Raw genomic sequence first — 55,174 nt, 5'->3', positions numbered from 1 at the left:
GCGGGGCGGGTGATGCCCCGTCTGGCTGTGGGCAGCCCCGTTTGGGCGCAGCCGGCCGTTCCCTCTCCGGGGGCGCCGGGCGCCTCGGCGGCCCGTGGCGATGCACCGGCTGTAACCGCCGGGTGCCCGGTCGGGCCCGGCGGCGCCGCACGAGGACGGACCCGCCCGGCCAGCTCGTGCCGGAACGTTCCCGCACGACAACGTTCCCGTACGGCCGCGACGCCGCCCCCTTGCGTCCCCGTCTCGACGCGGTCACGGCGCCGTTCGGCTCAGGAGGCAGCGGTCACCCTCCGTTGACGTGTCGTCCGCGGTCGCCACCCGCGTGATCTGCGAAGGTGGTCGGGGCCGTTCATCATGTGATGGGCCCACGATCGACCGGCCGCCGGGGAGTGGAGGTACGGATGCAGCGGACCGCATCGGATCCGCAGCGGGAGCCGGACCCGGCCCCGCCGGCGGGCCTGCCGGTCCTCCCGGAACTCGCCGCGCACCTCGCCGCCGCCGCCGGTCGCACCGCCCCCGAACCTCCCGGTGGCTCCGCGCCGCTGCGCACCGCCGCCTGCGGCTACTGGGAGCGCCGCGGCCTGTTCACCCCGCCCGACCGGGTGCTCGCCGCGCCCGGGGCGGCCGCCCTGCTCCTCGCCCTGTACGCCGCGGTGGACGGCGCGGTGCTGCTGACGCGGCCGTGCGCCGAGTGGTACGCGCCGCCCGCCCGGCTGCTCGGCCGGCCGGTCCACGTGACGCCGGTGCCGGCCGAATCGGGCGGGCTGCCGGACCCGTTCGCGCTGCTGGAGACCGTACGGCGGGCCCGGATGCACGGTGACACGCCGCGCGTCCTGGTGCTCTCGGTCGCTGACGACCCGACCGGCACCTGCCCGCCGCCGGAGCAACTGCACGAGGTGTGCGAGGCGGCGGCGGAGGAGGGGCTGTGGCTCATCAGTGACGAGTCGCGCCGGGACCTGCTGCACGATCCGCACGACACCGTGGTGCTCAGCCCGGCCGAGATGCTGCCCGGTGAAGTCGTGGTGCTGACCGATCTGCGGGCCGCGCTGCTGCCCGTCTCCTGGCCCGTCGCGCTGGCCCGTTTCCCCGGCACCCGCCGCGGCGCTGTTCTCCGGGACGCCGTGTGCCAGACCCTCGCCCGGCTGCACACGCCCCTTCCCGGGCCGCTGGCCGACGCGGTCACCCACGCGCTCGGTGAACCCGACGCCGTGCGGGAACGGACCGCGGTCGCCGCCCGGGTGTACGGGGCGCTGACCGGGGCGCTGCACCGCGCACTCGCGGGGGCCGGCGCGCTGTGCCGTCCGCCGCACGCGGGCAGTCACCTCTACGCCGACCTCGAACCGCTGCGGCGGCCGCTCGGTGACCGCGGGATCGTCGGATCGGCGGACCTGGAAAGGGAGTTGGCGCCGTGGGCGGCTCGTGGCGGCCACCGTTTCGAGGACGACCCGGAGGCCCTGCGGGTACGGCTGGGGGTGGACGGGCTGCTCGGCGCCGACATGGCGCTGCGCCAGCGGACGTTGGACGCGGCGGACCCCCTGACGCTGCCGCACGTGCGGGCGGGGGTGCGGGACCTGGAGCGGACGCTGGCCGCACTGGGCGGGGCGCAGGGGCGGCCGCACCGCTCCACGGGAGTGGCGCGTGCCGGGGAGGCACCGGCGGCGGGGGGCTCCGGCGCGGTGCGGGGGCCGGACGCGGAGGGGGGCGAGGACCGCTGAGCCGGTGGCCGCGGCAGTGCCCGGGGCGGTGGCGCGAGGCCGGTGCCGCCCCGGGGGCGCGGCGTTGCGTCACCCGCCCGCGGCCCGGTTCCGGTTTCGGTTCCTGTTCCGATCCCGTGACCGGCAAGCCTGAGCCCTCGTCATCGTCGCGGCCTTCGCCTGCCTCGCGGAGCGCTTCGTTCCCCGCTTCTTTCCCTGTCTCTTCCCCCGTCCTTCCCGTTCCCCCTCCGCCGTCGCGTGCGCACCGTGGCCCACCCGGCCGCCTCGTGACTCCGGTTCCGCCCGGCCATCGAATGGAGCCCCTAGATGACCGAACAGACCGAGCGTTCTCCCGCCGGGCGCTCCCTGGACGAGCCCGCCCGCGCCGAGCCGCGTGCGGGTGCCGACGACCGGCACGGCGACGACGCGCACGGCGGCGTCCGCGGCACCGGCGGCACCGGACACGGGGGCGTGGCCGTGGACGCGGCCGGGCACACCGCCACCGTGGCGCTCCCGGCCACCGCGCCGCCACCGCTCGCCGAGCCGCGCCCCCTGGGCGAGCCGCGCACCTGGCCCCGGGACTTCACCGACCGGTTGACGGCGCCGCTGCCCGGCGTCCGCGCGCTGGCCCGGATCGCGCGGGAGGGCAAGCTCCGCCCGTCTCCCGAGATGCTCCGGCAGATCCAGCAACTCCCCTTCGAGCCCGGCCCGATGCCGCGGGTCGGACCGTCGACCCTCGCGCTGACCTGGGCCGGGCACGCCAGTTGGGTCATCCGGATCGGCGGGCTGACCGTCCTCACCGACCCGGTGTGGTCGCGGAAGATCCTCGGCACGCCCGCCCGGGTCACCCCCGTCGGGGTCCGCTGGGAGGACCTGCCGCCGGTCGACGCCGTCGTCATCAGCCACAACCACTACGACCACCTGGACGCCCCGACGCTGAAGCGGCTGCCGCGTGACGTCCCGTTGCTGCTTCCCGCGGGGTTGGCGGTCTGGGCCCGGCGGCGCGGTTTCACCCGGGTCACCGACCTGGACTGGTGGGAGGCGGTCGAACTGCCGGGCCCGGACGGCCCGGTGCGGATCGACTTCGTGCCCGCGCACCACTGGAGCAAGCGGACGCTGACCGACACCTGCCGGTCCCTGTGGGGCGGCTGGGTGCTCACCGCCCCCGACGGGCGGCGGGTCCACTTCGCGGGGGACACCGGCTACGGCCACTGGTTCGAGGAGATCGGCCGCCGCTACCGGGACATCGACCTGGCGCTGTTGCCCATCGGGGCGTACGACCCGCGCTGGATGCTGCGGCCGGTGCACACCGACCCGGAGGAGGCGGTGCGAGCCTGCCAGGACGTGGGCGCACGGGTCCTGGCACCGATGCACTGGTCGACGTTCCTGCTGTCCGCCGAACCCCCGCTGGAGCCGCTGCACCGCATCCGGGCCGCGTGGGCGGCGACCGGCCGTCCGCGGTCGGACCTGTGGGACCTCCCGGTGGGCGCCTCGCGGGTGCTGGAGGAACGGTGAGGGAGGCGCACGGCTGAGGCGGAGGGGGCGGCCGTGGTCCGGGGGACCGCGAGGACCATTCCTCCCCCCCCCGGCCGCTGCCGTGCCGCGCCGTCGGCCGCAACCGTCGCGACCGTTCCCTCAGCCGTTCCCGTCGGCCGTTCGCTCCTCGCCGACCGCCGGTGCCGGTGCCGGTGCCGGGCGGAGGCGGCGCCAGACGGCCGGTGCGGCGCCGAACAGTACGGTCAGGCCGATCGCGGCGGCCACGCCCTGCCAGGGCTCGGGGAAGAGGGAGCCGCCCAGCACGCCGATCAACTGGTACGTCGCCGCCCAGGCCAGGCATGCCGGCAGGTCGCCGCGGGCGAAGCGCCGCGGCGGCATGGCGGCGAGCAGACAGGCCAGCATGACCGGGATCCGGCCGGCCGGGACCAGCCGGGACAGGACCAGGACCAGCACGCCGTGTTCCCGGAGCCGCTGCTGCGCCTGCGCCAGGCGTTCCGGTGCGGCGCGGGCCCGGAGCCGAGCCAGCCAGCGCGAGCCGTTGCGGGAGCGGACGCCGCGTCGCCCGAGCCAGTACAGGCCCAGGTCCCCGAGGAACGCGGCGCCCGACGCGACCACGAAGACGAACAGCAGCGCCAGCGGCGAACTGTGGTGGAAGGCGACCGCCGCGGCCGAACTGACCACCGCACCGGTGGGGACGACGGGCACCAGCGAGCCCAGCACCACCAGGAGGAACAGCGACGGGTAGCCCACCGCCTGCTGGGTCGACTCCGGCGGGACGTGGGCGACGACCTGGTGGAGGCCGTCCGCCCACGCCGCCCCGGCCAGGGTGCCGGCGGCCGTCATCGGCGGGTCCTCGGGCGGACGGACTCGCCGTGCGCCAGCCGGTGCACCGTGACCCCCGGGGCGAGCAGCCCGGCCTGCCGCTCGAACTCCTGGCCCGGCGCGTGGAACTCGTGGGGTCGCACCGCGTCCAGACCGAGGGGCCAGTAGGTGCCGTAGTGCACCGGTACGGCGCTGCACGGCGCCAGTCGGGCGGCGGCCACCGCGGCCCGGCGGGCGTCCAGGTGGCCGTGGCCGAGGAACGGGCCCCAGCCGCCCACCGGCAGCAGCGCCAGGTCGCACGGCCCGACCTCGTCCGGCAGTTCCTCGAACAGGCCGGTGTCGCCGGCGAAGTAGGTGCGGGCCGCGCCGTGCAGGACGTAGCCGAGGGCCGGTACGCGATGCGGGCCGTAGGGCAGCCGCCGGCCGTCGTGCGCGGCGCGCACCGCGCGGACGGTCAGGGCGCGCGGTGCGGACGCGCCGTCCGGGGAGGTGGCCCCGGGGTCCGCGGGAGGCGGTTCGGTCGTCGGGGCGATGCGGCACTCCTCGCCCGGCCGCAGTTCGATGAGGGGCAGGCGCCTGGCCGCCGCCACCCGGCGCAGCCCCGGGACGGCGGCCGGCGCGCCGTGCGGCACGACCAGTCGGGTACCGGGGGCGAGCCGGGCCAGCGACGCCGGGTGCAGGTGGTCGGCGTGCAGGTGGGAGATCAGGACCACGTCGGCGCGGGCCGCCTCGGGCGGCGGCAGGGCGCCGCGTCGGCGCCGCAGGTGGGCGAGCCGGGCCACGAACAGTGGGTCGGTCAGTACCCGCACACCGGAATCCTCGACCGTCACCGTGGCATGTCCCCACCAGGTGACCTCCAGCGACACGCTCCGTCCACCTCCCGGTCCGGCCGGGGCGTTCGCCGCCCGGCGTCGGATGTGCGGGCGGTCGCTCCGCTCCGGAGCCGGCCGTCCCCGCTTCGATCCCTACCGATCCTCCCCCATCGCCGGGGAAGCGGAGCCCCGGTCCCCCGGGAAGCCGGTGTCGCCCGTAGGCGCGGTGGCCGTCCCGCCCCCCACCCGCTCGTCGCCGCCCGCTTTATGACACCCGACCGGTTTGATGACACCCTTGGCCGGAATGCCCGCCCGGCCGGTGCGGTGGGCCGGAGTGCGGAGGACGGGACGGCGTGCGGACCGCGCGGTGGAAGGCCCTGGGCGGCGCTCTCCTGAGGGTGCTGGCCGTCTGGGGGGTCTCCAGCCTGACCCTGCTCGCCCTGGCGGCGGTGCTGCCCGACTTCCGGCTCCAGGCCGCCGGCGGCGACAGCCTCACCCGCACCGCGCTCACCGCGGCGCTCGGCGCCGGCGCGTTCGGCCTGCTCAGCGCCCTGGTGTGGCCGCTGCTGGTGCGTGCGCTGCTGTTGGTGCCGGCGCTGGTGCTCGGGTTGTTGGTGTTCTTCCTCAACGGCTCGCTGCTGCTGGTCGCGCTGGACGTGATGACGGCCGGTCGGGGGCGGAGCACACCGGAGACCGCGGTGATCGTCGCGGCGGTGATGTCCGCGGCGTCGTCGGCGACCTCCACCTTCCTGGCGGTGCGCAACGACGAGGCGTACCGGCGGCGCCTGGTGCGGCTGGCCGGACGGCGGGGCAGGCGGGCCCGCGCGGACCGCGGACCCACCACACCGGGCACGGTCTTCCTCCAGATCGACGGCGTCGGTCACGACGTCCTCCAGGCGGCGACCCGTGGTGAGCAGCCGCTGATGCCGACCGTCGCCCGCTGGATCGACACCAGTCACCGGCTCACCCCGTGGCACACCGACTGGTCCAGTCAGACCGGTGCCAGTCAGCTCGCCCTCCTGCACGGCAGCAACGAGGACCTGCCCGCCTTCCGCTGGTACGAGAAGGAGAGCGGCGGCCTCATCGTCAGCAACCGGCCCAGCAGCGCCGCCGAGCTCCAACGCCGGGCCGTCGCCCGCACCGGCGACGAGGGACTGCTCGCGCACGACGGTGCCAGCCGCGGCAACCTCTTCAGCGGCGGCGCCGACCAGGTCGCCCTGGTGATGTCGGTGGCCGCCCGGCGCGGTCGCCGCAACCGCTCCCGGGCCGGCTACTTCGCCTACTTCTCCGACCCGGCGAACGCCACCCGCACCGCGGTCTCGTTCGTCGCCGACGTCCTGCGGGAGATCGGGCAGGCGCTGCGCAGCCGCTGCCGCCGCGAGCGCCCGCGCGTGGGGCGCGGCGGCCTGTACCCGGTCATCCGGGCCTTCGCGACGGTCGTCGAGCGGGACGTGGTGGTCGCGGCGGTCGTCGGCGATCTGCTGGCGGGCCGCACCGCCGTCTACGCCGACCTGGTCGCCTACGACGAGGTGGCCCACCATTCCGGGCCCGCGCACCGTGACACCCACCAGGTGCTGCGCCGCCTGGACCGGTGCATCGCGCTGATCGCCGAGGCCGCCCGGCACGCGCCCCGGCCGTACCGCATCGTGCTGCTCTCCGACCACGGCCAGAGCCCCGGCGCGACCTTCCGGGACCGCTACGGGCTGACCCTGGGGGACCTGGTCCGCGCCGGGTGCGGGCTGCCGGTCCGCGGGCGGGCCGGGCGCACCCCCAGCGGCGCCGAGGCCCGGGAGGCGGCGCGGGCGGCGCTGGGCCGGCCCGAGGGCCCGTCGGACGGGGACCGGCGCGGTGCGCAGCCGGTCGTCCTGGCCTCCGGCAACCTCGGTCTGGTGTCCTTCCCGGACGTCCCCGGCCGGATCACCCGCGAGGAGTTGGACCGCCGGCACCCGGCGCTGCTCGACACGCTCGCCGGCCACCCGGGCATCGGCTTCGTCCTGGTGCGCTCGGCCGCGCACGGCCCGGTGGTGCTGGGGCCGGACGGCGGCGAGCACCACCTCGACGGCGGGCGGGTGATCGGCGCCGATCCGCTGGCGCCCTTCGGGCCCGGTGCGGCCGCCGCGGTCCGCCGCACCGACCGGTTCCCGCACGTCGCCGACCTCATGATCAACTCTGTCTGCGAGCCGGCGACCGGCGCGGTGCACGCCTTCGAGGAGCAGATCGGCTCGCACGGCGGGCTGGGCGGTCCGCAGAGCCGGCCCTTCCTGCTGTGGCCCGCGGAACTGACCCCACCGGTTGCCGACGGCACGCCCCTGACCGGCGCCGAGCAGGTCCACCAGGTGCTGCGCCGCTGGCTGCGGGAGGCGCACGGCCCGCACCTGCCCGTCGGCGCCGGGACGGAACGCCCGCGTCACGAGCCCGGGTCGGAGCCGGGACCGGAGCCGGTCGACCGGTTCACCGGCTGACCCTCGGCTCCCGGCACCGGCGGGACCTCCCCTCTCCTGACCAGCGACGACACGTTGTGCCACTCCGGCGGACCGTTCGGTAGCCGGGCGGCGCCGCCGAAGAAATTCGCCCGGCGAGCGGCTTCGACAGGACGATTCGCGGCGATTTTGAGTGGTTGCGTGCGGCCGGTGACCATGGGCTCAGCCGGCACCCCGGCGAGCCCGCACGATGAGAGACGCGTCACACCACCATGCATCGCGATCCCACTGCAGAGGCCACCCCTGCCGCCTCTGACCTGCAACCATCAGCACAGCGTCCGTTCCGGATGAACCTCCTGACGGCCACCGCCCTGGTCATGGGCAACATCATCGGCGGCGGCATCTTCCTGCTGCCGGCCTCGGTCGCCCCCTTCGGCACCATCAGCCTGGTCGCCTTCGGCGTCCTCACCCTCGGCGCGATCTCCCTCGCCCTGGTCTTCGGGCGGCTCGCCCAGCGCCATCCCGACACCGGCGGGCCCTACGTCTACGCCCGCGAGGCGTTCGGCGACTTCGCCGGGTTCCTCTCCGCCTGGTCGTACTGGACCATGACCTGGGTCAGCAACGCCGCGCTGGCGGTGGCCGCCGTCGGCTACGTCCACGTGCTCTTCCCCGGCCACGCCTCCCGCGGCGTCGACCTGATGGTCGCGCTGGGCGCACTGTGGCTGCCGGCCCTCGCCAACTTCGCGGGCACCCGCTACGTCGGCGCGGTCCAACTGGTCGCCACGGTCCTGAAGTTCGTGCCGCTGCTGTTCATCGCGGTCGTCGGCCTGTTCTTCTTCGACCCGCACAAGCTCGGGGCGTTCCACGAGGGCGGCGGCAGCACCCTGGGCGGGCTGTCCGCGGCGGCCGCGATCCTGCTCTACAGCTACGTGGGCGTGGAGTCGGCCGCGATGAGCGCCGGCGAGGTCCGCGACCCCGAGCGCAACGTCGGCCGGGCCACCGTCCTGGGCACCATCGGCGCCGCCGTGGTCTACCTCCTGGGCACCGCGTCGGTCTTCGGCACCGTCCCGCACGACAAGCTGGTCCACTCCAAGGCGCCGTTCTCCGACGCCGTGGACGCGATGTTCGGCGGCCACTGGGGCGGAACGCTCATCGCGGCCGCCGCGGTGATCTCCATCATCGGCGCGCTCAACGGCTGGACGCTGATGAGCGCGCAGTCCCCGTACGCCGCCGCCAAGGACGGCCTCTTCCCGGCCGCGTTCCTCACCAAGCGGCGCGGGGTGCCGACCTTCGGGGTGCTGGCCGCCGCGGTGCTGGCCAGCGCCCTGACCGTGATCAACTACTTCACCGGCAGCGGCGGGGTCTTCGAGATCCTGGTGCTGATCACGACCTTCTCGGCCACCGTCCCCTACCTCCTCGCCGCCGGCGCGCAGATCTACTTCCTGCTCACCGGCCGCCGCGACCGGGTCCGCCCCGGCCGCTTCGCCCGCGACATGACGCTCGCGCTGGTCGCCTTCGGCTTCACCTTCTGGCTGGTGGCCGGCGCCGGCTACGCCGCGATCTACCAGGGCGTGCTGTTCCTCTTCGCCGGGATCCTGGTGTACGCGCTGATGGCCGCCCGCCGGTCGACGGGCCGCGGACGCCGCTCGGACGCCGCCGGGGAAGCCCCCGCGGAGCCCGCGGAGCCCGCCGAGCCTGCCCCGGCGGACCCGGTCGCGCGCACCGGCCCCGCGGCGGACTGACCGCCCCGCCGCGGCGTCCCGCCCGGACTCCTGCCCCTGGCCGCACCGCTGCGACCAGGGGCATTACCTTTCGAGTAATCGACCGGCCCTCGTCGCTCCGGCAGAGTCGGGGCATCGGTTCACGGGCCGGCGCACTCCGGCCCGTGGATCGCTGCTGACACTCCGTCAGCCACCTGTCCGCCGGATCCGTTCCGGAACGCGCGTCGGACGGGCGCCGGGTCCGTACCGGACGCCTCCGCCGCCAACCACCAGGAGTTCGTGATGTCGCAGAACGTGCAGCAGGTCGCTCCCGTGCCGGCCGTCGACCACGCGGCCGCCGCCGAGCGCTACCTCGCGGCCTGGAACGCCACCGAGGCCGGGGCGCTCGCCCGGGCCGTGACGGCGGCCTTCACCGCACAGGCCACCTACACCGACCCGCTGGCCGACGTCGCCGGCCACGACGGGCTCACGGCGCTGATCGCCGGGGCGCACCAGCAGTTCCCGGGCTTCGTGTTCCGCCCGCTCGGAGCGGTGGACGGCCACCACGACATCGCCCGGTTCGGGTGGGAACTGGTCGCGCCGGACGGGTCGGCGCCGGTCGCCGGCTTCGACGTGGTGCGCCTCGCCGAGGACGGCCGGATCGTGTCGGTGCTGGGCTTCCTGGACCGCGTCCCGGCGGCCTGAGCCTCCCTCACCCGGCGACGTCGCGCAGGTGCGCGGCCGTTTCGGGGTCGGCCGGCAGGAACGCCTCCAGCGCCAGCTCCGAAACGGTCACGTCCATCGGCGTGTTGAAGGTGGTGATGGTCGAGAGGAAGGACAGCACCGCACCGCGGTGCTCGATCACCAGTGGCAGGGCGAACGGCGGGTGTTCGCCGGCGGCCGCCGCCCGGTGTTCGCCGTCCGGCATCGGATAGGAGCGCAGCTCGTCGTGGAGCGCGCGCAGCGGTGCCGACCGCATGAGCGCCAACTGCCGGTCCAGTTGGGCGAAGAGGTGCTCCCGCCACTCCGGGAAGTTGCGGATGCGGGGCGCCATGCCGCGCGGGTGGAGGGTGATCCGCATGGCGTTCATCGGCGGGCGGAGCAGTTCCGGATCGACGCCTTCCAGCAGTACGCCGATGCCCCGGTTGGCCGCCTGCACCTGGTACGTCCCGTCGACCACCAGGGCGGGATAGGGCTCGTAGCCGGCCAGGAGGCGGTCCATGCCGGCCCGGAGGGCGGACATCGACGGGTCGTCCAACGGGGTCTCCGGGAAGGCGGGGGCGTAACCGGCCGAGATCAGCAGGGCGTTGCGTTCGCGGACGGGCACGTCGAGGTGTTCGGCCAGCCGCAGCACCATCTCCTGGCTCGGACGGGCGCGGCCGGTCTCGATGAAGCTGATGTGGCGGGCGGAGGAGTCGGCGCGCAGTGCCAGTTCCAACTGGCTGATCCGGCGCCGGTCGCGCCACTCGCGCAACAGGGTGCCCACACCCGTGGTTTCCGGCGCGAACGCCGTGGCAGTCGTCATGGCGCCGACGGTAGCCGACCTGCCAGGCATTACCCGGGGTAACTCGGGAGGTCGGGGTGGCCGCGACGCGCGGCGGGCCACGGGCCGCACCCCGTTGCCGGACGCGGAACCGCCCCCGGCGTGCCAGGCTGTAACTGCCGCGCTCCAGCGGCGGTGACCGGCACACGGCGGGAGGCGACATGGGCGCGCAGGTGGTACCACTCGACGACGCGGAGATCGAGGACCGCCTCCTCGACCTGCCCGGCTGGACGCTCGACGAGGACCGGCTGAACCGCAGCTACCGCTTCGACCGCCACTTCCAGGCCGCCGCGATGGTCATCCACATCGCGCAGATCCAGGAGGAGTTGGGCCACCACGCCGAGCTGACCCTGGGGTACAACCAGCTCACCGTCGCGGTCAACACCCACAGCGCCGGCGGTCGGATCACCCACCTCGACTTCGGCCTGGCCCGCCGCATCGAGGAGATCGCCGCCGGACACGGCGGGCTCTGAACGCTCCGGCGTCAGCTCGGGCGGCGCGGCCCGATCACCCGTCCGGCCCGCGCCAGCTCCACGTTGAACTGCGCGCCCGACAGCAGCGACAGGTTCGAGAACCACAGCCAGATCAGGAACACCACCGGCCCCGCCAGCGACCCGTACAGCCGGTTGAACGTGCCGACGTACGACGCGTACAACGCGAAACCCGCCGATGACACCAGCCACAGCAGCACCGCCAGCACCCCGCCCGGCCCGGCCCGTCGCACCCCGCGGGAGTGCGGTGGCCCGGATCGGAACAGCACCATCGCCAGCACCGTCGCCAGCACCAGCAACAGCGGCCACTGGAGCACGTTCCACAGCGTCTCGCCCGCTTCGCCGAACCCCAGCGCGCGCCCCAACGCCGTCGCCACCGGCCCGCTCACCAGCAGCGCCACCGCACTGCAGATCAACAGCGCCATCAGCAGCAGCGCGGTGACGATGATCCGCGGCGCCTTCCGCCACGGCGGCCGGTCGTCCTTCGTCCGGTGCATGGCGTGCAGGGCCCGCCGGAACACCGCCAGATAGCTGCACGACGACCACAGCGCGCTGACCGTCGCACCGCCCACCACCACCCACGCGGCGGTGCGCTGGTGTGCCATCACCACCAGCGCGTGCCGGACGGTCGCCCCCGACTCGGCCGGCGCGAGCGAACTGAGCCGGTTGATCAACTGCTCGGTACCGGCCGGATCGGCCAATCCGATCAGCGAGATGGTGAGGATCGCCGACGGCAGCAGCGCCAGCACCGAGTAGTACGTCAGGCTCGCCGCGTAGTCCGTCACGTCGTCGTGCCACACGGACAGCGGCGTGCGGCGCAACGCCGTGCGGTACCGCTTCCAGCGCGGTCGGCGGGGCGGGCGCCGCGCTCCGGTCCGTACCGGGGACGCGGACGGTGCGGTCTCAGCCCCCATGCCGGACCCCCGTCGCGCCGGCCGCCCGCCGCCCTGCGACGCCCCCCATACCGCTCCCGTCCATCGCCCATCCGTCCTCTGTGCCGTACCGGTCCGGCATCGTCCGGTCCCGGTCCTGCATCATGCCCCGGTACGCCGCCCGTCGGCGAGCCGCCGGCCGACGTCCCACCCGGGGGCGTGACCCCGGCCCCGTCAGGCGAACGGCAGCGTCCGCCACGGCGACGCCGGATCCTGCGTCAGCACCCGGTGCAGGTGCACCGTCTCGCCGTACGCCGGTCCGAACCAGCCGTTGTCGAACGCCAGCACCCGGCCGAGCGCGTAGCCCGTGGCGAATTCCTCCCACGAGCCGTAGACCTCCGCGGCCCGCGCCGCCACCCGCGCCACCGCCTGCTCGGCCTGCGGCGGCGCGCACCACCGCGCGCCCAGGCCCCAGCGGACCAGGCCCACGGCGTGCGCCAGGTCCAGCGCGACCAGCGACACCACCCGACCGCCGGCCGGCAGCAGCCCGTCCGCCCGGAACCGCTCCTCGTACCGGCCGACCAGCTCCGGGACCGCGGGCGCGGCGCCGCCGTCGGCCGCCGCGTCCCCGGTGGGCTCCGCCCCGGCCCCGGCACGTGACCGGGCGCGGGCGCGCAGCGCCGTCTCGGTCTCCGCCGGCACGAACTGCCCGCCGAGCAATTGCTCGAACCGCTGCTGCCAGCTCACCGGGTCGCCCACCGACCACTGGGCGCGCAGCGTCTCGGCGTCCGTCGAGTAGTCCAGGAACGCCGTCCCCAACTCGTTCCAGGGCACGCTGTGGTGCACGGCGAGCGGGGCCCCACAGGCCAGCCCCCGCGCCACCGGACCGTGCAGCGGCCCCCCGGCGGGGGCACCGCCCATGCCGTGCAGGCCAGGGGGGAGGGTCACCAGGAGCCCGCCCGGCCGCGCCCCGACCTGCGCCCGCATCCGCAACCAGCCGGCGCGGTGGGCCGGCGTCGCGGACAGGTACGAGGCGTACGGGGTGCCCGGGTTGACGGCCAGTCGCCACTTGTCGTGGGGCCAGTCCTGGGCCAGCTCCTCGACGGTGACGCGGTCGAAAAGTCGCTGTGGTTCCCACGGCGGCAGCATGCCGCGCGTCAGCACGGGAATGCACTTACCGCCCGCCACCGGATCGTGGTAGACGGGCAGCGGTTCCTGACCCTGCTGCGGCACTGCCAGGTACAGATCCTCACCGGCGATCGCCGCGACCTGTCCGTCCCCGTCCCCACGCGCCGTCGCCTCATACAGCCGCCGCTCGGTCTCCGTCGGCGGCATCCATCCCGGAGTACCCACAGGCCAAGACCCTACGGTGATCCCGTCCCCGGCCGGAACCAGGGGCCGCGCACGGGCCGCCGGCCCGGCCGCTTGCCGGCACCCACCCCGTACCGGAGGCTCGATGCCATGAGCAGTCACGACCACCCCGTGCCCGGGCACCTCTCCCCGAACCCGCCGCGCCCTTCGAGCCCGGGCCACCACGCTTCCCACGCCGGCCAGGACGGCACCACCATCGACTGGGGGGTGCTCGGTCCGCACCTCGAACGGGGCGCCGAGGTCCAGACCCCGCTCTACGAGCAGGCCGCCGCCTGGCTCCGCGAACTGCTCGGTCCCGACGCCTCCGACGTCCCCGGCGCTCCCGATGGCGGGTCGGCGCCCGTGCGCCGCATCCTGGACGTCGGCAGCGGCCCCGGCGTGGTCAGTTGCCTGCTGGCACTGGCCTTCCCGGACGCCGAGGTGTGCGCGGTGGACGCCACCGAGGCCCTGTTGGACCGGGCCCGGGCCCGCGCCGAGCGGCTCGGGCTGGCCGACCGGATCCACACCCACTGCGCCGAGGTACCGCACGGCCTGGATCCGCTCGGCGGCGCCGACCTGATCTGGTCCAGCAAGGCGCTGCACCACGTCGGCGACCAGCGCGGTGCGGTGGCGGCCCTCGCCGGCCACCTGCGGCCCGGCGGACTGCTCGCGGTCTGCGAGGGCGGCCTCGCGCCGCGCTTCCTGCCGCGCGACATCGGCATCGGCCGCCCGGGACTCCAGGCCCGCCTGGACGCGGCCGCCGAGGACTGGTTCGCCGACATGCGGGCCGCCCTGCCCGACGCCACCGACGTCCTGGAGGACTGGCCGGCCTTCCTGGCCAACGCCGGTCTGCGCACGCCGTGCACCCGCAGCTTCCTGCTGGACCTGCCGGCGCCGCTCGGCGAGGACGCCCGCCACTACATCCAGGCCAATCTCAGCCGCGCCACCGAGGAGTACGGCGACCAACTGGACCCCGAGGACGTCACCACCCTCACCCGGCTCACCGACCCCCACGACCCCGCCGGCATCACCCGTCGCCCGGACGTCTTCCTGCTCTCGGCGCAGACCGTCCACACCGCCCGCGCCCTGGAGCCGTAGCCGACGACGGGGCGCGGACGGCTGCGACGTCCGGCCCGTTCCGGCGTCGACGGGCCGCGCTCCGCCACTGGTGTCGTGCGGATGTCAGGCGGCCAGTGGCGGAGCGGCGAGCGCCGGGCGGACCTTGGTGAGCATCAGGTCGAGGAACTGGTCCGGGTGCCGGAAGCCGGCGAAGTGGCTGGCGCCGCGGATCAGTTCGAACTCCTTGTGGGGCGCGCTGACGTCGTCGAAGAACCGGCGGGCGGGCCCCGGCGGGGTCAGCACGTCGCCGTCGCCCTGGAAGAGGAAGAACGGGATCGCGAACGTGGTGCCTTCGGCGCGTTCGTCGACGGTCGCGGCCTGGAGTTGGAGCCGCTCGGAGAAGTTCATGGCCCTCAGGTAGGCCCGCAGGCCGCGCAGGGTGTGCAGGGGCGAGAACCACAGCGAGCGGAACACGACGGTCTTCATGGTGTCGTAGGACAGCGGGTCGCTGGTGAGGACCAGCTTGTTGAACTCGGCGAACTGCCGGACCGTCCAGGCCCGCCGGTCGGCGCCCATCGCCAGCACGGCGGCCAGCTCCTTCCGCTTTCTCGCCGTCCGCAGCCGGTCCACCACGGCGGTGTACGCGGCGCGCTCGCGACCGCCGTCGACGATGTTCTGGTCGGTGCCGACGTAGCCGGAGTACAGCTCGGGGTGGTTGCGCGCCAGGCGCAGGCCGAGCACGGTGCCGAAGGAGTTGGCGACCAGCAGCACCTTCGGCACGCCGAGCCGGGTCCGGACGTACTCGGTGACCTCCAACGCATCGCGGTGGAGCCGTTCGAGGCTGAGTTCGCCCTGCCCGTCGGGGCCGCCGGCGGCGAAGGTGAAACCGGCGCCGCGCATGTCCCAGCGCACGAGCGTGAAGTGCTGCTCCCACACGTGGGTGCGCGGCAGGAACACCAGGTTGGACGCGCCCGGGCCGCCCAGGACCTCCAGGACCACCGGATTGGCGAGGTCCTCGCCACGGATCGAGACCCACTGGTCGATGCCGCCGATCCGCACGAACCCCGCCTCGTCGATGCCGTTCGGGCCGGTGATGCGGATCTTCCCGGCGTTGGCGGTGCGCTTGAGCCGCCGGTGGCCCAGCAGGCCGGCGACGGGGGCGGCCAGGGCGGCGACGGTGGCGGCGACGGCGACAAGCATGGTTGATCCCCTAAACTGTTTAGTGCGTCAGCAGATGCGTTTAAGGTATATACAGTTCTTGCGGCGCGTCAACGGGCCCGCCGACCGGGACGAGGAGAAGAGTCGAGATGGCCAAGGACAAGGCCCGCGACCTGCGCGCGGGCGTCGCGCTGCTGTGGGGCGAGCAGGATCAGCCGACCCGCGGACCGAAGCCGAGCCTGACGCCGGCACGGATCGCCGAGGCCGCGGTGGCCCTCGCGGACGCCGAGGGCCTGGCCGCGGTCTCCATGAGCAAGGTCGCCGCCGCCTTCGACCTCTCCGCGATGGCGCTCTACCGCTACGTGCCCGGCAAGACCGAACTCGTCGAGCTCATGATCGAGTCCGTCCTCGCCCCGGCGCCGGACCTCTCCGCGGTCGCGGGCGGCTGGCGGTCCCGCATCACCCGGTGGGCCCACCTGTCCCGGCAGGTGTACCGCGCGCACCCCTGGCTGCTGGCCGCCACCGCACTGCGTCGCCAGGCCATGGGGCCGCACCAACTCGGCTGGCTGGACGCCGCGTTCGCCGCCCTCGAACCCACCGGCCTGCCCGCCGCCCAGCAGCACCGGATCTTCGTCCTGGTCGCCGGCCTGGTCCGCACCGTGGCCCAGGAACAGGTCGACTTCGACCAGCAGCACGACCAGGAGTGGAACCGTCTCACCGGCGAGCTGATCACCCGCCATGCCGACCGCTTCCCGCACCTCACCCGCGCCATCGACGCCGGCGCCTTCACCCCCGACCCCGCCGACCCCCTGGACTTCGCCCTGGCACGCGTCCTCGACGGCGTGCAGGCACTCGTCGGGCCCGCGTGACGGAGCGCCGGAGCGGGCCCGTGCACGGCCTCGGGCCCCTTCCCCGTAGGGCGGTGCGGAGCGCCTTCGGAGCGCAACCCACACCGGGCGATGTCACCGCGATGGCCCGCACCGACCGGCGGAACCCCCCGACCGCGATGAGGATGAGCGGGACAAGAGGGGGGCAGCGAAAGGGTTTGATCATGTTCCGCTCGATTGCCACGGTACTGGCCGCCACCGCCGTCACCGGATTCCTGAGCACCGGCATAGCCACTGCCGCGCCCGACCGGCCCCAGGCCCCTGCGGCCGTCACCCAGCACGCGCAAGGCGGCGACGGAGGCGGCGGAGGCGTCGGGGTCGGCGGTGTCGGCGACGGCAGCCGTGACCACGGCGTCGGCGTCGGCGGCGTGGGCGCCAGGGGCACGGTCGGGGTCGGCGGCGTCGGCTCCAACGGCAACGAAGGCGTCGGCGTCGGCGGCCTGTGAGGCTCGCGCCGCCGTTCCGTCCCGGCACCCGCCTCGTGCGGGGGCCGGGACGTCGCGACGGCACCGGCGGTGGCCCCGCCTCCACCGGCGAGGTGCCGGCACCGGCGGGGCCACCGCTTCCGCTCACCCCATCGGCTTGGGGCGGATCAGGGCGAAGACCGCGCCCTGCGGGTCGGTGAGCACGGCCATCCGGCCGGCGACCATGTCGAACGGCTCCACGATCGCGTTGCCGCCGCCGGCGGTGACCTTGGCGACCGCCGCGTCCGGGTCCGCCACCGCGAAGTACGTCAGCCAGTGCGAGGGAGTGTCGGCCGGCAGGTGCTCCGGCATCGGCTGCATGCCGCCCACGGCGCCCCCGTTCACCTGGAGCGCGTAGTAGTGCTCCACGCCCTCCAACGTGGCGGATTCGATGCCGAAGGCCGCGCGGTAGAAGGCGGAGGCGGCCGACCGGTCGGAGGTGTTGAGCTCGTTCCAGATCAGCGCGCCGGCCTCGTTGACGACACCGGCACCGGGGAAGTCGACCGCTTGCCAGACGCCGAAGACCGCACCGGTGGGGTCGGCGGCGATGAACATCCGACCCAGCGACATCACGTCCATGACCGGCATCAGCACGGTGCCGCCGGCGGACTCCACCGACCGTTGACTGGCCTGTGCGTCGGCGCTGGCCAGGTAGGTGGTCCAGACGGTCGGCGGGGCGGGCTGGTCGCCCATCGCGACCGCGGCCATGATGCCGGCCACCGGCCTGCCGTTCAGGTGGCAGACCGCGTAGCCGCCGGTCTCCGGAGGGCCGACCTCCCCGCGCCAGCCGAGGAGCTCGGAGTAGAAGTCGATGGCGGCCTTCTGGTCGGGGGCCGCCAGGTCGACCCAGCAGGGTGTCCCGGGTGCGTAGGGAGTGGTGACGTCGGGCATCGGTGCCTCCTCGGCGCGGAGTGTCAGCTGCCCAGCGGCAGCGCCCGGCGGCCGGTCGGGCTGCGGCCGCCCCCTCTCCACATTTGCCGCCACCCGCCGCCCCCGCCACTCGGGGCGGCGTCCGGCCAGCTCACGCCGCCGCTTCGCCGCGCCGACCGGCACCCGGGACCGCGGACGCGCGGCGGCGCCGCCCGCCCCGGACGGGACGGACGGCGCCGCTGCGGGGCCGTGAGGCCACTGAGCCACTGGGCCACGTCGAACGCGGCCGGGTCGGAGCCTTCAGACCACGTCGAACGCGGCCGGGTCGGGGCCGAGGCGGTTGCCGGAGTCCAGGCCGGCCAGGGCCGACAGGTCGGCGTCGTCCAGCGCGAAGCCGAAGACGTCGAAGTTCTCCCGGATCCGCGAGGGGGTGGCGGACTTGGGGATCACGACGTTGCCCAGCTGGAGGTGCCAGCGCAGGACCACCTGGGCCGGCGTCTTGCCGTGCTTCTCGGCGATCTTGGCGATCGTCGCGTCCTCCAGGAGGCCCCGGCCCTGGCCCAGCGGCGACCACGCCTCGGTCGCGATGCCGTGCCGGGCGTGGAAGGCGCGGGACTCGCCCTGCTGGAGCTGCGGGTGGAGCTCGATCTGGTTGACCGCCGGGACGACGGAGGTCTCGCCGAGCAGCCGCTCCAGGTGCGCGGGCAGGAAGTTCGACACCCCGATGGCCTTCGCGCGGCCCTCGGCGTAGATCTTCTCGAACGCCTTGTACGTGTCGACGTAGGTGTCGCGGGAGGGCAGCGGCCAGTGGATGAGGTACAGGTCGACGTAGTCCAGCCCGAGCTTGGCGAGCGAGGCGTCGAACGCGCGGAGGGTGGCGTCGTAGCCCTGCTCGGAGTTCCACAGCTTGGTGGTGACGAAGAGCTCCTCGCGCGGGATGCCGGAGGCGCTGAGCGCCTTGCCGGTGCCCTCTTCGTTCCCGTAGATGGCCGCGGTGTCGATGCTGCGGTACCCGGCCTCCAAGGCGTGGCCGACGGCGGCGAACGCCTCGTCGTCGGGGATCTGCCAGACACCGAAACCGAGCTGGGGCATCGTGACGTCGTTGTTGAGCGTGATGGACGGAACCGTGCTCACGGGGGATTCGATCCTTACGTCGGTTTTCGTGTTCTGTGCCGACAACGATCATCCGTCCTCGGACATTCCCGCGCACGCGGAAGGATTTCGCCCGCGGGTCCGCCCGCCCCGGCTCACCCCCGGTACAGCGCGTCCACCTCCGCCTCGTACGCCGTCTCGATGGCCTTGCGCTTGAGCTTGAGCGAGGGCGTCAGCAGCCCGTGCTCCTCGGTGAACTGATGGGCCAGTATCCGGAACGTGCGGATCGACTCGGCCTGGGAGACCAGGGTGTTGGCGGCGACCACGGCGCGCCGGACCTCGGTCTCCAGGTCGGGGTCGCGCACCAGGTCGCGCGGCGGCATCTCCGGCTTGCCGCGCATCGTCAGCCAGTGGGCGACCGCCTCCGGGTCCAGCGTCACCAACGCCGCGACGAACGGCCGGTCGTTGCCGACGACGATGCACTGGGCGACCAGCGGATGCGCCCGCACCCGCTCCTCCAGCGGCACCGGCGAGACCGACTTGCCGCCCGAGGTGACCAGGATCTCCTTCTTCCGGCCGGTGATCGTCAGGTAGCCGTCCTCGTCCACCGCGCCGAGGTCCCCGGTGGCGAACCAGCCGTCGTGCAGCACCGCGTCGGTGGCCTTGGCGTCGTTGTGGTAGCCCTGGAAGACCTGGCCCCCGTAGAGCCAGATCTCGCCGTCCTCGGCGAGATGGACGGTGGTGCCGGGGATCGGGGTGCCGACGGTGCCGAACCGGGTCCGCTCCGGCGGGTTCGCGGCGGCCGCCGCGGTGCTCTCGGTCAGGCCGTAGCCCTCGAAGATCCGGACGCCGGCGCCGGCGAAGAACAGGCCGAGCCGGCGTTCCATGGCCGAGCCGCCGGACATCGCGTGCCGCACCCGCCCGCCCATCGCGTCGCGGACCTTGCTGTACACCAGCTTGTCGAAGAGCTGGTGCTGCATCCGCAGGGCGGCGCCGGGGCCGGAGGCGGTGCCGAACGCCTTGTGCTCCAGCGCCTCCGCGTAGCGGACCGCGACCTCGACCGCCTTGTCGAACGGGCCGACCTTGCCGTCGGTCTCCGCGCGCCGCCGGGCCGCGGCGAACACCTTCTCGAAGATGTACGGCACCGCGAGGATGAAGGTGGGGCGGAAACTCTGGAGGTCGGGCAGGAGCGCACGGGCCGCGAGCTCCGGCTGGTGCCCCAGCTTGACCCGGCCACGGACCGCCGCGACCTGCACCATCCGGCCGAAGACGTGCGCCAGCGGCAGGAAGAGCAGGGTCGCCGCCTCGTCGCCGGGCTTGGAGCGGAAGACCTTGTCGTACCGCAGCACGATGTTGTCCGCCTCGGCCATGAAGTTGGCGTGGGTGATCACGCAGCCCTTGGGGCGGCCGGTGGTGCCCGAGGTGTAGATGATCGTCGCGACGGCTTCCGGGGTGACCGCCATCCGGTGCCGGTGCACCACCTCGTCGTCGATGTGCGCGCCGGCCGCCGTCAGCTCGGCCACCGGGGCGGCGTCCAACTGCCACAGTTTCCGCAGCTGGGGGAGTCTGCCGATGACCGAACCGATGGTCATCGCGTGGTCCTCGTGCTCCACCAGGCAGGCCGAGACCTCGGCGTTGTGCAGCATCCAGAAGACCTGCTCCGCCGACGACGTCGGGTAGAGCGGGACGGACTGGGCGCCGATCGACCACAGGGCGTAGTCGAAGAGGGTCCACTCGTAGCGGGTGCGGGACATGATGCCGACCCGGTCGCCGAACCGCACGCCCTCGGCGAGCAGGCCCTTGGCGAGCGCGATGACCTCGTCGCGGAACTGCTCGGCGGTGACGTTCTGCCACTGCCCCGCGGCGTCCTTACGTGCCAGCGCGGTCCGTCCAGGGTCGGTTTCCGCGTTGTCGTACACCGAGTCGGCCAGCCCGCCGACCCGGGGCGCGGTCGCCAAAGGGGGGACGGTGAACTCGCGCAATTGCCCAGCTCCTCGTGGTGCTCCTCACAAGGCCGCGACCGTACCCCACAGGGGCGGTGGGCGGGAGTGCGCTACCACGCCGTGCCGGGTGAGTAGCCGGAACCGGCCAGGCAGGGAAATCGGGTTACTTGGGGTAACCGCGGACAATATCCGGTCCATCCGTGCCCGGACGAACACCGGGTCGGGACCGGATCTGCACCGAATCTCTGCATCTGTCGCAACGTCAGAGCGGCCCGGAAACCCCCTCCCAGCTGCTGCGACGATCCGCGGGAGGTTCCCGGGAGATCTCGGGGAGCTACGGCATCTGCAGCCGGTCGCCGCCCGCCAGGATCGCCTCGGCCAGCGCCTCCGCCGGGCCGCGCGCCGCCCCCGCGCGCTCCCCGTGCAGCAGTGCGAAGTCCACCCCGCCCAGCTCCGGCAGCCCGGCCCGGGCCGGTATCCGCACCAGGCCCGGCGGGATCATCCCGAGCGTGTGGGCCATCACGCCCAGCCCCGCCCGGGTCGCCGCGATCAGCCCGTTCAGGCTTCCGCTGGTGCAGGCGATCCGCCACTGCCGGCCCTGGCCCTCCAGCGCCTCCAGGGCCCGCGCCCGGGTCACCGCAGGTGGCGGGAAAACGACCAAGGGGACCGGTCGCCGGGGGTCCAGGCGCAGCCGTTCGCCGCCCACCCACACCAGCCGGTCCCGCCACACCAGCCGGCCCTGCCGGTCCTCCGGCCGCCGTTTCGCCAGGACCAGATCGAGCCGACCGGCCGCCAGCAACTCGTGCAGGGTGCCGGACAGCTCCACGGTCAGCTCCAGGTCGACCTCGGGGTGGTCGCGCCGGAACCCCTCCAGCACCTCCGGCATCCGGGTCAAAACGAAGTCCTCGGACGCGCCGAAGCGCAGCCGCCCGCGCAGCCGGGTCCCGGCGAAGAAGCCCGCCGCCCGTTCGTTGGCCTCCAAGATGGTGCGCGCGAACCCCAGCATCGCCTCGCCGTCCTCGGTCAGCTCCACGGCGTGGGTGTCCCGGGCGAACAACCGCCGCCCGGCGGCGTCCTCCAGCTTGCGCACGTGCTGGCTCACCGTGGACTGGCGCAGCCCCAGCCGGTGCGCGGCCTGGGTGAAGCTCAGCGTCTGGGCCACGGCCAGGAACGTGCGCAGCTGCGCGGGCTCGAACACCGGTGACGCCTCCCTCTCGACGCGTCCCCACCGTCCCGCCGCGCGCGACCGTCGTGGCGGCGCTACCCGTTACCGCGGTCATTATCGCAGTTCATGATGACAGTGACCACGGTGAGAGGGGTTCCCGATCGCCGTTCCGCCCGGCAGTCTGGAGAGGGCACCGTCCATACCACCGTCCGTGAGTCGTCGACCCCGAAGAGAGACCATGCGCCGCCCTGTTTTCCGCCTGCCCTCCTGGCTCCCCGTGGACGGTTACATCCTCGCGTTGCTCGGCACGGTCGGGCTGGCCGCCCTGCTGCCGGCCCGCGGCGCCGCCGCCACCGCGGCGGACGGTGCCTCCACCGGGGCCGTCGCCCTGCTGTTCTTCCTCTACGGAGCCCGGCTCTCCACCCGGGAGGCGATGGACGGGCTGCGCCACTGGCGCCTCCACCTCACCACCCTGGCCTGCACGTTCCTGCTCTTCCCGGTGCTCGGCCTGGCCGCGCGCGGCCTGGTGCCCCTGGTGCTGCCGCCCGCCCTGTACACCGGCCTGCTGTTCCTGTGCCTGGTGCCGTCGACGGTCCAGTCCTCCATCGCCTTCACCTCCATCGCCCGCGGCAACGTCGCGGCGGCGATCTGCGCCGGCTCGTTCTCCAGCATCGTGGGCATCGTCCTCACCCCGCTGCTGGCCGGGCTGGTGCTGCACGGCGACGGCGGCGGCTTCTCCGCGCACTCCCTGGTGTCGATCGTCTGCCAACTCCTGCTCCCGTTCGTCGCCGGACAGGTCCTGCGGCGTTGGGTGGGCGGCTTCCTCACCCGGCACAAGAAGGTCCTCGGCTACGTCGACCGCGGCTCGATCCTGCTGGTCGTCTACGCCGCGTTCAGCGCCGGCATGGTGCAGGGCATCTGGCACCAGATCTCCCCGCTGCGGCTGCTGTGCCTGGTGGGCGTGGAGGCGGTACTGCTGGCGGTCATGCTGACGCTGACCTCGTACGGCGCGCGGAAGCTGGGCTTCCCGCGGGCCGACCGGATCGCGATCACCTTCGCCGGCTCCAAGAAGAGCCTGGCCGCCGGGCTCCCGATGGCCAGCGTCCTGTTCGGCGCCCAGGCGGGGCTGGCGGTGCTGCCGTTGATGGTGTTCCACCAGATGCAGCTGATGGTGTGTGCGGTGCTCGCCAAGCGGTACGCGGCACAGGTGGACGCCGAGGGGCGGCCGGTGGTCGGGTCCGGCGGGGCCGGACCCGACCGGGCCGCTCAGCGGCCGCCCGCCACCCGGTCCAGCGGCAGCCCGAGCACCAACGGGCCGGCCACCGACGCGTCGTCGACGCGCACCCGGGAGAGCTCGGCGTCGGTCAGGGCCCGTCGGTAGACGCGGACCTCCGCCAGCGCCCCGGTGAACTGGGCCCGGCCGTCCGGCCGCTGGCCCAGGTGCACGCCGAACGTCGTGGTCCGGCTGACCGACCCGGGGACGTCGGCGCTGCTGGTGGTCGCGGTGCCGTCCACGGTCAGCAGCAGCCGGCCGCCCGCCCGGCGCACCGCGACGTGGTGCCACTTCCCGTCGTTGGCGGCACCGACGCCGGAGACCTGGGCGGTGGCCGGCGGCCGGGCGCCGTCGACCGCCGTCAGCCGCGCGGTGATCCGGCCGTGCGCCGGATCGCCCTCGACGGCGACCTGCGGGGCCCGGCTGCCCACGCCGCCCATCCACAGCAGCGGTTGTTCGCCGGTGGTGGCGCGGTAGCGGAACCACAGGGTGCAGGTGAAGTCCGCGCGGCCCAGCGGGAGCGCATCGCGGTAGGGCAGGCGCACCGCGTCGTCGGTGCCGTCGAAGGACAGGGCGCGGCCGAACGGGCCGTCGGTGAGCCGGGCCCCGCCGAGCACCAGCGCCGGCCGGGCGCCGCGGGCCCGGTCGGGCGTGGTCGGGTCCGGGCCGCGGCGCGGTCCGAGCCACTGCTCGGTGAAGCGGGCGAAGCGGATCTCGTCCCGGGCGTCGGAGGCACCGCCCTCGTAGAGCAGGCCGGTGACGGTGGGGGAGATCGCGACCAGGTCGGAGTACCCGGACCAGTCGGTGGTGACCCGGGCGCCCCGGTCCACGCCCTCCCAGGTGCGGCCCTCGTCGTAGGAGGACCGGATGGTCATCGTCCGGCGGCGGTCGGGGTCGGCGGGGGCGGCGAGCAGGGTGCGGCCGGGCCCGCCGGCGCCGGTCGAGCGGGGCAGGCGCAGCGCCGACGCCTGCACCATCGGGGCGTAGAGGTCGGGGATGGCGCGGAAGGGGGTGGTGAAGGTGTCGCCGCCGTCCCGGCTGACCGCGGCGGTGCGGTTGCCGAGGTCGGTGCCGTCCTGGTCGCGGCCGTTGACGTAGAGCGAGCCGTCGGAGCGCTCCAGGAGGGTCATCTCCGACGGCTTCTGCCGGAAGGTGCCGTCCGGTGCGATCGGCCAGCTGTCCAGCGCGCCGACCTTCCAGGTGGCGCCCCCGTCGTCGCTGTGGACGAGGGCGGCGTGGTTGGCGGTGATCCGGTTGCCCGCGTAGCTCTCGGCGTTGACACCGAAGACCAGCCGCCCCGCGTGCCGTCCGTGGGCGAGCTGGATGCCGTGCACCGGCCCGGTGGCGTACCAGGAGTTCCACTGGCGCGGGCGGATGCTGCGGGTCAGGTCGCGGGGGGCGGACCAGGTGGCGCCGTCGTCGTCGCTGTACTGGAGGTGCGGGGTGCGGTCGCAGGGGACGTCGCAACTGAGGCCGTCGGTGCGGCCCTTGTTGTAGGTCTCGGCGAGGACGATCCGACCGGTACGGCGGTCCACCAGCGGTGCCGGGTTGCCGTGGGTGTCGCCGTCGCCGTGGTTGACGACCTCCAGCGGGCCCCAGGTCCGGCCGCCGTCGGTGGAGCGCTTGAGGACCAGGTCGATGTCGCCGGCGTCCCCGCAGTCGTGCACCCGGCCCTCGGCGAAGGCGAGCAGGGTGCCGCGGACGGTTCGCACGATGGCGGGTATACGGAAGCACGCGTAGCCGTTCTCGTGGGCCGCCTTGAAGAGGACCTGCTGCGCGAAGCCGCCCGACGGGGCGTCGGCGGCGGCCCGGGCGGGCGCGGTCGCCAGGGCGGTGAGCGCGGCGACGGTGAGCGCGGCGACGGCGGACGGGGCGCGGCGGCGCCGGGGTCTGCGGCGGGGGCGGGGGTGCGCGCGGAGATCTGACGTCATGGTCCGGCCTGCCCTTCGAGGCATCGGGTCGGGTCATCAGGACATCCAACGTCCTATGTGCAGATGCGACGGAAGCTACTGCCGTGCGGGGAGCGCGACAAGGAGCCTGCGTCGGTTCTCCGCGCCCGGCCCGGAATTCACTCTCCCGGGCCGGAAGCGCTGCGCCGTGTGCGCCGTGCGGGACCGGTGGGGCGGAGCCGGTGCGCCCGCTTCGGCCGGGGCCGCGGCCCCGGCCGGTCACGGCCTGAGCACCACCTTCCCGAGGTTGGCCCGCGCCTCGATGATCGCGTGGGCCTTCGCGGCGTCCGCCAACGGCAGTTCGGCGTGGACCACGGCGCGCAGCCGGCCGGCCGTGGCCAGCTCCCACAACTGCGACCGGTGCTGCGCGTACCGCGTGCGGTGCACGCTGGCGAAGCGCCGCATGGTCAGCCCGGTGATGGTCTTCGCGCCGGCGAGCAGCTCGTACGCCGGGACCGTGCCGCCGCCGGAGCCGAAGAACACCAGCCGCCCGCCCGGAGCCAGCGCGGCCAGCGCCCGCGGCAGCAGGTCCCCGCCCACCCCGTCCAGCACGACGTCGACCGGCTCGCCCCAGGACTCCCGGTCGTAGGTGACCACGTCGTCGGCGCCCAGCCCGTACAGGAACTCCGCCTTGGCCGGCGAGCTGACCGCGGCCACCACCCGCGACACGCCCTGGAGCTTGGCCAGTTGGACGGCGAGGTGGCCGGTGCCGCTGGCCGCCCCGGTGATCAGTACGGACTCGGTGGGGGACGGTGCGGCGGTGCTGAGCGCGGCCAGCGCCACGTGCCCGCTGCGCACCAACGCGACGGCCTGCACCGCGCTCGCGCCGTCGGGGATGCGACTGGCCAGGGCGGCCGGGGCGAGGGCCAGGTCGCCGTAGGAGCCGGTGAAGGTGAGGGAGGTGATCCGGTCGCCGACCGCGACGTCGGTGACGTCCGGGCCCAGGGCGATCACCTCGCCCGCGATCTCGCCGCCGAGCACGCCGGGCAGGGGGTCGCCGCCGCCCTTGCCGTCGCCGCGCACCCGGCGCACCGACGGCAGGGTGACGCCGATCGCCTCGGTGCGGACGAGGAGTTCGCCGGGGCCGGGTGTCGGGTCCGCGGCCTCTTCCAGGCGCAGGACCTCGGGGCCGCCGTAGGCGTGGTAGCGGACACGGCGCACGGGCCGTCACCTCCGGGGAAGGGCGGTCGCACCGCGACCGGTTTCATTGGATGACCCAACGATACGCATGAACCGTTGGGGCTGCCAATGGTTTTTCGTGGGGGAACCCTACGTTGGTGGATCCCACGGATTCCCGGGTACGGTGCCCCCATGGCCGACACCCCCGCCCCCTACGCCCCCAGCCGGATCCGCACCCTGCCCAGTTGGCTGCTGGGCCGCGCCGCCGCCCGCGGCCACCGGCTCGTCGCCGAGGCGCTCGCCACCGAGGGCCTGCGGATGATGCACCACGCCGTGCTGTGCGCGGTCGCCGAACTCGGCCCCGTCTCCCAGGCGGAACTGGGGCGGACCGTCGGCATCGACCCCAAGGACATCGTCGCGCTCGTCAACGACCTCCAAAAGGACGGGCTGGTCACCCGCACCCCCGACCCCGAGGACCGCCGGAAGAACGCCGTCGGGATCTCGGCGGAGGGGGAACGGCGACTGCACCGCACCCAGCGGCTCGGCGACGAGGCCAACGCCGCACTCACCGCCGCACTGACCGACGAGGAGCGCGCGCAACTGATCGCCCTGTTGACCCGGATCGTGGCGCCGGGGGAATGAGCCCCGGGGCCGCGCCGCCGAGGTGCGCCGGGCGGCCTCAGTCCGCGCTTGCCGTGGTGCCCAGCGCCAGCCGGTGCGCGCCCGCGTAGACGTTCATCGACTTCCCGCGGAGGAAGCCGACCAGGGTCAGCCCGCTCTCGACGGCGAGGTCGACGGCGAGCGAGGACGGTGCGGAGACCGCGGCCAGCACCGGTATGCCGGCCATCACGGCCTTCTGCGCCAACTCGAACGAGGCCCGCCCGGAGACCATCAACACGCAGGACGACAGCGGCAGCCGACCGTCCTGCAGCGCCCGCCCGACGACCTTGTCCACCGCGTTGTGCCGCCCCACGTCCTCGCGGACGTCGAGCAGTTCGCCGTCCGCGGTGAAGAGCGCCGCCGCGTGCAGCCCGCCGGTCCGGTCGAACACGCGCTGGGCGGCCCGCAACCGGTCGGGCAGGCCCGCCAACGTCTCCGGGGCTATCCGCGGCGCGGGCTCCGCGGCCGCCTCCAGGCTCCAGCGGGCCGTCGTACGCACCGCGTCCAGACTGGCCTTGCCGCACAGCCCGCACGACGACGTCGTGTAGAAGTTCCGCTCCAGCGTGAGGTCGGGGACGGCGACCCCGGCCGCCAGCCGGACGTCCACGACGTTGTAGCTGTTGCCGCCGGTGGTCTGCTCGCCGTCCGGTCCGAGGGCGCCGCCGCTCGTCGCGCCCGCGCAGTACACGATGTTCGCCAACTCGTCGGCGCGCGCCAGGACGCCCTCGCTGACCAGGAAGCCCGCGGCCAGCGCGAAGTCGTCGCCCGGGGTGCGCATGGTGATCGCCAGAGACTTGCCGTTCAGCCGGATCTCCAGCGGCTCCTCGACGACCAGGGTGTCCGGGCGGCTGCTCACCGCACCGTCGCGGATCCGGATGACGCGGCGTCGCTCGGTGACCCGTCCCATGTCTGATCAGCCCCGGTTCTGTCTGCGGTGGTGGCCGTGGTCGCCGATGTCCCTTGTCCGGCGCGGGCGTTCGTCCGCCTCCGCCGTGCGGACCGTCCGGCGGGTCACCGCGGTGGCCTGTGGCGGAACGGAAGCGCTCAGTAGACTGTAGACGATAGCCAATCACGGAGGGGACCCCGATGCTGCCCAGAGGTCTGCCGCAGGGCGCCGTACCGAAGCTCGAACGTCCCGGACCGCTGCGCGAGCGCGTCTACGAGGCACTGCTCGACCTGATCACCACCCGTGCGCTGCGCCCCGGCCAGCACCTGGTCGAGAGCGAACTGGCCGGTCACCTCGGGGTCTCCCGCCAGCCGGTCCGCGAGGCGCTCCAGCGGCTGAACACCGACGGCTGGGTCGATCTGCGCCCCGCCCAGGGCGCCTTCGTCCACGAGCCGACCGAGGCGGAGGCGGACCAGCTCCTGACGGTCCGCACGCTGCTGGAGGCCGAGGCCGCCCGGCTCGCCGCGACCCATGCCGACCCGGCCGGGATCGCCGCACTGGAGCGGCTCTGCGAGCAGGGCGAGCGCGCCGTCCAGGACGACGACGTCGACGCCGCGGTGGCGCTCAACGCGGCGTTTCACGCCAAGGTGACCGAGCTGGCCGGCAACGCCGTGCTCGCCGAACTCGCCGCGCAGGTCGGACGCCGGGTGCGCTGGTACCACACCCCGGTCGCCCGGCAGCGCGGCCAGCGGTCCTGGGTCGAGCACCGCGAGCTGATCGCCGCGATCGCCGACGGCGACGGGGACCGCGCCACCTCCGTGATGCGCGCGCACACCGAGCACACCCGGCGGATGTACCACGAACGCGACCGCGAGGACGCCTGAGCCGGCCGCTACCGCGGATGGCCGATCCTCGCCCCTGCCGTCGGTGCCCCGTCCGATCCGCGAGACCAGCGGCGAGGACCGGCCCGCCGACGGGTAGGGTGCAGGCGATCACGCACCAGCTGATCACGGACGCACCACCACGAACCGACCAGGAACGGCGAGACGCACATGAGCGAAGGGACAGCACCGGCGGCCGGCGACGCGGCCTCCGTCGCGGACGAGGCGGCCCGCGAGCGGCTGCTCTACCTGCGCGGCAGCATCGACAACCTCGACGCCGCGCTGGTGCACCTGCTCGCCGAGCGCTTCAAGTGCACCCAGCAGGTCGGCGAACTCAAGGCCCGGCACAGCCTGCCGCCCGCCGACCCGGCCCGCGAGGCCGCCCAGATCGACCGCCTGCGCCGCCTGGCCGAAGACGCCCGCCTGGACCCGGCGTTCGCCGAGAAGTTCCTCAACTTCATCATCGGTGAAGTGGTCCAGCACCACCGCGCCATCGCCGACCGGGCCGTGAGCGGCGGCGACGCGAAGCCGTTCTAGCCCGCGCCCCGCACGTCCGGTCCACGCCCGGGTCCCGCCCCGGGGTGCGCCGCCGGGACAGCGAGACGCCCCGCCCCTGCCGCAGCAGGGACGGGGCGTTCGTCGTGCGGGCGCCGCGCGGGCGCGACCGTCAGTGGTGCGTGCGGGCGGTCCGGCGGACCGGGGCCTTGGGCGCGCCGCCCTGGGTCGGCTTCAGCTTGTCCGCGGTCTTGGCGACGGCGTTGACCACGGCGGCGACGTTGACGTTGGGCTTCTTGACGACGCCCTTGGAGACCGTGTCGTTGTTGAGGAGGTTGTCGGCGGCTGCCGCGACCCCCCGGTGGCCGTCGGCGAACGCGGGGGCGGCGACGCCCAGTGCCATCACCGCGCCGGCAACAACCGCAGCGGCCTTGGAGTACGTCATGGTGGACAGTCCCTTTCTGGGTCAGTGATCGAGCGGTGTCTTCCGCCGGCGCGACGGACGTACCGGCCGGGCACTCTCGCGCCCGGCACGCTCCCCGTCGGCACTGACCCAAACGGACGTGCCGCCCCCAGGACACGGCACGGTTCCCAACTGCCCTGGAAAGCACCCGAACGTGTCGCCGCCCGCTCATGTCATTTCGCGGCTGATCGGCCGGGGGTTGGGCGCCACGTCCCGCAGGCGGGGGCGGCCCGGCTGGTGCAGCAACAACGTGAACGCCGCCGCCACCAGGGACAGGCCGCCCGCCAGCAGGTACGCGCCGTCGTACCCCCAGGCACCGACCACCATCGAGCCCAGTCCGCCGCCGAACAGACCGCTGATCAACTTCCCGCTGTAGACCAGTCCGTAGGTGGAGGCGTTGTAGTTCTCGCCGAAGTAGTCCGGGGTCAGGGCCGCGAAGAGCGGATAGAAGGCCCCGCCGCCGAAGCCGGAGAGGAAGGCGAAGACCAGGAACAGCCACTGGCTGTGGAGCTCCCCGGCCCACAACACCCCGAACTGCGCCAGGCCCAGGACCACGATGACCACGACCAGGGTCGTCTTGCGGCCCCACAGGTCCGACAGCCAGCCGACCGCGGCCCGCCCGACGCCGTTGACGACCGACATCACGCCCATCGACGAGGCGGCGACCAGCGGGCCGAACCCCACCTCCTTCGCGAAGTCCACCTGGAACGAGATCCCGAAGATCGAGACGCCGGCGGTCAGCACCACACTCACCCACATCAGCGGGAGCATGCCGCTGCGGATCGCCTCCTTGGGCGTGAACTGGCGGACCGCCGGCGGGTTCTTCACCAGGTAGGAGGGGCGCCGCCCGGGGTCGTCGGTGTGCGGCGGGGCGACGTCGACGGGCCACCAGTTCTTCGGCGGGTCCTTGAAGAACCAGGCACAGCCCGCGACCACCAGGAGCACGTAGACCCCGATGCCGTCCAGCACCTCGGTGACGTCCGAGGTGTCGAAGGCGTAGTTGAAGACGAAGATGAACGGCAGTGCGCCGTAGGCGAATCCACCGTTGACGAATCCGGTCTTCGCGCCGCGCCGTTCCGGGAACCACTTGCCGACCATGTTGATGCAGGTGGCGTAGACGAGTCCGGAGCCGATGCCGCCGACGACCCCGAAGCCGCAGATCGCGGCCAGCACGTCGTGAAGGTGCCCCAGGGCCACGAAGCCCACCAGGCTGAGCGTCGCCCCGACGAACATGGCGCGGCGCGCGGTCAGCAGCCCCCGCTCCCGTAACCAGCCCGCGGGGAAGGCGATCCCGGCCTGGAAGAACACCCAGACGCTCAGGATCCAGAAGGTGTCGCTCTGGGACCAGCCGTGGGCGTGCGACAGGGTGCCCTCGGCCGATCCGTAGGCGTATTCGGAGACGCTGATGGCCATCATCGCCAACCACGGCAGATACACCATCAGTTTCCGTGAGTGACCGCCGAGCAGCTCCCGGTCGGTCTCCCCGATCCGGTACACCCGGCCCTTTGCGTCGGTGACCTCCCGATACGCGGTTCCCGCCGTCGCCGTGCCGTCCCGTGCGCCGTCGTCCATACCGTTCACCTCGGAATCGAAAAACCCGGTCAGCGCGCCCTCGGTCCGCTCTCCTGGTGCTCCAGGACGACGCCCTCAGGTGTCGAGCAGCCCCGCGGCCCGCGCCCAGCGGTACTTCGCGCCGAGCACCGCCACCGGCTTCTCGGTGGTGTACGGATAGGCGACGACGCCGTGCGCGAAGAGCCGGGCGGCCGCCTCCTCCACCTCGGTGTCCCCGGCCAGCGAGGCCACCACCGGCTTGTCGATCCCGCGCGCCCGGAACTCCTCGACGACCCGCCCGGTCAGCTCGGCGAAGACCGCCGGCGGAGTGACGAGGGTGTGCCAGTAGCCCAGCACCAGCGCATGGATCCGCGGATCGGAGAGCCCCAGCCGCAGTGCCGCCTCGTAGGTCGCCGGTGGCTCGCCGCCGGTGATGTCGATCGGGTTGCCGGCCGAACCGAACGGCGGGATCAGGCGCCGGAACGCCGCGTCGAGGTCCGCGGGGACCTCCATCAGCCGCAGCCCGTTGTCCACCAGCGCGTCCGACAGCAGCACCCCGGAGCCACCGGCGCCGGTGATGACCAGCACGTTGTCGCCCCGGGGGACGGGCAGGACCGGGAGCGCCCGGGCGTACTCCAGCAGCTCGTTCAGGCCCGGCGCGCGGATCACCCCGGCCTGCCGCAGGACGTCGTCGTAGACCGCGTCGTCGCCCGCCAGCGCGCCGGTGTGCGAGCCGGCGGCCCGTGCCCCGGCGCCGGTCCGCCCCGCCTTCAACACCACGACCGGCTTCTTCGGCACGGTCTCCCGGGCCGCCGCGACGAACGCCCGGCCGTCCTTGAGGTCCTCCAGGTGCATCGCGATGCAGTCGGTGTGCGGGTCCTCGCCGAAGTACGTGAGCAGGTCGTCCTCGTCGACGTCCGCCTTGTTGCCGAGCCCGACGATCGCCGAGACCCCGGTGCGGGTCGTCCGGGCGAAGCCGAGGATGGCCATCCCGATCCCGCCGGACTGCGAGGTCAGCGCCACCCCGCCCTTGACGTCGTACGGGGTGCAGAACGTGGCGCACAGGTCCTGCCAGGGCGAGTAGTAGCCGTAGATGTTCGGCCCGAGCAGCCGGACGCCCCACTCCGCGCCGATCGCCACGATCCGTTCCTGCAGCGCGTGTTCACCGGTCTCGGCGAAGCCGGACGGGATCAGCACGGCGTTCGGCACGCCCTTGCGGCCGACCTCCTCCAGCGCCGCCGGCACGAGGGGCGCGGGGATGGCGAACACCGCCACGTCCACCTCGCCCGGCACGTCCAGCACCGAGGGGTACGCCTTGCGGCCCAGGACGTCGTCGGCGGTGGGGTGCACCGGATGGATCTCGCCGGGGAAGCCGCCGTCGAGCAGGTTGCGCAGCACCGAGTGGCCGATCTTGCCCGGTGTGCCGGAGGCCCCGATGACCGCCACCGAGCGCGGGCGCATCAGCCGCCGCATCGCGGCGAGGATCTCGTCCCGACCGTGGCGCGGGCGCTGCGGCGGCGCCCCCGTGCGCAACAGGATCCGCACGTCCGCGGCCGTCGCGCCGTCCGCCGAGGCGAACACCGGATTGAGGTCGACCTCCGCCATCTCCGGGAAGTCAGCGGCCAGTTGGGAGGTGCGGACGATCAGGTCGACGAGCGCCGAACGGTCCACCGCCGGGCCGCCGCGCACGCCCCGCAGCACCTCGGCCGCCCGGATGCCGTCCAGCATCGACGCCGCGTCCGCGGCCGTCGCCGGCGCGAGCCGGAACGTGACGTCCTTGAGCACCTCCACCAGGACCCCGCCCAACCCGAACGCCACGACCTTCCCGAACGTCGGATCGGTGACCGCCCCGACGATCACCTCCTGCCCTTCCGTCACCATCTGTTGCACCTGCACGCCGACGATCCGGGCCTGCGGTGCGAACGCCCGCGCGTTCGCCACGATCGCGGTGAACGCGCCGCGCACCTCGGCCGCCGAGCCCAGACCGGTCCGCACCCCGCCGGCCTCGGTCTTGTGCGGGATGTCCGGCGAGACGATCTTCAACGCCACCGGGAAACCGATCCGGTCGGCGAGCGCCACCGCGTCCTCGACGGTCTCCGCCAGCCCCTCGGCCGGCACCGCGATCCCGTACGCCTCGGCGATCACCCTGCCCTCGGGCGCGGTGAGCACGGTCCGCCCCGCACCGCGCGCCGCCGCCAACACCCGTTCCACCGCGTCGCGTGGGGACCCCATCAGATCACTCCCGTCGTCTTCAACCGCTCCAACTCCGCCTCGCCCAACCCCAGTTCCGCGCCGTACACCTCGGCGTTGTGCTCGCCCAGCAGCGGCGAACGGTGCACCTCGACGGGGGAGTCGGAGAGCTTCAGCGGCGAACCGACCGTGGTGAAGGAGCCCCGCTGGGGATGCTCCACCTCGACCACCATCCCGTCGGCCGCCAGCGAGGGGTCCTCGATGATCTCCTTGGTCGACAGGATCGGCCCGCAGGGGACGTCGCGGGCGGTGAGCCTGGCCAGCACCTCCCACTTGGGCAGCGTGCCGCTCCACTCCTCGATCAGTTGGAACACCTTCGTCAGCTTGGGCAGCCGGGCCTCCGGCGTCGCCCAGTCCGGGTCCTCGGCCAGTTCCGGCCGGCCGATCAGCTCGGTCAGCGGCCGCCACCCGACCGGCTGCACGATCACGTAGACGTAGTCGTTCGGACCCCCGGGCGCGCACCTCACCGCCCACCCCGGCTGGCCGCCGCCGCTGGCGTTGCCGCTGCGCGGCACCTCGGTGCCGAAGTCCTCGTTCGGGTACTCCGTCAACGGGCCGTGCGCGAGGCGCTGTTGGTCGCGGAGTTTGACCCGGCACAGGTTGAGCACCGCGTGCTGCATGGCGACGTTGACCCGCTGGCCGCGGCCGGTCCGGGTGCGCTGGAAGAGCGCGGCGAGGATGCCCGCGACGCAGTGCACCCCCGTGCCGGAGTCGCCGATCTGCGCGCCGGTCGCCAGCGGCGGACCGTCCTCGAAGCCGGTGGTCGCCATCGCCCCGCCCATCGCCTGCGCCACCACCTCGTACGCCTTGAAACCGGTGTACGGGCCCTCGCCGAAGCCCTTGATGCTGGCGTAGACGATCCGCGGGTTGATCTCCTGGATGCGCTCCCAGGGGAAGCCCATGCGGTCGACCGCGCCGGGCCCGAAGTTCTCCACCAGGACGTCGCTGCGGGCGATCAGCTCGGTGAGCAGCTCCCTGCCCCGCGGGGTCTTGGTGTTCAGGGTGATGCTGCGCTTGTTGCAGTTGAGCATCGTGAAGTAGAGCGAGTCGGCGTCCGGGACGTCCCGCAGCTGACGCCGCGTGATGTCACCGCTCACCGCCTCCAGCTTGATCACGTCCGCACCGAGCCAGGCGAGCAACTGGGTTGCGGAGGGCCCGGACTGAACATGCGTCATGTCGAGGACGCGAATGCCGTCGAGTGCCTTGGACACGGCCGACCCCTCCTACTTGTACATGGTCTGGTTCATCGTTCCGGGGGCGTAGGCGTCCGGATCGATCCACACGTTGATCAGCGACGGCTTCCCCGACTCGCGGGCGCGCCGCAGCGCGGGGCCGATGTCGGCGGGGTCGCGGACCTCCTCGCCGTAGCCGCCCAGCATCCGCGCGAACGCGTCGTAGTGGACGTCGCCGAGGGTGTTGCCGACCCGCTCCCGCGCCGCGCCGTACTTGGCCCGCTGGCCGTAACGGATCTGGTTCATCGAGGAGTTGTTGCCGACGACACCGACGAACGGCAGGTCGTAGCGGACCAGCGTCTCGAAGTCCCAGCCGGTCAGGCTGAACGCGCCGTCCCCGAAGAGCGCCACCACCTCCTTCTCCGGCCGCGCCTGCTTGGCCGCGAGGACGAAGGGGACGCCGACGCCGAGCGTGCCCAGCGGCCCCGGATCCATCCAGTGCCCGGGCGACCTCGGCTGGACGACCTGACCCGAGAAGGTCACCACGTCCCCGCCGTCGCCGACGAAGAGCGAGTCCTCGGTGAGGAAGTCGTTGATCTCGCTGACCAAGCGGTACGGGTGGATGGGGGCGGCGTCCGACCGCAGCTGCGGCAACCGCTTGTCCAGCGCTACCTGTTCGGCGGTGCGCAGCTCGTCCAGCCACGCCTTGCGCTTGGCGGCGCCCGCGTCGATCCGCCCGGACGCGGCCTCCGTGACCGCCTTCAGGACCAGGCCCGCGTCGCCCACGATCCCCAGGTCGACGTCGCGGTTCCGGCCCACCGTGCGGTAGTCCAGGTCGATCTGGACCACCGTCGCGTCCGCCGACAAGCGCTTGCCGTACCCCATCCGGAAGTCGAACGGCGTCCCCACGATCACGATCACGTCGGCGTGCGCGAACGCGTACCGCCGCGACAGCTGGAAGTGGTGCGGATCCCCGGGCGGCAGCGTGCCGCGCCCGGCCCCGTTCATGTACGCCGGGACGTTCAGCGTCCGGACGAGCTCCACCGCGGCGTCGGTCCCGCGCGTCGTCCACACCTGGCTGCCCAGCAGGATCGCCGGCTTCTCGGCGCGGACCAGCAGGTCGGCGAGGCGCTGGACGTCGTCGGGGTCGCCCGGGGAGCGGGTCGAGGCCCGGTAGCGCCCGGCCCGAGGGACCCGGGCGGCGGCGGCCGGCACCTCGGCGTCCAGCACGTCGCGCGGGATCTCCAGGAACGACGGCCCCGGCGCCCCGTGGAAGCACTCCCGGAACGCCATCGACACCATGTCGGCGACGCGTGCGGTGTCCGGCACCGTCGCCGCGAACTTGGTGATCGGCGTCATCATCTCGACGTGCGGCAGGTCCTGGAGCGAGCCCATCTTGTGCTGGGTGCGCGCCCCTTGACCGCCGATCAGCAGCATCGGCGACTCGGCCCGGAAGGCGTTGGCGACCCCGGTCACCGCGTCGGTGGTGCCGGGGCCGGCGGTGACCACCGCGCAGCCCGGCCGCCCGGTGAGCCGCGCGTACCCGTCCGCGGCATGGGCGGCGACCTGCTCGTGACGGACGTCCACCACCTGGATGCCCTCGTCGACGCAGCCGTCGTAGATGTCGATGATGTGGCCCCCGCAGAGCGTGTAGACGACCTCGACGCCCTCCGCCTTGAGCGCCTTGGCGACCAGGTGCCCGCCGGAGACGAGGTCCTGGGCACCCGCCGCCCGGGTCACGTCCTGCGCGTGCGTTGCGTCGTCGGGCATGTGCATCGCTTCCTTTCGGACCGCCCGCGGTTGCCGCTGCCGCTGTGCCGTCGCGCACCCCGACGTCGAGTCCCACGTGCACACCTCGACGGCACGAGAAGAACGACCACGTCCCCACGGGAAGGGAGATTGAAGACTGTATACAGTCGTCAGTCGACGAATACTGTATGAACCCGTTATCCCGCATCACCCGGCCCTTGTCCAGAGGAAGCGTCGGCCGGCGAGGTGATCGCGCCACCCGACCGCCGGTCGTCCCACGGGTCGCCGCCCTCCGCCCGCGCCCCACCCGGACCTCACCGGCGCCTCCCCGCGAGCGCCGCCGCCCGCCCCGCGCGACACTCGCCCTATCCGGCGCCGCGCGCCTCGCCCCGTCCGTCCCCGGCCCGGCCCCCGGTCGTGCCCCGACAACGGAGACACCGATGGCCCCCACCCCCGTCCCCGCTCCGCCCCCCACCCCCGACGAGGCCCCGCCCCTGATCCGCAAGCCCGGCACCTCCTGGTCGGACGCCTGGCAGCGCAGCCTGGCGGTGGCGCCCGAGGCGTTCCACGGCGACCAGGCCGGCAACCTCTGGGCCGGCACCTGGCACCGGGACGGCCACCCGCAACCCGCCGCCAGCCCCGTCGACGGAACCCCGATCGCCGGCCCGCCCCGCCTCGACGCGGACGCCGCCCTGCGGGCCGTGCGCGCCTCCCTCGACCAGCACCGCGCCTGGCGCGACATCCCGCTGCCCGAGCGGAAGGCCCGGATCACCGCCACCCTCGACGCCCTCGCCGCACACCGCGAACTCCTCGCACTGCTCCTGGTCTGGGAGATCGGCAAGCCCTGGAAGCTCGCCCAGGCCGACGTCGACCGCGCCATCGACGGCGTCGGCTGGTACGTCGCCGAGAGCGACCGGATGCTGGTCGGCCGATCCCCGCTGCCCGGCCCGGTCAGCAACATCGCCAGCTGGAACTACCCGATGTCGGTCCTCGTCCACGCCATGCTCGTTCAGGCACTGGCCGGAAACGCCGTCATCGCCAAGACGCCCACCGACGGCGGCCTGGTCTGCCTCACCCTCGCCAGCGCCCTGGCCGCCCGCGAAGGCGTCCCGATCACCCTGGTCAGCGGCAGCGGGAGCACCCTGTCCCCCTCCCTCGTCCGCTCACCGGAGATCGGCTGCGTCTCCTTCGTCGGCGGCCGCGACACCGGCGCCCGGGTCGCCACCGCCGTCGCCGACCTCGGCAAGCGCCACGTCCTCGAACAGGAGGGCCTCAACACCTGGGCCGTCTGGAACTTCAGCGACTGGCCCGCCCTCACCCCCCAGCTCCGCAAGACCTTCGACTACGCCAAGCAGCGCTGCACCGCCTACCCCCGCTTCGTCGTCCAGCGCGACGCCTTCGCCGACTTCCTCGCCGCCTACCTCCCCGCCGTCCGCAGCGTCCGCTTCGGCCACCCCCTGGCCGTCCCCGACCCCGCCGCCCCGCTCCCCGACCTCGACTTCGGCCCCCTGATCAACGCCACCAAGGCCAAGGAACTCGCCGACCTCACCACCGAGGCGATCTCCCGCGGCGCCGTCCCGCTCCACCGCGGCACCCTCGCCGACGGCCACTTCCTGCCCGCCCAGGACACCTCCGCCTACCTCCCCCCGACCACCCTCCTGGCCCCGCCCCCGTCCTCCCCGCTGCACCACGCCGAACCCTTCGGCCCCGTCGACACCATCGTCCTCGTCGACACCGAGGCGGAACTCCTCGCCGCCATGAACGCCAGCAACGGCGCCCTGGTGGCCACCCTCTCCTGCGACAACGAGGAGACCTTCGACCGCCTCGCCCCACAGATCCGCGCCTTCAAGGTCGGCCACAACGCCCCCCGCTCCCGCGGCGACCGCGCGGAACTCTTCGGCGGCTTCGGCAACTCCTGGCGCGGCGCCTTCGTCGGCGGCGACCTCCTCGTCCACGCCGTAACCCAGTCCCCCACCCCCGAACGCCTCCCGGGCAACTTCCCGGAGTACCAGCTGATGCCTTGAGGGGGTGTGTTGGGGGGCGCGCAGTGGGGGTGGTGGGTGGTGGGTGGTGGATGGCGGGTGGTGGGGGTGATCTGTGGTGCGTGGTGCGTGGTCCGGGGCGGCGGGGCCAGCGGGTGCGCCGCCGTCCCTCCCGGCCTCCTTCCCTCGCATCTACAGCCCATAAGTTCGACTTATGCCCGGCATGGATACGCAGGTGAAAGCCACTCCGAAACCTTGGTATTGTTATCCATGTCGCCGCGGGGAACGCCCCGCGAAGATCACCTGAGTCCGGGTGGCGGAATGGCAGACGCGCTAGCTTGAGGTGCTAGTGCCCTTTATCGGGCGTGGGGGTTCAAGTCCCCCCTCGGACACCAGCTGAGACCCCACTTCATGTGGGGTTTTCTGCATTTCTAGGCAGTGGCGTGACCAACCACGTGACCAACGGCCCAGAGAGTTGCCTGGTCAGACCAGGGATGACAGGCCGAGCCTGTTGGCTCCGGAGGCGGCGAGCTTCCGGGCTCCGTTCTTACGTGAGTGCCCGTAGCGGGCCATCGTGTAGCCCGGCGAGTGGTGCCGGACGTTCGCGGAGACCTCGACGGGGTTCTCCCCGGCCTCCAGATCGTTCGTGACCTTGCTGTGCCTCCAGTCGTGGATGCGGAACTTCTCGGGCAGCTTCAGGCGGGTGCGAAGGGTGCGCCAGCGTGCCGAGACCTTCTCGGGGTCCTGGGGGCCGCCTGCTTCGCCCCGGTAGAGCTTGAAGCCGTCGCGGGCGAACACGAGATCGTGATCCGTCCACGCCGAACCGAGCCGTTCCCGCTCCGCCTGTTGGCGCTCCTTCTGCCACTTGAGGACGTTCATCACGGACTGGTCCACGTAGATCTTGGCGTTGGCGTCGCCGTCCTTGGTGAGCTTCCGCAGCCGGTAGGTATTGCCTTCCTCGACCACCACCCAGCCTAGTTCGATGGAGCCTTCCTCCCAGTTGATGAGATGCCTGCTGGAGTTCTCCATACACATCGGATGGCAGGTGACGGGCTTGGAGCATCCTTGGGGCGACGTCCTCTCGCACTCCCCGACGCGCTGTTACGTGTGCAGGGAAGTGTCCTGACTGGTTGTCAGTGGTGGCCGCTAAAGTGCCCCCCTATCGGAGTCAGGAGGGGTGGCATGGCAAGGGGGCGGTTCTACATATGGGTTCACATGGCGGTTCTTTTCGCCCATGGCGGGCGTTGTGTCTACTGCGGTGCGGAGTCTCGCGTAATGGATCACGTGATCCCACTCGCTGCCGGGGGAGAGGATACTTCGAAGAACCTCGTCCCGGCCTGCGACGATTGCAATCTGAGCAAGAGCGACAATTCGCTTCCTCAGTGGATCATGCGTAGAGAGTTCCAACGCCCTGCGGCAAGAATTAGAAAGCCGCTGGGAGAGGCGACTCTCCTAGACCAATATCAAGACGCGCACCAGGAGTGCGTTCGGACGATCCGTCGTGTTCAGTCTGTGTGTGCAGAGATAGCGGACCCCGCACGACGCAGATGGTTTCAACGTCGATTCCCCGCGCAGCGCGCCCCGAGGGATAGGGATGAGGTCTACTCCTTGCGGCACAGGGCCGTCGATCAAGTGAATGAAGCTCACCTCTCTGATTTCTCTACGCCGCCACGGCCAATAGAGCCAGATCCGTCTGAATGGAGCGACGTGCTAGACGCGTTCTTTGGCGCAAAGTAGCGCCACCAGTCAGGCGAAGAGGGTTCGACTTCACCAGCGTCGAGCCCTCTTTCACGCTCCCATATTTTGATTGGCTAACCCGGTTCGAGGAAGGCACCCCCGGTGGGTCCTATTCGCTTCCTAATTCCCATTACCCCCACCATTGAATTCACATGAGTAATGCTCTAGTTATCCATACGTTACCGTTCCGTGATTGATGATGGGCAGAGTTGATCTCGCACCGCACCACTGAATGCGGAGGTCGTTAGAGCAGCGCTCCGGCCACTCGCTGAGACTTCACCTGTCAGACTGAATCAAAGGAATGCAGCGCCGTGCGTAAAACCGTCGTCATCGAAGTTCAGCGCCTCTACTGCGATGCCCACATAGCCCGCGACGGAAGCGAGGTGGAGGCAACCAAGACACTGGCTCTCGGGGACTCCACGTGGCATTTGTGCCTTGAGCACAACGTGACCTTCGGTCGGTACCTTGTGGACGCTCTTGGGGTGCCGGAGGACACTTCGGCCGAGCCTGCCCCGGCAACTCCCGAGCCTGAGCCCGTGGCAGTTGTTGAGCCTGTGCAGACGGATGAGCCGTCGTCCGTGGTTGAGCCCGACCTCCACACCGAGGACGTGAGCGAGGAAGCGGCGGAGCCTGAGCCTGTGCAGTCCGTGATGCTGGCCGGTGAAGTTCCTGGCTATGACTGGCAGTCGGCGCGCGACGCGCTGAGGAACGCAGGCTATGAGGTGGTCGGACGTGCGGATGGCACGACCGTGCTCCTGGTCCTGGGCGAGCATGGCGAGCGCAATGGGCACAAGCTGCGCGACGCTAAGGAACGCGAGCTTCCCGTGATGGACGTGCGTGAACCGGGCCGCTTCAAGTCGGCTGTTCTGTCAGGTGAGTTCGTCGGCGGTGACCCGCTTCCTGAGCCTGCCAAGGTTGATCGGTCGGGCATGAGTGATCGGGAGCGTAACCGTGTGATCCGGTCATGGGCCCGCGAGAACGGTTGGCCCAACCTCCCCGTGCAAGGGCGTGTCCCGATGCAGGTACGCCACGCGTACGAAGTGGCCCACCGGGATGCATCCGAGGGGAAAGCGGCAGCGGCCTGAGCGCCGCCCCCGCTGTGCCGGGTGCTGAGTGCGCCCGGCCTCCCCGGCCAGAGGCCACCCAAGCAACCCTTTTCGAGACAGAGGCAACATGAGCACCCCCGTTCTGTACGGTCCCATCGGTCGCGCCGTTCGTAAGATCTCCCCGTTCCTGGAAGTGGACGCCCTGGGGGTGTACGTGGCCGCCCTGTCGATGTGGTCGGCCGCCATCGGCGGAACGGTCAAGGTCTCTTCCCGTGGCTCCGCTCGCCCTGTCCTGCTGTGGTCAGCCTTGGTCGCCGGAACGGGCAGGGGCAAGGGGACCGCGCTGCGGGCCGCGCTTCACGTCCTGGACAAGTCCTTGGGCCGCTTCCTGGCCACACACACCACCTCCGGGATCACGTCCGGCGCGAGCATGGTCAATCACCTGTGGGAGCAGCAAGAGGCCACGGCTGAGACCGAACACGGTCGGGACGTACGGGCGTTGGTGGTCGAAGAGGAGTGGTCGGAAGTGCTCCGCCGGGTCAAGCGCGACGCGTCGTTCACGACCAAACTCCGGACCGCCTGGGACGGCGCCACCCTCCGGAACACCACCAAGGAAGAGGCGCAGGAAGTACGCGACCCGGCCATGGTGCTCCATACACATGTGACGCCCTCGGACTGGGACAAGTACGTGGGGCAGAGCGAAGCGGCCGGAGGCTCCTACAACCGCATCCTCCCGTTCCTGCTCGGCTCGGTGCCGATGCTCGATGACGACCGCGTGAGCCTGCCCGACGTGGACGGTTGGGAACTGTCTGACGCCTACGCATGGGTCACCGCCCGGCCCCGCGTAATCACGCTCGCCGAAGATGCCCGGCCCATGTGGCGCATCGTGCGCCGGTACGCGCGCATCCTGGGTGAGACCTTGCCCGAAGCTCAGGCCGTGTTCATCGAGCGGACCGCAGAGCAAACGCTCAGGGTTGCGGCCTGCCTGGCCGCCTCCGAGTGCTCCGAGACCATCACGAACGAGATCCTGACGGCCGCCTTCACGCTCGTACGCCGCTCGGTACGCGACGCCGTAAGGCTCGCCGCAGGTCAGGGCGTATGTTCCGGGCGTCGGGAAGCTACACGCCAGCCGCTCAGCCTCGCGGACAAGGTCCGCGCCCGCATCGAACTCCGCGGAGGACGCGCCACGTCGTCTCAGGTGCTCCCTTACGTGGGAGCGTCGGCCGCTGAGGTCAAGGCACTGCCCGATGTGGTGGTGACCGTGGAACGGGAAGGGAAGACCGGTCGGCCGAAGACGGTCTTCACACTGCGCGGTGACACTCCCGTTCACGCAGAGCAGCCGAACGAGGCCCCAAAGCCCGAGCCGGCCAGCGCGGAGCGTGACGACGTGAAGCGGGCCACGGTCGTTCAGATGGCCGCCTACCGCCCCGCCCCCACGCAGGCCCCGGAGCCGCAGCCGGTGAAGCGGTCAGAACCGCTCGCCGACTCCAACCCGTTCCTGGCGCTCCTCTGAACCGCCCGAACAAACCAAAGAACGCTCCGCCGTAATCGGCGGGGCGTTCCTTTGCTTGCTCAGCGGTTCAGGTCCCGGCGGTCCTCCAGCATCTGCAACCCAGGAGCCAGAAGGTTCCGTTTGCCAGGACATGGCTGCTTCTCAGTGGTCCACACGTGCCAGCACGACATGCAGCGCTTCACCCCGGAGTGCTCCGGGTCGGCCTCCGCGCTACCGCTGCAATGCGGGCACTGGTACATGAGTCTCCCTACGCCGAGAGGTCGAACTCCCCCAGCTTGGCACCGCCCATGAAGTCGGTCCACTCCACGGCCGTGAACTCGACCGTCTGACCGGTCACGGAATTGCGGACCACCACCTTGCCGGGCACGTTGGTGGCGACTTCGACACACCTACGGTCGTTCGGGTCGTACTTGCACACACTCGACGTGCGGAACTCGAACTCGGGGACTGCGGTCATGTGCCTATCCCTTCGCTGTGCGTGCGGGGAATCGCTCCCCGCGCCGTCGTGCAACCCGCCCCGGCCGCTCGACCTGTCCAGGGTTTGCACCACCGGGGCGGGCGTTTGGGTGCTTCGGCTTCCCTGGGTCCGAAGCGGTTGCCCTCACTGCCCAGGGCAGCACCCCAGTTAAGGGGCGGACCGGGGCGAGAAACTGAGCCCGTCGGCTCAAACCGGGCACGTCTGCCCGTGCTCAAAGGCTAGGCCGGTCGGGGGACTTGCTACCCGCTCCTACCGCCCGGCGCCGCCGCCGTCACGGGAGGGACGGGAGTCTCAGACTCCGGGAATCACCACAGGTGCGACAGAACAGCCATTACGCCAACCCAAAGGCCAACCAAGACAAGGCCAATGAGAACCGCTGCCAGGACCAGGCCGACGGAGCCAACTGGCTCTGTGCTCTGCTGCTCCTCCACCGCCCTTTGATGCGCCGCCGCATCGCATCCGAGGCATCCAGTTGTCTCGTGCTCCAACCCCTCTTGGCTCATGTGACCTGACGCCCCTTGGCCCGGCAATGGGAGCAGGGGAAAGGGCACGGTGGCACCTTCGCCCCCTGGGGGATGAACACGACTCCAGAGGCCACGTCCAGCCGGCCGCCGTACTCCGTCCACCACCCCTCGGGAGAGTTGGTGGACGGCTTTCTCACCTCTGCCGCCGGGGTGGTCATCGGTTGCCGCCCTCATGAGGGTGGTTCCGGATCTCCCGTGCAGCAGCGCAAGCAGCGGCCCAGTCATTCCGCTTCCGTGCCTCGCTCCGCTGGAGGTCCAGGGCAGTGCACACCCCGCAGCCAGGTTCGGGGGCACCCTCCAAAAGCCAGTGATCTAGCGGTAGCTCGACAGGCTTCTGTGAGTACCTGACTGGATTGGTCATGGCTGGTGCTACCTCCCGACTGGATCGGTCTACGCCAAGACCGTAGGAAGCAGCGAATGCGGGGCACCACAAACTTGCACAGGCTTGCACGTGAATTGGCGTGGCTGATAGCACTATTGACGTTGTCTCTGCTGCTCAGCAAAGCTCATGCAAGCCCGAGCAAGCACCTAGACCAAGGAGCCAGCAACGGCCGTAGAGTTCGTCGGAATCGACCCCAACACCGACCGAGACCACTGCCCCACGGTGTGGGCGGACGCGGAAGCCCAGGAGATCTTGTTGCAGGGATGGAAGCCGAGCCCCGAGACTCAGGCGGAGTGCGAGGCGAGCAGCCCCGCCAACGGCCCGGTGCCCGACAGTGAAGCCATCGTTAGGATTCCGGCCCGGATGATCCCGATGATCAGGGAGGCGTGTGATGCCGTCGAGCGTGCCCAGCTTCGCTGAGCTGCTGGGGCAGTGCGAACGGTCCGCCGTCCATCTGGAGCTGCGTGACTCCTACGCCTCCACAGACCGGTTCGAGTCATGGAAGCGAGGTGATCGGATCAACTGGGAGGACCGCGACTCCTGGTGGCATCCCTACGACCAGTTGATCACGGACACTGTGGCCCGAGGTGTGGTGATCCGGCGCGCCCGGGTGGTTTCCGAGCCCGTGTCGGAGTACATCCGATGGGAGCACTACGTCACGCACGCCAACGTCACGGCGGGCGAGGAGGTTCGGTGGCTGCCACGGCGACGGGCCACGAGTATCCCACTGCCTGGAAATGACTTCTGGCTGTTCGACGGCGCGCTACTTCGCGTGCACCACTTCTCCGGTGACGGAGTGGTGGTCGAGGATGAGATCACGGCCGCCCCGGACGCCGTGAAGCTGTGCTCCGCTGCCTTCGAAGCAGTCTGGGAGCGAGCGATCCCGCACCACCTGTACGAGATCTGACGAAGGCCAGCTTCATGTCCCCACACCCCTCTTCACGTGTCCAGAGGGCCCGCGAAGAACTCGCCGGCCGCCTGCGTGAGATTCGGAAGGATGTGGGGATCAGTGGGCGGGAGCTGGCCGCCAGATGCGGCTGGTCGGAGTCGAAGTCGTCCCGGATCGAAAACGCCAAGACACCTCCCTCCGACCAGGACATCAAAGCGTGGTGCCGGGCTTGCGCCGTTGAGGATCAGGCCGCCGACTTGATCGCGGCTAACAGACAGTCCGCCGATGCTCATGTGCAGTGGAGAAGACTTCAGCGGAGCGGTCTCCGTCGCCTGCAAGAATCGACAGGTGACCTGTACCAACAAACAAAGATGTTCAGGGTCTACGTCTCCGACGTGATCCCCGGATTCCTCCAGACGCCCGGCTATGCCGCTGCCCTGCTGTCGTCCATCGCAGGCTTTCGGGGAACCCCAGACGACGTGAGTGATGCTGTGGCGGCCCGCATGAGGCGAAACGCGGTGCTGAGCAACGGCGCACGCCGGTTCTCGTTCGTACTGGAGGAGTCGGTGTTGCGGTACCGGCTGTGTAGCGTTGAGACGATGGCAGCGCAGCTTGGCCATCTGCTCGGGGTTATGGATCTCCAGAACGTTGCCGTGGGTATCGTCCCTTTCTCGGCGCAACGGGCCATGTGGCCCATGCCCACCTTCACGATCTTCGACGACACCAGGGTGCACGCGGACACGCTGGATGCTGCTGCCACCCTCACGCAGCCCAGCCAGGTCGAGCTGTACGCCCGAGCCTTTGAGCGGCTGTCACAGGGAGCCGCACGTGGAGCTGCGGCACGTTCTCTCATAGCGGGCGCATTGGCGTCCCTGGACTGACTGAAGTCGGTTCTCTGGACCCGTTGGCCACGTGACCAACGCATGACCAACAGCGGTCCGAAACGGCCCGAAACAGGGGGAACGCATGACCAACGGGGGCTGTCAACTCTGCGGCGCGTCGCAGGCGTTCTCGCAGGTCAGCTAACTAATGGGCTGGCGTCCGAAGGGAGAGTTCAAGTCCCCCCTCGGACACCAGCGAAAACCCCAGTTGATCTGGGGTTTTTTGCGTTTCTGGGGTGGGGGGGATTCTCGCAGGCCAATGGCTCGGCGAATTGGCTGGTCAGTTCGGGGATGGTTGTCGGTTCATCCCTTCTGGGTGGGGCGGGTGGGCGACCTGTTTTGGGTGTGTGTGGGTGGTGCCCGGGATTGTGGTCGGGGTGGGGGCGGTCAGCGGACCCAGGTGTCGGTGAGGGACTGGACGGTGGAGCCGTCGAGGTCGGTGAGTTTGGTGGCGACGAAGTCGCGGGCCCAGGGGGAGGTCTGGATGCGGAAGGGTGGGCGGTCCGCGGTCAGGGCTTCGATGAGGGGGGCGGCGGCTTCGGTCGGTGTCTGGGCGTCGGCGAAGGACTGTCGGGTGCGGGCGAGGTATGCCTGGAGGGCCGGGGCGTAGGGGCCGGCCGTGGTGAGCAGGGTTTCGGGGTCCAGGCCGAGATTGGTGACGAACTCGCTGGCCACCGCGCCCGGTTCGACGACGGTGACGTCGACGCCGACGGTGGCGGCGACGGGGGCCAGGGACTCCATGAAGCCCTCGACGGCGAACTTGGCGGCGCAGTACGCCTCGTTGAAGGGTTGGCCGACGACGCCGCCCACGCTGGTGACGGTGATCACGCGGCCGTGGGAGGCGCGCAGGTGGGGGAGTGCGGCACGGGTGGTGGCCACCACTCCGAAGAAGTTGACCTCCATGGCGGCGCGCACCTCGTCGAGGCTGGCCTGTTCGATGGTGCCGACCTGGGCGGCGCCGGCGTTGTTGACCAGAGCGTCGAGCCGCCCGTGTTCGGCGATCACGTCGTCGAGGCAGGTGGCGATGGCCTCGGGGTTCACGACGTCCAGGCGCTTGACCTGGATGCGGTCGGCGACCTCGTGTGCGGCGGCGGCCGTGAGCAGGGCGTCGGCCTTGCCGGTGTCGCGCATGGTGGCGATGGTGGTCCAGCCGGCCCGGGCCGCGGCGACGGCGGTGGCCAGGCCGATGCCGGAGGAGGTGCCGGTGATCAGGACGGTCTTCGGGGAGGTCTTCGGGGAGGCCATCGGGGTTCTCCTGATGTTGTGCCGGCGAGCAGGGACGGGGGAACGGGCAAGATAAACGGGGGATTCCCCATTTAGTTTTCCACGCTAACCGGGGAGATCCCCGGTTGTCCAGTTAGACTGGGCTCCGACGAAGGGAGGAGCCTTGACCAGCCCACCGAGCCGGCTCCGCGCCGATGCCCGCCGCAACCGGGAGCGCATTCTCGAAGCGGCCGTCCGTGCCTTCTCCGAGCGGGGGGCTGACGTGCCGATCGACGCGATCGCCAAGGCCGCAGGCGTCGGTTCGGCCACGCTCTACCGGCACTTCCCCACCCGCGAGGCGCTGGTCGAGGCGGCCTACCGCAACGAGCTGGCCCGGGTCTGCGACAGCGTCGCGGGACTGCTGGCCGAGCTCCCGGCGGACCGGGCGATGCGCCGGTGGATGGACGAGTTCGTCGACTACCTGGCCGCCAAGCAGGGCATGGCGGAAGCACTGCGGCTCGCGGTCGCCTCGGGGGCGGATCCCTTCGCCGAGACGCTCGACAGGCTCACCGTCGCGATCGGCACCCTGTTGCGGGCCGGTGCCGAGGCCCGTCTCCTGCGTTCGGACGTCGATCCCCTCGACGTCGGCCTCAGTCTTTCCGGTGTCTCGTTGGCCACCCGCGCTCCCGGCCAGCGCGAACGCGCCAGTCGCCTGCTGGATCTGATCCTCGACGGGCTCCGCTACGGGACGGGTTCGTAGCGGAGCGTTCGCGTCCCGCCCGGGCGTGCGCCTCGGTGGAGGTGGGGTGGGGTGGGGTGGTGGCGTGGATGGCGTGGAGGTGGGCAGGCCCGTGCGGGGTGTCGGGCCTGCCGTGGTGTGGGCGTGGGTGTGCCTGGCGTGTCGGGGTGGCCTCAGGCGGTCGTGACGCCGGTGTTCTGGCCGGCGGAGACGCGCCATTGGCCGTCCTGTTTGACCAGTACCCAGGTGCCCACGTTGACGCGTTGGTGCTGGGCCATGGCGACGGGCTGGCGGAAGAAGACCACCGCGACGTCGGGGCCGGGGAAGGTGATCCGCTCGATCTCGTACCAGGTCTCGATGCCCTCCGCGTGCTGACCTAAGCGTTCCCGGTGGTAGGCGTGCAGGGCCTCCCAGCCCACCAGTCGCATCCCGTTGACCGCGGTGAAGACCACGTCGTCCGTGAAGCGGCGGTCGAACTTCGCCGCGTCCTGCTGGGCGAAGGCCGACTCCAACTCGTCGAAGAGGTCGGCGATGTGGCGCGCGTCGTCGTTCTGGAAGGCCGGTGTGCAGGGGTGGACGGCCATGGTCGTGCTCCTTCGGTGGGGGGTGGGCGGCGTGCGGGCGGAGAGGCCGCCGCCCGGTCACGCTAAGTGGACCGGGCCAGGCGCGCGCAAGTCGGTATGGTCGACACGCGTCAACTGTCAGCCACCGTCGTCTTGTTGCTGCTCCCAGGGGTGTCTGAGTGCGGCGCGGCCGCGCAGGCGGAGCCCCGGCTGAGCCGTGTGCGACAACGGCGTCGGGCCCTCGACGGTGGTCGCCGCCCCGTGCCGGGTCGTTGACCAGGGCCCATGCGGACACCGACCGGTTCGTTCCGAAAGGGCCGGTTTGCGGGGTGGTGGTGATGGCGCAAGGTGATCGGTGCATCCTGCACTGTCATGGGCGTACGGTGGCTGGAATCCTTACCCGAGACGGGAAACGAGCGGTGCCCGGCGCACGGGCACCTCGGCATGCAGGGGGATGGACATGAAGATTCTGGTGACCGGCGCATCGGGCAGCGTCGGCCGGGTGGTCGTCGAAGGGCTCCTCGCGGCAGGCGTCCAGGTGCGGGCCCTGACGCGGGATCCGGACCGCGTGGACCTGCCCGCCGGCGCGCAGGCCGTCGCCGGTGATCTGACCCAACCGGCCGGCCTCGGCGCCGCGTTGGAGGGGGTGGACCGGATGTACCTGTTCCCCGTTCCCACCGCGGTCCGCGAGGTGGTCGCGGCCGCCGAGCGCGCCGGGGTGCGGCGCATCGTCACGCTGTCCTCGGGCGCGGTGACCGCCGGCTACGACACCGTCCACCACCTGCCGGTGGAGCGGGCGGTCGAAGCCTCCGGGGTGGAGTGGACCCATGTGCGCCCGGGGGAGTTCGCCATGAACAAGGTCGCGCTGTGGGGGCCCGACGTCCGTGCCGAACGCGTGGTGCGCCATCCCGCTCCGGAGGCGATCTGGTGCCCCGTGCACGAGCGGGACATCGCCGACGTGGCGGTGACGGCCCTGCTCGAAGACGGCCACCACGGTGCGGCCCACACCGTGAACGGGCCGCCGATCAGCCTGCGCGACCAGGCGCGCGCCCTCGCCGAGGCGCTGGGGCGGGAGGTCCGCTTCGAGCAGGTCACCCCCGAAGACGCCCGCCGGCGCTACCGCGCGCAGGGCGGGTTCGCCGCGGCCGCCGCGGACTTCCTGCTCGGCTTCGTCGATCACGCCGGCAACCCCACCGACCCGCACGCACTGGCCGACTTCGACCTCACCGCCTTCGGCCCGCAACCCACCGTGCGCGATGTCACCGGCGCCGCCCCGCGCACCTTCGGGCAGTGGGCCCGCGACCACGTCGCCGACTTCCGCTGACCGCGGGGCGGCGGCGCGCGGCGGGCCCGATCCGAGCACCGGGTCCGCCCGCGCGGGGGCGTGGGGGTGCCAAACGCGAGGCGTTCGCGGCCGGTTGACACGTTCGTTCCTTGACGGTGCTTCGCGCGCCGCCCTAAGGTCGACCAGTAACTGACCTGTCGGAAAGTAAGTTGGTGGGTGAGGCCGCCTCGCCACCGGCGCAACGCCCCGCCGAGGAGAGGACGACCGTGTCACAAGGCCAGCCCGCGAACGGAGAGTTACTGCGCGGACCCCGGCTGTACGTGGTGATGGCCGCCGCGGTGCTCGCCATGCTGCTGGGCTCCCTGGACAGCATGATCCTCGGCGCCGCGATGCCCCGGATCGTCGGCGAACTCGGTGGCCTGGACCGACTGTCCTGGCTGGTCACCGCCTACATGCTGACCATCGCCGTGTCGACTCCGGTCTGGGGCAAGCTCGGTGACATGTACGGCCACAAGGGTGCCTTCGTCTGGGCGATCGTGCTGTTCCTGGCCGGCTCGGTGCTCTCCGGCGTCGCCCAGTCGATGAGTCAACTCATCGCCTTCCGCGCGCTGCAGGGACTGGGCGGGGGCGGGCTGATGGTCGGTGCGCTGGCCATCATCGGCACGCTGGTCCCACCCCGCCAACAAGGCAAGTACCAAGGCGTCATCTCCGCCGTGATGGGACTGGCCATGGTCGGCGGGCCCCTGATCGGCGGCGTGATCGCCGACCAACTCGGCTGGCGCTGGTGCTTCTACGTCAACGTTCCCGTCGGCGCGGCGGCCCTGGTCATGGTTGCCTGGCTCCGCCTGCCCCGCCGGCGCACCAAGGCCCGCATCGACATCGCCGGCGTGATCCTGCTCACCGTCGCCATCAGCGCCGTGGTGCTGATCACCACCTGGGGCGGCAAGGAGTACGCCTGGACCTCGCCGCCTCTGCTGGGGCTGTTCGTCCTGGCCCTGGCCGCCGTCCTGGCGCTGCTCCGCGTCGAGCGGCGGGTCGCCGAACCCCTCTTGCCGCTGGCCCTGTTCAAGAAGGCCAACTTCTCCCTGATCACGGTGGCCGGGCTGTTCCTGGGCTGCGTGATGACCAGCGCGGTGACCTTCCTGCCCATCTTCCAACAGGTCGTCCAGCACGCCTCGGCGACCAACGCGGGTCTGCTGCTGCTCCCGATGTTCGCCGCCATGGTCGCGGTCAGCGCCTTCGGCGGCCAGTTCATCACCAAGAGCGGCAAGTACAAGGCGTTCGTGATCGTCGGCGGTGCGGCGCTGACCGCCGGCTCGTTCCTGCTCAGCTGGACCGATCGCGACACCAGCCCCGTGGTGCTGGGCGTGTTCATGGCCGCACTGGGCCTGGGCATGGGCCTGTTGACCCAGACCACCTTGCTCATCTCCCTGCAGAGCGCCGAACTCGACCAGCTCGGCGTGGCCGCCTCCACCGCCACCCTCGCCCGCTCCCTGGGCGGCTCCGTCGGCGTCGCGATCAGCGGTGCCCTGTTCGCCGGTGCCGTGACCGGCGCCCGCACCGCCGACGGCACGCCGGTGAGCGGCACCGGCGGTGCGCAACCCGACCCCGAGGTCCTGGCCCGCCTGCCCCACGCCCTGCGCCTGGCCTACGAGAACGCGGTTGCCGACGGCACCGGCCGGATCTTCCTGTTCTGCACGGTGCTGGCCGCCCTCGCGCTGGTGGCCGGGTGCTTCGTCAAGGAGGTGCCGCTGCGCACCGCCAACGTCCCCGAGGGCGCCGACGCCGACGCCCTCGCGCCCGACCCCGCACAGCCCGGCTCACCGGCGAACCCCTGAGTCCGCCACGCCCCCGACAACGACCCGCCGATACCCCCCGATACCGACCCGCCGACACCTAGGCGGTGACCCGCACCGCTCCGGCGACCCCACTCCCCCACGGGGAGCCGGATGTGGCGCGTCCCGTGCCTGGGAGTCGTGACCTGGTCATTGAGGAGTAAAGGACTTCCCTTGTCGCTGGACGCCGCGCCATACTGGCGCGGCGTCGTGACCTGGAGCTGGGGAGAGTTCTACGGTGACGGCCAGGCAGGCGCCGCGCGCGCGGTGGGCCTGCGCAACGAAGGGGTGTCACACGGTACTTGGCGGGGCAGTGGGTATCCCTGCCCCGGTGGCCCGGGCCGGCACGCGACCTGACGGTTCGAGGTCGGTCCTGGTGGTTCCTGGTGCCTGTGCACGAACTCAAGGGGGGACATGGCTCAGCAACATCGGGGGATGAAGACGCGGCGCCTGATCGTTCAGACGGCGGCCGAGGTGTTCTGCGAGCGGGGCTACGACGGGACGAGCACCACCGAAATCCTCGCCCGTTCCCAACTGACGCGGGGGGCGTTGTACTTCCACTTCGATTCCAAGCAGCAGCTCGCCGAGGCGGTGGCGAGCGTTCCGGCGGAGGTGTTCGTTCCCCCGGACGGGCCGGTGGCGCTGCAGTGCCTGGTCGACTTCAGCCTGCGCCACGCCGAGCGGCTCGCCACCGACGTGGTGCTACGGGCCTCGATGCGGCTGAGCGCCGAGCACGGCACCGGATGTGCCCGGGGCGCCGCACCGCACGAGGCGAAGTTACGTGCCGTGCTGCTGCGGATGCTGCAACAGGCGGACCGGGACGGTGAGTTGGTGCCGGGGGCCGATCCGGTGGAGGTCACGGACGTGTTGATGGGGTTCTTCACCAACGTCCAGCCCTACTGGGCCAAGACCACCGCGGGCCTCACCCACCGCCTGGCCACCTTATGGCGCTACCTGCTGCCGTCCATCGCCACCGCCGAACTGCTGCCGCGCCTGCGCCTCCATCCCGGCCGCGCGCCGCAACCGGCCGGCTACGGTGAGGGGACGGCGCCGGCGCTGAGCGGTTCGCTGAGCTGACCGGCGCGGCCGCCCGCCCCCACCGTCGCCGCCCTAGTCCGGCCGGGGCGGTGGGGGAGCGGCGGCTCCGGTCGCGAACGTGTCGGACCGGGGCCAACCGCCCCCGGCCACCCGCGCTTCGCCGCGGTGCACGCACACCCTTCGCCCCCTGCCGCTCGTGGACATCTGCACAACTGCGCGACGACTGCCCTTGGCAGATCGCACCGTCCGAAAGGATAGGTCCCCGAGCGGGGAGCGGTCATCCCTATTTGTCCGGGCAACTTCGGGCGGGGCGCCGTTCCGCTATGGAATCAGCACTTCCGGTTGGTTGGCGCGGCAACTAACCCACGATTCCTTACGGTTCACGCGCCACGCGCCGTAAGGGTGGCTCCTGTCGGTTTCGTGCGATTCCTGCGGGGTGCGGCCCGGGAAAGTCGCGCTATTCCTCGGGTGTAGAGCTCCCTTTGTCGCACTCTGCGACGGGTTTATGCGTGTACATGCCATCCTTGGGTGATCGTTTCCTTGACAAACCGACAAGTCTGCTTGCTATTTTGCTTGCAGGGCAGGCGGGAGCCGCGCTTAGGGTGGCGGTTCGGGTTATGCGGTTGTTTATGTCGCCGGGGACAAGGGTATAGGCGTCCCTCACGTCAACAGGGATGGGGGACTTGTGGACGGGGATCATACAGTGCTGTGTGATGATTCTTCCGCCGCCCCTCAGGTAATGACCACTGTCTTGAAATCCCTGGCCCATAGCGGAAATCGCGCTCGCCTTATCATTGACGTTCAGGCGCCCATGAACCGGGGGATTGATGCATGTCTTGCTGGCGGAATCCGACAGGCAATCCGGAGATATTCTGCGACAGGCCATGAGGAGACACGGCTATGAGGTCGAGCTCACCGACAACGGTGCCAACGCCCTAAAATCCTACGAGGGTTACGACCTCATTCTCCTCGACCTCGAACTTCCCGACATCGATGGTCTGGAGGTCTGTCGCAGCATTCGGGAATCCAGCGACGTACCCATCATCGCGTTCACCGGACACGGGACCGAACTCGACCGGGTCCTCTGCCTCCAGGCCGGTTGCGACGACTGCATGGTCAAGCCCTATGGACTGCGGGAACTCCTGGCCCGGATCGAAGCCGTCATGCGCCGGGTGCGACCGCGCCCGGTGGAAGGCCGCAGCATCGCCTACGGCCCCCTGCAGATCGACCGGGACGGCCGCGAGGTCTTCCTCAACGAGGAGCCCGTCAAGCTGACCCGCAAGGAGTTCGACCTGCTCCACCTGCTCGCCTCGCAACCCGCCCGGGTCTTTTCCCGCGAGCAACTCATGGACAAGGTGTGGGGCGCCCGCGGCGCCCGCGGCACCCTCGGCGCCAAGCTGACCCGCACCATCGACACGCACGTCAGCTCGTTACGGGGCAAGCTCGGGTCCAGTGAATGGATCATCACCGTCCGAGGTGTCGGATTCCGCTTCGGCGGATGACGTAGCACCGTGGGGCGACGGCTCGCCGTCGCCCCACGGTCATTCCCGCCCCGCCGCTATCCCCGCGTCCCGGTCGCCACGTCCGTCACCGCGGTCGACCGGCCCGCCATCCGCGCGCTGAGGGTCCGTCGCACGTCCGCCTCGTCGTAGTGCGAGCGCCCGCCCACCCGCCGCCGCCCCCAGGTGTTCTCGCTGGCCAGCCGGTACACGCTGCCCAACGACACCCGCCAGATCCGCGCGACGTCCTGCGGCGAAACCCACTGGGTGCGCCGCGTGCCGCCCGTCCCCGGCGGCGTCATCCGGCCCCGCAACTGCGCCCACTCGTACTCCGCCCACCGGTGCCCGGCGTCGGCGTCGCACCGGATCTCCGCCGCCCCCGCCGACGGGCCCCCCGTCCGCGCCACCAGCGTCCCGCCGCACCCCGACTCCACGCACGTCCCGAGTGGCACCCGGCGCACCGCGCCCGACGACGTCACCCGGCGGGCGGCCCGCACCCAGCGGTGAAGCTCCGCGGAGAACTCACCGGCCGCCGGATGCGCCGCCAACCACTCCAGGTGCTCGACCAGCCACCGGGCCAACACCGGCACGGTCCGCGCCGGCGCCGCCACCCCACGCTCCTGCGCCACCAGTCCGCTCCACGACGCCAAGGTGGTCACGATGCCGGAACGGACCTCCGTGGCCGCGGTGTTGAACGGCATTCCCGGCAGCGGGCCCCCGCTGGTCCGCTCCCGCGGCCCGCCCGAACTGCTCAACATCCGTCCGCATTCCTCGTACAGGTGCGGCAAGGCCCGCAGCAATTCCCCGGTCGACTCCCGGCACGCGCCGCACAGCGAAATACCGTCGTCGCCCGCTCCCCGTACGTGCGCGTTCCCCGCGGCCCGGCACGCGGCTGCCTGACACCGCTCCGCCACGGGCACCGCACGCATCGACTCTGCCACCGAAGGTCAACTCCTTTTCCGAAGTGGACTTCCAGCAAAACCGAAACCGTCGCCGGTCGGCAAGTGATCTTCGTATTCCTGGAGAAGAGTCAGCACGCAGCACGCTTAACACAGAGGACTTACAAATAACCGTGCGGACCACGTCAGACGGCAATGCCCGCCCGCCCCGGAGTGTGGCCGACGCCACGATCTGACACTCCTCTGACGTTCCCCTTGGCTTGCGCTATGAATGCTGAGCCTCTTCTGAGCAATCTTGCGAGCTTCCTGGAAAAATAGGGTTGATCTCTGAAGCCGCACCGAAGAAGCTCATTACTAGCTTCCGCTGCACTGTGTTCCGGAACCGCCAAAGCGC

The 55,174-nt window shown here is 71.9% G+C and carries 48 protein-coding genes and 1 tRNA gene; 26 read left to right on the top strand and 23 right to left on the bottom strand.

Features of this window, described 5'->3' with window-relative positions; translation table 11 throughout:
* Positions 1 to 401: 401 nt before the first annotated feature.
* The gene (locus ACJ6WD_RS02815; protein WP_407615068.1) at positions 402 to 1,715 is read left to right on the top strand and encodes an aminotransferase class I/II-fold pyridoxal phosphate-dependent enzyme; all 1,314 of its coding nucleotides are present in this window, start codon (positions 402 to 404) and stop codon (positions 1,713 to 1,715) included.
* Positions 1,716 to 2,021: 306 nt separating this feature from the next.
* The gene (locus ACJ6WD_RS02810) at positions 2,022 to 3,209 is read left to right on the top strand and encodes an MBL fold metallo-hydrolase (protein ID WP_331249633.1); all 1,188 of its coding nucleotides are present in this window, start codon (positions 2,022 to 2,024) and stop codon (positions 3,207 to 3,209) included.
* Between the two features lie 120 nt (positions 3,210 to 3,329).
* Here the strand turns inward: ACJ6WD_RS02810 and ACJ6WD_RS02805 are convergent, their stop codons facing one another.
* Together ACJ6WD_RS02805 and ACJ6WD_RS02800 are read right to left on the bottom strand one after the other, a co-directional pair.
* A complete protein-coding gene (locus ACJ6WD_RS02805) occupies positions 3,330 to 4,034 on the bottom strand; it encodes a DedA family protein (protein ID WP_233656279.1) in 705 nt (234 codons plus the stop codon).
* Complete coding sequence (locus ACJ6WD_RS02800; RefSeq protein ID WP_407615067.1) at positions 4,031 to 4,879, bottom strand: MBL fold metallo-hydrolase; 849 nt, start codon at positions 4,877 to 4,879, stop codon at positions 4,031 to 4,033. Before ACJ6WD_RS02800 ends, ACJ6WD_RS02805 begins: the two co-directional genes overlap by 4 nt.
* A gap of 299 nt (positions 4,880 to 5,178) precedes the next feature.
* Between ACJ6WD_RS02800 and ACJ6WD_RS02795 the strand changes: the two genes are divergently transcribed.
* From ACJ6WD_RS02795 to ACJ6WD_RS02785, 3 genes are all read left to right on the top strand, one after another.
* The gene (locus tag ACJ6WD_RS02795; protein ID WP_331249631.1) at positions 5,179 to 7,287 is read left to right on the top strand and encodes a phage holin family protein; all 2,109 of its coding nucleotides are present in this window, start codon (positions 5,179 to 5,181) and stop codon (positions 7,285 to 7,287) included.
* A gap of 305 nt (positions 7,288 to 7,592) precedes the next feature.
* A complete protein-coding gene (locus tag ACJ6WD_RS02790) occupies positions 7,593 to 8,987 on the top strand; it encodes an amino acid permease (RefSeq protein ID WP_233656285.1) in 1,395 nt (464 codons plus the stop codon).
* Positions 8,988 to 9,248: 261 nt separating this feature from the next.
* The gene (locus tag ACJ6WD_RS02785; protein ID WP_233656287.1) at positions 9,249 to 9,650 is read left to right on the top strand and encodes a nuclear transport factor 2 family protein; all 402 of its coding nucleotides are present in this window, start codon (positions 9,249 to 9,251) and stop codon (positions 9,648 to 9,650) included.
* 7 nt (positions 9,651 to 9,657) lie between these two features.
* Here ACJ6WD_RS02785 and ACJ6WD_RS02780 read toward each other — a convergent pair whose 3' ends face one another.
* Positions 9,658 to 10,470 (bottom strand): helix-turn-helix domain-containing protein, encoded by an 813-nt coding sequence (locus ACJ6WD_RS02780; RefSeq protein ID WP_165479671.1) that lies wholly within the window; start codon positions 10,468 to 10,470, stop codon positions 9,658 to 9,660.
* A 179-nt stretch (positions 10,471 to 10,649) separates the two neighbouring features.
* Here ACJ6WD_RS02780 and ACJ6WD_RS02775 point away from each other — a divergent pair, with 179 nt between their 5' ends.
* Positions 10,650 to 10,961, top strand: a complete 312-nt coding sequence (locus ACJ6WD_RS02775; RefSeq protein WP_376556410.1) for a 4a-hydroxytetrahydrobiopterin dehydratase — start codon at positions 10,650 to 10,652, stop codon at positions 10,959 to 10,961.
* Positions 10,962 to 10,972: 11 nt separating this feature from the next.
* On the opposite strand, the gene ACJ6WD_RS02770 is transcribed toward ACJ6WD_RS02775, so the two are convergent.
* Together ACJ6WD_RS02770 and ACJ6WD_RS02765 are read right to left on the bottom strand one after the other, a co-directional pair.
* Positions 10,973 to 11,893: a YihY/virulence factor BrkB family protein gene (locus ACJ6WD_RS02770; RefSeq protein WP_233656289.1), complete on the bottom strand. Its 921-nt coding sequence runs from the start codon at positions 11,891 to 11,893 to the stop codon at positions 10,973 to 10,975.
* Between the two features lie 192 nt (positions 11,894 to 12,085).
* Entirely contained in the window at positions 12,086 to 13,186 is a 1,101-nt protein-coding gene (locus ACJ6WD_RS02765; protein ID WP_407615066.1) for a DUF1266 domain-containing protein, read from the bottom strand.
* A 126-nt stretch (positions 13,187 to 13,312) separates the two neighbouring features.
* Here ACJ6WD_RS02765 and ACJ6WD_RS02760 point away from each other — a divergent pair, with 126 nt between their 5' ends.
* Positions 13,313 to 14,299, top strand: coding sequence for a trans-aconitate 2-methyltransferase (locus tag ACJ6WD_RS02760; RefSeq protein ID WP_233656292.1), 987 nt, complete (start codon positions 13,313 to 13,315; stop codon positions 14,297 to 14,299).
* Positions 14,300 to 14,383: 84 nt separating this feature from the next.
* Here the strand turns inward: ACJ6WD_RS02760 and ACJ6WD_RS02755 are convergent, their stop codons facing one another.
* The gene (locus ACJ6WD_RS02755) at positions 14,384 to 15,460 is read right to left on the bottom strand and encodes an alpha/beta fold hydrolase (RefSeq protein ID WP_407615065.1); all 1,077 of its coding nucleotides are present in this window, start codon (positions 15,458 to 15,460) and stop codon (positions 14,384 to 14,386) included.
* A 107-nt stretch (positions 15,461 to 15,567) separates the two neighbouring features.
* On the opposite strand from ACJ6WD_RS02755, the gene ACJ6WD_RS02750 reads away from it, so the two are divergent.
* Positions 15,568 to 16,287, top strand: coding sequence for a TetR/AcrR family transcriptional regulator C-terminal domain-containing protein (locus tag ACJ6WD_RS02750; protein ID WP_331249626.1), 720 nt, complete (start codon positions 15,568 to 15,570; stop codon positions 16,285 to 16,287).
* A 182-nt stretch (positions 16,288 to 16,469) separates the two neighbouring features.
* Positions 16,470 to 16,751: a hypothetical protein gene (locus ACJ6WD_RS02745; protein ID WP_020931318.1), complete on the top strand. Its 282-nt coding sequence runs from the start codon at positions 16,470 to 16,472 to the stop codon at positions 16,749 to 16,751.
* 123 nt (positions 16,752 to 16,874) lie between these two features.
* Here ACJ6WD_RS02745 and ACJ6WD_RS02740 read toward each other — a convergent pair whose 3' ends face one another.
* The 4 genes from ACJ6WD_RS02740 to ACJ6WD_RS02725 form a co-directional block, all read right to left on the bottom strand.
* Positions 16,875 to 17,660: a VOC family protein gene (locus tag ACJ6WD_RS02740; protein ID WP_233656295.1), complete on the bottom strand. Its 786-nt coding sequence runs from the start codon at positions 17,658 to 17,660 to the stop codon at positions 16,875 to 16,877.
* Between the two features lie 279 nt (positions 17,661 to 17,939).
* A complete protein-coding gene (locus ACJ6WD_RS02735) occupies positions 17,940 to 18,773 on the bottom strand; it encodes an aldo/keto reductase (protein WP_038523026.1) in 834 nt (277 codons plus the stop codon).
* Positions 18,774 to 18,886: 113 nt separating this feature from the next.
* The gene (locus tag ACJ6WD_RS02730; RefSeq protein ID WP_233656296.1) at positions 18,887 to 20,713 is read right to left on the bottom strand and encodes a long-chain fatty acid--CoA ligase; all 1,827 of its coding nucleotides are present in this window, start codon (positions 20,711 to 20,713) and stop codon (positions 18,887 to 18,889) included.
* 295 nt (positions 20,714 to 21,008) lie between these two features.
* On the bottom strand, positions 21,009 to 21,872 hold the full coding sequence (locus ACJ6WD_RS02725; RefSeq protein ID WP_233656299.1) for a LysR family transcriptional regulator: 864 nt from the start codon (positions 21,870 to 21,872) through the stop codon (positions 21,009 to 21,011).
* 205 nt (positions 21,873 to 22,077) lie between these two features.
* On the opposite strand from ACJ6WD_RS02725, the gene ACJ6WD_RS02720 reads away from it, so the two are divergent.
* Complete coding sequence (locus ACJ6WD_RS02720) at positions 22,078 to 23,220, top strand: bile acid:sodium symporter family protein (protein ID WP_233656301.1); 1,143 nt, start codon at positions 22,078 to 22,080, stop codon at positions 23,218 to 23,220.
* Here the strand turns inward: ACJ6WD_RS02720 and ACJ6WD_RS02715 are convergent.
* Both ACJ6WD_RS02715 and ACJ6WD_RS02710 read right to left on the bottom strand, forming a co-directional pair.
* Positions 23,106 to 25,043 carry an exo-alpha-sialidase gene (locus ACJ6WD_RS02715; RefSeq protein ID WP_407615064.1) on the bottom strand — a complete coding sequence of 646 codons (1,938 nt, stop codon included), beginning with the start codon at positions 25,041 to 25,043 and terminating at the stop codon, positions 23,106 to 23,108. The two genes, ACJ6WD_RS02720 and ACJ6WD_RS02715, sit on opposite strands and share 115 nt — an antisense overlap.
* Before the next feature lie 237 nt (positions 25,044 to 25,280).
* The gene (locus ACJ6WD_RS02710) at positions 25,281 to 26,222 is read right to left on the bottom strand and encodes a zinc-binding alcohol dehydrogenase family protein (protein WP_407615063.1); all 942 of its coding nucleotides are present in this window, start codon (positions 26,220 to 26,222) and stop codon (positions 25,281 to 25,283) included.
* Between the two features lie 150 nt (positions 26,223 to 26,372).
* On the opposite strand from ACJ6WD_RS02710, the gene ACJ6WD_RS02705 reads away from it, so the two are divergent.
* Positions 26,373 to 26,822, top strand: a complete 450-nt coding sequence (locus ACJ6WD_RS02705) for a MarR family winged helix-turn-helix transcriptional regulator (protein WP_233656304.1) — start codon at positions 26,373 to 26,375, stop codon at positions 26,820 to 26,822.
* A 37-nt stretch (positions 26,823 to 26,859) separates the two neighbouring features.
* On the opposite strand, the gene fdhD is transcribed toward ACJ6WD_RS02705, so the two are convergent.
* Positions 26,860 to 27,747, bottom strand: coding sequence for a formate dehydrogenase accessory sulfurtransferase FdhD (gene fdhD / locus ACJ6WD_RS02700; protein WP_407615062.1), 888 nt, complete (start codon positions 27,745 to 27,747; stop codon positions 26,860 to 26,862).
* A gap of 179 nt (positions 27,748 to 27,926) precedes the next feature.
* On the opposite strand from fdhD, the gene ACJ6WD_RS02695 reads away from it, so the two are divergent.
* Both ACJ6WD_RS02695 and ACJ6WD_RS02690 read left to right on the top strand, forming a co-directional pair.
* The gene (locus tag ACJ6WD_RS02695) at positions 27,927 to 28,610 is read left to right on the top strand and encodes a GntR family transcriptional regulator (RefSeq protein WP_233656306.1); all 684 of its coding nucleotides are present in this window, start codon (positions 27,927 to 27,929) and stop codon (positions 28,608 to 28,610) included.
* A gap of 168 nt (positions 28,611 to 28,778) precedes the next feature.
* A complete protein-coding gene (locus ACJ6WD_RS02690) occupies positions 28,779 to 29,144 on the top strand; it encodes a chorismate mutase (RefSeq protein WP_016574193.1) in 366 nt (121 codons plus the stop codon).
* A gap of 130 nt (positions 29,145 to 29,274) precedes the next feature.
* On the opposite strand, the gene ACJ6WD_RS02685 is transcribed toward ACJ6WD_RS02690, so the two are convergent.
* The 5 genes from ACJ6WD_RS02685 to ACJ6WD_RS02665 form a co-directional block, all read right to left on the bottom strand.
* On the bottom strand, positions 29,275 to 29,547 hold the full coding sequence (locus tag ACJ6WD_RS02685) for a hypothetical protein (protein WP_233656307.1): 273 nt from the start codon (positions 29,545 to 29,547) through the stop codon (positions 29,275 to 29,277).
* Between the two features lie 186 nt (positions 29,548 to 29,733).
* Positions 29,734 to 31,137, bottom strand: a complete 1,404-nt coding sequence (locus tag ACJ6WD_RS02680; protein ID WP_407615061.1) for an OFA family MFS transporter — start codon at positions 31,135 to 31,137, stop codon at positions 29,734 to 29,736.
* Positions 31,138 to 31,212: 75 nt separating this feature from the next.
* A complete protein-coding gene (locus ACJ6WD_RS02675) occupies positions 31,213 to 33,348 on the bottom strand; it encodes an acetate--CoA ligase family protein (RefSeq protein WP_407615060.1) in 2,136 nt (711 codons plus the stop codon).
* Entirely contained in the window at positions 33,348 to 34,577 is a 1,230-nt protein-coding gene (gene frc, locus ACJ6WD_RS02670; protein WP_308401717.1) for a formyl-CoA transferase, read from the bottom strand. The genes ACJ6WD_RS02675 and frc overlap by 1 nt, the downstream gene beginning before the upstream one ends.
* Positions 34,578 to 34,589: 12 nt before the next feature.
* A complete protein-coding gene (locus ACJ6WD_RS02665) occupies positions 34,590 to 36,308 on the bottom strand; it encodes a thiamine pyrophosphate-binding protein (protein ID WP_407615059.1) in 1,719 nt (572 codons plus the stop codon).
* 419 nt (positions 36,309 to 36,727) lie between these two features.
* Between ACJ6WD_RS02665 and ACJ6WD_RS02660 the strand changes: the two genes are divergently transcribed.
* A complete protein-coding gene (locus ACJ6WD_RS02660) occupies positions 36,728 to 38,311 on the top strand; it encodes an aldehyde dehydrogenase family protein (RefSeq protein ID WP_407615058.1) in 1,584 nt (527 codons plus the stop codon).
* A gap of 265 nt (positions 38,312 to 38,576) precedes the next feature.
* Positions 38,577 to 38,664 (top strand) — tRNA-Leu (locus tag ACJ6WD_RS02655).
* 88 nt (positions 38,665 to 38,752) lie between these two features.
* On the opposite strand, the gene ACJ6WD_RS02650 is transcribed toward ACJ6WD_RS02655, so the two are convergent.
* Positions 38,753 to 39,298, bottom strand: a complete 546-nt coding sequence (locus tag ACJ6WD_RS02650; RefSeq protein WP_233656313.1) for a hypothetical protein — start codon at positions 39,296 to 39,298, stop codon at positions 38,753 to 38,755.
* Between ACJ6WD_RS02650 and ACJ6WD_RS02645 the strand changes: the two genes are divergently transcribed.
* The 3 genes from ACJ6WD_RS02645 to ACJ6WD_RS02635 all read left to right on the top strand — a co-directional run bounded on the left by ACJ6WD_RS02645 (position 39,278) and on the right by ACJ6WD_RS02635 (position 42,565).
* A complete protein-coding gene (locus tag ACJ6WD_RS02645; RefSeq protein ID WP_407615057.1) occupies positions 39,278 to 40,006 on the top strand; it encodes an HNH endonuclease in 729 nt (242 codons plus the stop codon). The genes ACJ6WD_RS02650 and ACJ6WD_RS02645 overlap by 21 nt on opposite strands.
* 311 nt (positions 40,007 to 40,317) lie before the next feature.
* Positions 40,318 to 41,091, top strand: coding sequence for an Lsr2 family protein (locus ACJ6WD_RS02640; protein WP_233656314.1), 774 nt, complete (start codon positions 40,318 to 40,320; stop codon positions 41,089 to 41,091).
* 175 nt (positions 41,092 to 41,266) lie between these two features.
* Positions 41,267 to 42,565, top strand: coding sequence for a DUF3987 domain-containing protein (locus ACJ6WD_RS02635; RefSeq protein ID WP_407615056.1), 1,299 nt, complete (start codon positions 41,267 to 41,269; stop codon positions 42,563 to 42,565).
* 247 nt (positions 42,566 to 42,812) lie between these two features.
* Here the strand turns inward: ACJ6WD_RS02635 and ACJ6WD_RS02630 are convergent, their stop codons facing one another.
* A complete protein-coding gene (locus tag ACJ6WD_RS02630) occupies positions 42,813 to 43,022 on the bottom strand; it encodes a DUF397 domain-containing protein (protein WP_331249565.1) in 210 nt (69 codons plus the stop codon).
* A gap of 1,113 nt (positions 43,023 to 44,135) precedes the next feature.
* Here ACJ6WD_RS02630 and ACJ6WD_RS02625 point away from each other — a divergent pair.
* Genes ACJ6WD_RS02625 through ACJ6WD_RS02615 form a run of 3 tightly spaced genes read left to right on the top strand, consistent with a single transcriptional unit; the run spans position 44,136 to position 45,719 of the window.
* Positions 44,136 to 44,369, top strand: a complete 234-nt coding sequence (locus tag ACJ6WD_RS02625; RefSeq protein ID WP_407615110.1) for a hypothetical protein — start codon at positions 44,136 to 44,138, stop codon at positions 44,367 to 44,369.
* A complete protein-coding gene (locus ACJ6WD_RS02620; protein ID WP_331249563.1) occupies positions 44,341 to 44,856 on the top strand; it encodes a DUF6879 family protein in 516 nt (171 codons plus the stop codon). The genes ACJ6WD_RS02625 and ACJ6WD_RS02620 overlap by 29 nt, the downstream gene beginning before the upstream one ends.
* Before the next feature lie 14 nt (positions 44,857 to 44,870).
* Positions 44,871 to 45,719 carry a helix-turn-helix transcriptional regulator gene (locus ACJ6WD_RS02615; protein ID WP_233656318.1) on the top strand — a complete coding sequence of 283 codons (849 nt, stop codon included), beginning with the start codon at positions 44,871 to 44,873 and terminating at the stop codon, positions 45,717 to 45,719.
* Between the two features lie 387 nt (positions 45,720 to 46,106).
* Here the strand turns inward: ACJ6WD_RS02615 and ACJ6WD_RS02610 are convergent, their stop codons facing one another.
* Positions 46,107 to 46,964, bottom strand: coding sequence for an SDR family oxidoreductase (locus ACJ6WD_RS02610; RefSeq protein WP_407615055.1), 858 nt, complete (start codon positions 46,962 to 46,964; stop codon positions 46,107 to 46,109).
* Between the two features lie 142 nt (positions 46,965 to 47,106).
* Between ACJ6WD_RS02610 and ACJ6WD_RS02605 the strand changes: the two genes are divergently transcribed.
* Positions 47,107 to 47,682: a TetR/AcrR family transcriptional regulator gene (locus ACJ6WD_RS02605; protein WP_407615054.1), complete on the top strand. Its 576-nt coding sequence runs from the start codon at positions 47,107 to 47,109 to the stop codon at positions 47,680 to 47,682.
* A 152-nt stretch (positions 47,683 to 47,834) separates the two neighbouring features.
* On the opposite strand, the gene ACJ6WD_RS02600 is transcribed toward ACJ6WD_RS02605, so the two are convergent.
* Positions 47,835 to 48,245: an SgcJ/EcaC family oxidoreductase gene (locus ACJ6WD_RS02600; RefSeq protein ID WP_233656322.1), complete on the bottom strand. Its 411-nt coding sequence runs from the start codon at positions 48,243 to 48,245 to the stop codon at positions 47,835 to 47,837.
* Between the two features lie 439 nt (positions 48,246 to 48,684).
* On the opposite strand from ACJ6WD_RS02600, the gene ACJ6WD_RS02595 reads away from it, so the two are divergent.
* From ACJ6WD_RS02595 to ACJ6WD_RS02580, 4 genes are all read left to right on the top strand, one after another.
* On the top strand, positions 48,685 to 49,548 hold the full coding sequence (locus ACJ6WD_RS02595; protein WP_331249559.1) for an NAD(P)H-binding protein: 864 nt from the start codon (positions 48,685 to 48,687) through the stop codon (positions 49,546 to 49,548).
* A 227-nt stretch (positions 49,549 to 49,775) separates the two neighbouring features.
* On the top strand, positions 49,776 to 51,347 hold the full coding sequence (locus tag ACJ6WD_RS02590) for an MDR family MFS transporter (RefSeq protein ID WP_233656324.1): 1,572 nt from the start codon (positions 49,776 to 49,778) through the stop codon (positions 51,345 to 51,347).
* A 432-nt stretch (positions 51,348 to 51,779) separates the two neighbouring features.
* On the top strand, positions 51,780 to 52,421 hold the full coding sequence (locus tag ACJ6WD_RS02585) for a ScbR family autoregulator-binding transcription factor (protein ID WP_331249557.1): 642 nt from the start codon (positions 51,780 to 51,782) through the stop codon (positions 52,419 to 52,421).
* Between the two features lie 788 nt (positions 52,422 to 53,209).
* Complete coding sequence (locus ACJ6WD_RS02580) at positions 53,210 to 53,884, top strand: response regulator transcription factor (protein WP_233656326.1); 675 nt, start codon at positions 53,210 to 53,212, stop codon at positions 53,882 to 53,884.
* Between the two features lie 56 nt (positions 53,885 to 53,940).
* Here ACJ6WD_RS02580 and ACJ6WD_RS02575 read toward each other — a convergent pair whose 3' ends face one another.
* Positions 53,941 to 54,639: a hypothetical protein gene (locus tag ACJ6WD_RS02575; protein WP_407615053.1), complete on the bottom strand. Its 699-nt coding sequence runs from the start codon at positions 54,637 to 54,639 to the stop codon at positions 53,941 to 53,943.
* Positions 54,640 to 55,174: the final 535 nt, after the last annotated feature.

It is taken from the genome of Streptomyces sp. VTCC 41912 (genome assembly GCF_045799175.1).
GTDB lineage: Bacteria > Actinomycetota > Actinomycetes > Streptomycetales > Streptomycetaceae > Streptomyces > Streptomyces albulus_C.
Note: the sequence above shows the minus strand (reverse complement) of the source record. Positions and strands in the feature narration are given on the sequence as shown.

Excerpts from the sequence above, each read along its gene's own strand:
- ACJ6WD_RS02815 (WP_407615068.1), top strand. The coding sequence starts at position 402 with ATGCAGCGGACCGCATCGGATCCGCAGCGGGAGCCGGACCCGGCCCCG.
- ACJ6WD_RS02810 (WP_331249633.1), top strand. The coding sequence starts at position 2,022 with ATGACCGAACAGACCGAGCGTTCTCCCGCCGGGCGCTCCCTGGACGAG.
- ACJ6WD_RS02805 (WP_233656279.1), bottom strand. The coding sequence starts at position 4,034 with ATGACGGCCGCCGGCACCCTGGCCGGGGCGGCGTGGGCGGACGGCCTC.
- ACJ6WD_RS02790 (WP_233656285.1), top strand. The coding sequence starts at position 7,593 with ATGAACCTCCTGACGGCCACCGCCCTGGTCATGGGCAACATCATCGGC.
- ACJ6WD_RS02785 (WP_233656287.1), top strand. The coding sequence starts at position 9,249 with ATGTCGCAGAACGTGCAGCAGGTCGCTCCCGTGCCGGCCGTCGACCAC.
- ACJ6WD_RS02780 (WP_165479671.1), bottom strand. The coding sequence starts at position 10,470 with ATGACGACTGCCACGGCGTTCGCGCCGGAAACCACGGGTGTGGGCACC.
- ACJ6WD_RS02775 (WP_376556410.1), top strand. The coding sequence starts at position 10,650 with ATGGGCGCGCAGGTGGTACCACTCGACGACGCGGAGATCGAGGACCGC.
- ACJ6WD_RS02770 (WP_233656289.1), bottom strand. The coding sequence starts at position 11,893 with ATGGGGGCTGAGACCGCACCGTCCGCGTCCCCGGTACGGACCGGAGCG.
- ACJ6WD_RS02765 (WP_407615066.1), bottom strand. The coding sequence starts at position 13,186 with ATGCCGCCGACGGAGACCGAGCGGCGGCTGTATGAGGCGACGGCGCGT.
- ACJ6WD_RS02760 (WP_233656292.1), top strand. The coding sequence starts at position 13,313 with ATGAGCAGTCACGACCACCCCGTGCCCGGGCACCTCTCCCCGAACCCG.
- ACJ6WD_RS02755 (WP_407615065.1), bottom strand. The coding sequence starts at position 15,460 with ATGCTTGTCGCCGTCGCCGCCACCGTCGCCGCCCTGGCCGCCCCCGTC.
- ACJ6WD_RS02750 (WP_331249626.1), top strand. The coding sequence starts at position 15,568 with ATGGCCAAGGACAAGGCCCGCGACCTGCGCGCGGGCGTCGCGCTGCTG.
- ACJ6WD_RS02745 (WP_020931318.1), top strand. The coding sequence starts at position 16,470 with ATGTTCCGCTCGATTGCCACGGTACTGGCCGCCACCGCCGTCACCGGA.
- ACJ6WD_RS02740 (WP_233656295.1), bottom strand. The coding sequence starts at position 17,660 with ATGCCCGACGTCACCACTCCCTACGCACCCGGGACACCCTGCTGGGTC.
- ACJ6WD_RS02720 (WP_233656301.1), top strand. The coding sequence starts at position 22,078 with ATGCGCCGCCCTGTTTTCCGCCTGCCCTCCTGGCTCCCCGTGGACGGT.
- ACJ6WD_RS02715 (WP_407615064.1), bottom strand. The coding sequence starts at position 25,043 with ATGACGTCAGATCTCCGCGCGCACCCCCGCCCCCGCCGCAGACCCCGG.
- ACJ6WD_RS02705 (WP_233656304.1), top strand. The coding sequence starts at position 26,373 with ATGGCCGACACCCCCGCCCCCTACGCCCCCAGCCGGATCCGCACCCTG.
- fdhD (WP_407615062.1), bottom strand. The coding sequence starts at position 27,747 with ATGGGACGGGTCACCGAGCGACGCCGCGTCATCCGGATCCGCGACGGT.
- ACJ6WD_RS02695 (WP_233656306.1), top strand. The coding sequence starts at position 27,927 with ATGCTGCCCAGAGGTCTGCCGCAGGGCGCCGTACCGAAGCTCGAACGT.
- ACJ6WD_RS02690 (WP_016574193.1), top strand. The coding sequence starts at position 28,779 with ATGAGCGAAGGGACAGCACCGGCGGCCGGCGACGCGGCCTCCGTCGCG.
- ACJ6WD_RS02685 (WP_233656307.1), bottom strand. The coding sequence starts at position 29,547 with ATGACGTACTCCAAGGCCGCTGCGGTTGTTGCCGGCGCGGTGATGGCA.
- ACJ6WD_RS02680 (WP_407615061.1), bottom strand. The coding sequence starts at position 31,137 with ATGGACGACGGCGCACGGGACGGCACGGCGACGGCGGGAACCGCGTAT.
- ACJ6WD_RS02675 (WP_407615060.1), bottom strand. The coding sequence starts at position 33,348 with ATGGGGTCCCCACGCGACGCGGTGGAACGGGTGTTGGCGGCGGCGCGC.
- ACJ6WD_RS02665 (WP_407615059.1), bottom strand. The coding sequence starts at position 36,308 with ATGCCCGACGACGCAACGCACGCGCAGGACGTGACCCGGGCGGCGGGT.
- ACJ6WD_RS02660 (WP_407615058.1), top strand. The coding sequence starts at position 36,728 with ATGGCCCCCACCCCCGTCCCCGCTCCGCCCCCCACCCCCGACGAGGCC.
- ACJ6WD_RS02645 (WP_407615057.1), top strand. The coding sequence starts at position 39,278 with ATGCCTGCTGGAGTTCTCCATACACATCGGATGGCAGGTGACGGGCTT.
- ACJ6WD_RS02650 (WP_233656313.1), bottom strand. The coding sequence starts at position 39,298 with ATGGAGAACTCCAGCAGGCATCTCATCAACTGGGAGGAAGGCTCCATC.
- ACJ6WD_RS02630 (WP_331249565.1), bottom strand. The coding sequence starts at position 43,022 with ATGACCGCAGTCCCCGAGTTCGAGTTCCGCACGTCGAGTGTGTGCAAG.
- ACJ6WD_RS02620 (WP_331249563.1), top strand. The coding sequence starts at position 44,341 with ATGCCGTCGAGCGTGCCCAGCTTCGCTGAGCTGCTGGGGCAGTGCGAA.
- ACJ6WD_RS02615 (WP_233656318.1), top strand. The coding sequence starts at position 44,871 with ATGTCCCCACACCCCTCTTCACGTGTCCAGAGGGCCCGCGAAGAACTC.
- ACJ6WD_RS02610 (WP_407615055.1), bottom strand. The coding sequence starts at position 46,964 with ATGGCCTCCCCGAAGACCTCCCCGAAGACCGTCCTGATCACCGGCACC.
- ACJ6WD_RS02600 (WP_233656322.1), bottom strand. The coding sequence starts at position 48,245 with ATGGCCGTCCACCCCTGCACACCGGCCTTCCAGAACGACGACGCGCGC.
- ACJ6WD_RS02595 (WP_331249559.1), top strand. The coding sequence starts at position 48,685 with ATGAAGATTCTGGTGACCGGCGCATCGGGCAGCGTCGGCCGGGTGGTC.
- ACJ6WD_RS02585 (WP_331249557.1), top strand. The coding sequence starts at position 51,780 with ATGAAGACGCGGCGCCTGATCGTTCAGACGGCGGCCGAGGTGTTCTGC.
- ACJ6WD_RS02580 (WP_233656326.1), top strand. The coding sequence starts at position 53,210 with ATGCATGTCTTGCTGGCGGAATCCGACAGGCAATCCGGAGATATTCTG.
- ACJ6WD_RS02575 (WP_407615053.1), bottom strand. The coding sequence starts at position 54,639 with ATGTTGAGCAGTTCGGGCGGGCCGCGGGAGCGGACCAGCGGGGGCCCG.